Genomic DNA, 57,671 nt, shown 5'->3' on the forward strand with positions numbered 1-57,671 from the left:
TTGAAAGTTAAGGACTCGCTGACGCTCGATTTTATTTGTTGGTTCGTTTACATCCCTCGTTGATTTCTGTGGGTATTTTTTTGTTGTGAAATTCAACGAGGGTCTTTCACTCACATTTCAAGATAAATTTTTAAATTTCAGCGATCGCCAATTACCCATAATAATATTTCTGGTTTCTAATGAGTAACTACCGTCTAAAACCATACTTTATATTTTTTGTCATCGATCAAGGTTTGTAGTTCATCAATCTCCGTAACTTTAAGTATTTCTTGATTGTCGGGTAGCTCATCTGATAGCAATTCCCCTGATTGTTTGACCCAGTTGATAATTGTAATGTGATCTATTGCTGTAACTAGGGCGATCGCCCGAAAACCCAAATTACCTTGATCAATTACTTTATCAAGATCAGAACATGATAGAATAAACCTCATAGCTAGGGGTGTCTAAAAAATTAGGCTGAGAAAAACCCTTAGAACCTGAGACTGGGTAATACCAGCGTAGGAAAGCTGTTTATTGAGGATAAAATATGCGTACAGAATGGATTGCTAAACGTCATGGACAGGCTAATGTATCTCAAATGCACTATGCTCGTCAAGGTGTCATCACCGAAGAAATGCACTATGTAGCAAAAAGAGAGAATCTCCCAGTTGATTTAATTCGAGAAGAAGTGGCAAGGGGAAGAATGATTATTCCTGCTAATATCAATCATCCTAACCTTGAACCTATGGCCATTGGTATTGCGTCAAAGTGCAAAGTAAATGCGAATATTGGTGCATCTCCCAATAGTTCTAATATTGACGAAGAAGTTGCTAAACTACATTTAGCTGTCAAATATGGGGCTGATACCTTAATGGATTTATCCACAGGTGGTGGTAACTTAGACGAAATCCGCACAGCAATTATTAAGGCTTCTCCTATTCCCATCGGTACTGTACCAATTTACCAAGCCTTAGAAAGTGTTCACGGTAACATCGAAAAACTTACCCCTGATGACTTTTTACACATCATCGAAAAACACGCTCAACAGGGTGTTGATTACATGACTATTCATGCAGGAATTTTAATTCAACATTTGCCCCTAGTGCGTGATCGAATTACTGGAATTGTCTCTCGTGCCGGTGGAATTATTGCCCGTTGGATGTTACATCATCATAAACAAAATCCTCTTTATACCCATTTTGATGAAATTATCGAAATTTTTAAAAAATATGATGTTTCTTTCAGTTTAGGGGATTCTTTACGCCCTGGTTGTACCCATGATGCTTCGGATAAAGCCCAGTTAGCAGAGTTGAAAACTTTAGGACAATTAACTCGCCGTGCATGGGAACATGACGTACAAGTGATGGTAGAAGGACCAGGTCATGTACCGATGGATCAAATTGAGTTTAACGTTAAAAAACAAATGGAGGAGTGTTCTGAAGCACCTTTCTATGTATTAGGCCCTCTGGTAACAGATATTGCTCCGGGTTATGATCATATTACCAGTGCGATCGGTGCTGCTATGGCTGGTTGGTACGGTACAGCGATGCTATGTTATGTTACACCAAAAGAGCATTTAGGATTACCTAACGCTGAAGATGTGCGCAATGGCTTAATTGCTTACAAAATTGCGGCCCATGCGGCGGATATTGCCCGTCATCGGCCGGGTGCTCGAGACAGAGATGATGAATTATCCCACGCTCGTTATAACTTTGACTGGAATCGCCAATTTGAGTTATCATTAGATCCTGATCGAGCTAGAGAATACCATGATGAGACATTACCTGCGGATATTTACAAAGAAGCAGAGTTTTGTTCTATGTGTGGACCTAAATTCTGTCCGATGCAAACGAAAGTAGATGCAGATGCACTTACAGAGTTAGAAAAATTCTTAGCAAGAGAACCTGTAGCAAAATAACTTTGTCAGTTAAGGTAGTGATTGTCATAAAAACTCCTTCAGAGGTGGGAAAATTGAGAGGGAGGTAGGGAAGAGGGAAGAGTGCGATTCGTTGGGTGCTAATCATTATCATAATGAAATCCACCCGTTCAGAACCCATAAATCTGAATAACTGATGTCTTTTGAAGGTTAAATTCCTTCCATTGTACTGCCAATTGACTCTCTCTTCTACCTGCTCTGAAGTAACATCATCATGGTGGGAAGCTATCCCCTTTTGTTCTAGCTAGAAGCCGAATCTGGTAACTCTCCAAGGGTAGATGCACGGTTTTGAAGGAGAGGCTTAAAGGGTGACTTTTAGCTCGACTCTCTCACGGGAAGAGGTAAACTTTTGCTCAGGCAAAGGGTTTTAAACCCGTTGTTAGGAGTTAGGAAAAAATGTAAGTTAAATGCGTTTTAGCTTAACTCTCAAACTCAAGTCATTTCTTATTTCTCGTTTCTCAATTTTTATCGGAAATGCCACAAATTAAATAAGATTGCTTTTGACACAAATAAATATATCTCAATTCAAGATAAAATTAGGCTATTGATTTTTAAAATTCCGGCAGTTTATCTCAACGATGCAAATTAAAGGTACAACTAAATTATTAGGTATTATTGGTGATCCCATCGAACACTCTAAGTCACCATTAATACAAAATGCCGCCATCGAAGCCTTAAAATTGGATTATGTATATATTCCTTTTCTTGTCAAAAAAGAAGACTTAGAAACAGTTTTAAAAGGGTTTCAGGCAATAAATTTAGTAGGTTTTAATGTTACTATTCCTCACAAAGAAAATATCATCCCTTTCTTGACAAATGTCTCAAAATATGCTAAAAAAATAGGTGCGGTTAATACTGTATGGTTAACTAAAAATGGTTGGCAGGGTACAAATACCGATATAGATGGTTTTATCGCTCCTCTCAAAGAATTAAATCGAGATTGGCATAATATATTACCTCTTGTAATCGGTGCCGGTGGTGCTAGTCGTGCCGTCATTGTAGGTTTAGAGCAATTAGGCTGTGAGGAAATTAGAGTAGTAGGGAGAAATTTCCAGAAATTAAATGCCTTTAAGGATAGTTTTCTGTATAGTTGTCTTAATTGCCGAATTTCAGTTTATGGTTGGCATCAAATTGGTGATTTAATTCCCCATAGTGATTTAATTGTTAATACTACGCCCCTCGGAATGTATCCAAATATTGACATTTCACCCTTGACAAAAGAACAAAATAGCCTTGTCAAACCAAACGTGATCGCCTATGATTTAATCTATACTCCTCGCCCTACTTTATTTTTACAGGAAGTTCAAAAACAGGGAGGAATTATTATTGATGGTAGTGAAATGTTAGTGCAACAAGGTGCTAAGGCTTTTGAAATTTGGACGGGGAAAAAACCTTCCATTGAGATTATGAGTAAGGCTTTGTTATTCAGTTAAAGTGACATATTCCATAGATTTTCATTTTAATGATAGAGTCAGAAAAACTATCTTAAGTACTGAGGTAAAATTAATTGTATATAGGCAATGAGTTTAAACCCATTGTTATTATGGATTTGAGAAAAGTAAAGGGCATCGATTAATTTTGCTTACTGAATGAATTATCTGATTATGGTATTGTTTAAAAAACTATTATGAAATACAAATATTTTTCAGAGATGTAGTCAAACTAGCAGTTAAAGCAATACTATCTTTTCGACTGGATTTTCCTTTATAATCTTTGACGATTAAACATTCCCCAATATTAACTGTCACACTACAGCCACGACTTGGCACCGGTTCACTATACTTAATACTTATAGGTAAAATCTTTATGTCTATTTCTGGTTTTTCTTCCGCTACATCTAAGGCAATTTTGGCAATGCCTCTTTTTAAAGGTTGAACTTCGTCTGTCCGACAAATGTTTCCTTCGGGAAAAATAACCACCATTTTTTCTTGACATAATAAATCAAAACTATGACGTAAACTATCTAAACCAGGTTTATCGGTGTTAACGGGAAATCCTCCCAATCTTTTCACAATCCACCCTTGAAGCCCCTTCATTTCGTTGGCAGATACCATAAAATGAGGATTTCTAGCACTGACTAATTGACCTGTCGCATAAGGAACTATTAACGCATCCCAACGAGAGCGATGGGTAGGTGCAATAATTACGGCTCCATTTTTCGGTACATTTTCTTTCCCCGTGATGATAATTTTCTTGAAGAAAAAAGGAAAAATCAATTTAGTGGCTAAAACATAAGCTATTTTGATTAACCAAGGAGAAATATGAGAAGTAATAGTTGTTTCATGATGACTGAGATTCGGTTGAATGTCTGATGTGTTAGTCATGATTTTTGGGGATAAATTATCCGATACTTTTATCTCTCTAGCTTAAAACGATTCCGAATCAGATTTTCATTCCTTTGTGACAGTTTTTTATGTGCCAATCTTTAGGGGTCATCATTTTGTTAGATAATAAGTAGTAATTAATACTGATATTTTAATCAAATACTTATATAGATGAAATTAACCGAAATCTTATATTTAGAAATTCCTAACCCTAATCCTCAATTAATTTGTGATTGGTTACACAATACATGGCAACCCTCTCAAGGCAAAAAAGTTAATACTCGTGACGGTATTCGCTTGGAGTTAGCTGATAATCATGAATTATCAATTTTTACTTGGACTTTACAACGCACTACTTACTTAAAAATGTTCCGTTGGGGTGAAAAACAAGTCATTAATGAGCATAAAATTAAACGAGAATTAGAAACTGCTATTAATCAACAATTTCCACTTCATTATCCTTCTTTACCTGACATAGATTTAACTCATCAATCCATTTTCACCGCTTTAGAATCTTATTATCCTAATACCGTTAAATTTTTTCAAAAAATGCCTCAAGGTGAATATGATTTAACTAGAGCTTATTGGTGGGAAAAAAAGTGGCGAGATAGTGTTAAAAGTAAAGGTGAAAATACCATAAAAACTCCTCTCAAACAAGTTCTTTTTCAAGATCAAACTACAGGAAAAGCAGATTATGATATAGTTTATGTTGGTGGTGCATTAGGAGCGATTCATGCCGCTTTAATGGCAAAATTAGGCTATAGTGTTTTACTAATTGAACGTTTAAAATTTGGCAGGATGAACCGTGAATGGAATATTTCTCGCCCAGAATTTCAGGTTTTAATTGATTTAGGTTTATTTACCAAAAAAGAATTTGAATCTATAATTGCTGCTGAATATAAGGATGGTTTTAGTAAATTTTTTGATGGTAATAATCCTTCTAATTTAAAGGCAAATATTTTACATACTCCTCAAGTTTTAAATATTGCGATCGATACTTCTAAATTATTAACATTATGCGGTGAAAAATTACGCAAATATGGAGCTGAAATTTGGGAAGAAACAGAGTTTAACCGAGCAACCATAGGCAAAGATTTAGTGACTATTAACACTACTAACTTAAACACTAAAGAAGAAAAAGAAGCCACTGCCAGACTGCTTATAGACGCTATGGGTACGGCTTCTCCTATTGCATGGCAAATTTCAGGTAATCAGGCTTTTGATAGTGTTTGTCCTACTGTAGGGGCGATTGTAGAAGGTTTTTCAGAGGAGGTGTGGGATAGACAATATGGTGATGTTTTATTTTCTCACGGGGATATATCCAGAGGAAGACAGTTAATCTGGGAGTTATTTCCAGCAGAAGGTAACGAGGTGACAATATACCTATTCCATTATCATCAAGTTCATCCTGATAATCCGGGTTCATTATTAGAAATGTATGAGGACTTTTTCACTATTTTACCCGAATATCGTCGTTGTGACATGGATCAATTAACATGGAAAAAACCTACTTTTGGTTATATTCCAGGCAAGTTTACTGTTAATCAAGGCGATCGCCAAATTGCTACGGATAGAGTATTAACGATAGGGGATGCAGCTTCCTTACAATCACCATTGATTTTTACAGGTTTTGGCTCATTAGTGCGAAATTTAGGCAAATTAACCAATTTATTAGATTATGCCCTCAAATTAAACTTATTAGACGGAGAATCTTTAAATCAAATTCAGGCATATCAAAGCAATATTGCAGTTACTTGGCTATTTTCTAAGGGAATGATGGTTTCTACCTATAAAATTCTACCTCCTGCTCGTATTAACTCTACTTTAAACACTTTCTTTGGCTTACTTGCTGATGAACCGAATACAGCAGAAATATTTATAAAAGATCGTACAGATTGGCTAACATTTAACCGTTTAGCCTTAAAAGCAGCACGAAAAAATCCCCCTCTATTATGGTGGATTTGGCAAATGGCAGGAAGTAAAGATATATTTCGGTGGTTAGGTGCATATAATGCTTTTACCCTTGATGCTGTGAAAAATCTCTTATTTAGCCGTTGGTTTAAAGAATGGTTAGAAAAACAAAATTCATGGCTACCGAAGTCTAACCCTCGATTATGGTTTAAATTATTAGTATTTGGATCAAATTTACACCAAAAATAAACTATACTCAGAATTAGAATAATTTAAGTCTGTTGACTAGAACTAATATCAGGTTCGTTGAAATAATAATAAAAGAAAATATGTAAAATGGGCATTTTGCCCGTATCTAATTATAAGTAATTATCCGCACTTGATATAAAAGATTTGTAATTATGGAATATCGTCGATTTGGTAGAACAGAATTATTAATGCCCGTATTTTCTTGCGGGGGAATGCGTTATCAATATAAATGGCAAGATTTGCCTATGAGTGAGATTCCTGAAGATAATCAACGAAATTTAGAGAAAACTATCAAAAAAAGCCTAGAAATTGGCATCAATCATATAGAAACCGCTAGATTTTATGGCTCTTCCGAGATACAACTAGGACAAATTTTGCCAAAATTACCGAGAGAAAAACTGATTATTCAAACAAAAATTTCTCTTGAAGAAGATAGTAAGGTATTCAGAGCCAATTTTGATCAATCTCTTCGGTATTTAAACCTTGATTATGTAGATTTACTGGGTTTTCACGGCATTAACACTCCTCAATTATTAGATTATACGATGCGATCGAATGGTTGTTTAGAGGAAGCCCGAAAGTTACAGCAAGAGGGTAAAGTAAAATTTATCGGTTTTTCTACCCATGCACCAACGGATTTAATTATCAAAACCATTAAAACCAATGAATTTGATTATGTTAATTTACATTGGTATTGGATATATCAAAATAATTGGGAAGCAATATTAGAAGCAAATCTTCATGATATGGGAGTATTTATTATTAGTCCGTCAAATAAAGGAGGAATGCTGTATCAATCACCACTTAAGTTAAGAAATCTGACTCAACCTCTTTCCCCCATAGTTTTTAATAATTTATTTTGCTTATCTCATCCCCAAGTGCATACTTTAAGTATCGGTGCAGAAAAACCTTCAGATTTTGATGAACATTTAACCACTTTATCTTTACTTCCTCAAGCAAAAGAATTGTTACCACCAATTATCGAAAGGTTAGAAAATCATGCCAAAGAAGTGTTAGGAGAAGAATGGTTAAGCACATGGCATCTTGGCTTACCTAATCATGAAGAAACACCAGGCAATATTAATATTCCGATGATTTTATGGTTACGAAATTTAGCCTTAGCCTATGATTTAGTGGAATACGGCAAAATGCGTTACAATTTGTTAGGTAATGGAGGGCATTGGTTTCCGGGACAAAAAGCGGATAAATTAAAAGAATTTGATTTAACTCAATGTTTAACTAATAGTAAATATAAAGATAAAATACCACAGTTTTTAGCGGAAGCGGAGAAAATTTTAGGAGGAGAAGAAGTTAAGCGTTTATCTCAAAGCTAAATTTTAATTAGGAGTTGCTCAAAAAGTATGAGTATCGAGGGTAGGTATCAGGTATCGGGTTTCAGGTATTAGGTTAAATAATGAAAAATCAAGGTTTTGAGGTTTTTTATATACACATCAAACATAAACTGTGGTTAAAAAATAAGGTTAAAAATACTAAGTTTTTGATCAAAAATCCCTAAAACTGCACACTTTTTAGTTAATTAGCTTGTTAAAACCTCTAATTACTCAAATCCCATAATTCGAGCTACTTCTTGTAAATCTGGTTTAATACCTGATCGAATACCAAGTTCGCTAGTTTTCATGGCATTATCAGGATCTTTTAAGCCATTACCAGTTAAAACAGATACGATAGTAGCATTATCAGGGATTTGGTCTTTTAATTTCAAAATTCCTGCTACCGATGCCGCACTTGCAGGTTCACAAAAAACACCTTCATCTCTGCCTAAAATACGGTAGGCTTCTAAAATTTCACTGTCAGTAACAGCATTAAACTCTCCTTGAGATGCTTCTTTAACATCTAAAGCCTTTTGCCAATTAGCCGGATTACCAATTCTAATGGCAGTAGCTATAGTTTCAGGTTTTAAGATTTGATGTCCTTCCACGAAAGGAGCAGAGCCAGAGGCTTGAAATCCCATCATTCGAGGTAATATATCGCATCTATTTTCACTGTGATACTGACAAAAACCCATCCAATAAGCTGTTATATTCCCAGCATTACCTACTGGAATAGCTAACCAATCAGGGGCATATCCCAAGGTATCTACTACCTCAAATGCTGCTGTTTTTTGCCCTTCTAAACGATAAGGGTTAACGGAATTGACCAGGGTGACGGGGTAATTATCTGCTATTTCTCGTACAATGGTTAAAGCATGATCAAAATTACCTTCAATTGCCAATACTTCTGCTCCATAAATTAAGGCTTGAGCTAATTTTCCTAAAGCTACATAACCATCGGGTATAATCACAAATGCTTTCATTCCTGCCCTTGTGGCGTAGGCGGCGGCCGCAGCAGAAGTGTTTCCTGTACTTGCACAGATTACAGCTTTTGCTCCAGCTTCTTTTGCTTTTGATATTGCCATTGTCATGCCTCGATCTTTAAATGATCCTGTAGGATTTAAGCCATCATACTTGACAAATACTTTTACGTTACGACCGATCATGTTTGAGATAACGGGAACGGGAATTAAAGGGGTATTTCCTTCTCTCAATGTGATAATAGGTGTTTCAGAAGTCACTGGTAAGTAAGATTTATATTCTTCAATTAAACCTTTCCAGCCTGTTCTTAAATGATGATTCGTATGGGGTTGATGAATTTTCGTCGCTACCACGGGCGTTAGATCTAAATAGACAATGGTTTTAATTATGACATAATATTTGCACCTTTACACTTTTATTTTTAACTTTAAGTTAAATTTTGATCTTCTAGTTGAAAAATCATTATCTTACCATTTTTACTTCCTAGGGCTAATTTTTGTCCTGATAAATCCCATTTTAAACAAGAAAAACTCTCAGATATTTTTGGAAAATTTTGAGCTAAATTTTGATTATTTTTCCATAACAATAAACTACCTTCTTCATTACCACTAGCTAAAAGAAAATTTTGAGGGTGAAATTGCAAACCGTGAATTATGCTATTATTGTGTTTTAACACAGAGGCATTCCAAGCTCGATCTTCATTTTTTGTTCTTTTCCATAAAATAATATCTCCCATACAAGAGGTGGCTAAAATAGGGGGTTCTCCTGATGAAATTGGAGACCAACTGAGGTTACGAATTTTGCTACTAAATCCTAAAAGTCGCCAGGGGACTAAATTTCCTCCTCCCCACACTAACACTATTTTATCTAGAGAACTTACAGCTAAATATTCACCATCGCTCGACCAACTAATTTTAAGGGCAGCGGCATTCATTTCAAGATAAAAGGGATCATCCTGCCAATTATGACAATCCCAAATTTTTACTCCCCCGTTACCAGCGATCGCCAAAAGTTCACCGTTAGGATTCCAAGCTAAATCTAAGACAAAGGAATTTTTAAAAGGTAAAGTAGCGATAATTTTTTGAGAAACGGCATCCCAAATTAGTACATTACGCCCTTGAGTGAAGGCGAGGTAATTTTCTTGAGGATGCCATGCTAAATTCTCTATCCATTTTGAGTTATCATAGAGAATATTAAATGATTGTCTTTGGGGAAATTGCCAAATTTTCAGTTCACCATCTTCACCTCCAGCGGCTAAAAATTGATCATCAGCAGAAAAGTCTAAACAAAGGATGGAATTTTTTTTCCGGTTAGATTTCAAAATCTGTTGCAGTTGTTTTGAAAATAATGTTACTTCTCCCCCGGCTGAACTTATGGCTAATGTACCATCTTGAGACCAACACAAAGCGGTAATATATTCATCTAGTTGTCCCTGCCACTGTAATTTTAAGTTAGGATTATTTAGACTAGACACCCTTGAAAATCCTCTTTTAACTGCTTTTCATCTAAATTACGTCCAATAAATACTAATTCATTTTTACGAGTTTCTTCTGGTTTCCAAAGGCGATCGACTGTAACATCAAACAACATATGCACCCCTTGAAAAACCACTCTATTATCCATCTCATCCGCATTTAAAATACCTTTCATGCGGAAAATATCAGTACCTTGAGTTTTTAATAATTCTGTCATCCAACAGTGTAACTTGTCTAAATCAACTTTACCAGATTGCACGATCGCTACAGAATAAACTGATTCATCATGTTCGTGAGCATCTTCGGAGAGAAAATAAGGATCAATTTCTAAGGCTTGTTGAAGATCAAAGGCTCTAATACCTAAGAGATGATCCATACTAAGATTAGCATTTTTGGTGCTATAAATTTTAGCGATGGCATTTATATCCCGAATCCGAGTTTCTAAATCTTCTAACTTATCAACAGTAACTAAATCTGTTTTATTAAGTAAAATAATGTCGGCAAAGGCAATTTGCTCTTGGGCTTCTTCGGCCTCCCAATGTTGATGAATATGTTTAGTATCCACAACTGTCACCACAGCATCTAAGAGTAACTGTGACTTTAAATCTTCATCGACAAAGAAAGTTTGTACTACTGGAGCAGGATCAGCTAATCCCGTAGTTTCAATAACGAGGTGATCAAATTTATCTCTTCTTTTAAGTAAATTACCGATGATACGCATTAAATCACCCCTGACGGTGCAACAAATACAGCCGTTATTCATCTCAAAAATTTCCTCATCTGCCGAAATCACTAATTGATTATCAATACCAACCTCTCCAAATTCATTAACAATAACAGCAACTTTTTTCCCATGTTCATAGGTGAGAATATGATTGAGTAATGTAGTTTTTCCTGCACCTAAATAACCAGTTAAAACTGTAACAGGTACTAAATTTTTATCGGTTTCCGTTGACATTAATAACCTCTTTTGCTCAGATGATGATAATTTTCACAAGTTTAACAAAATTTTTATTCGATTTTAGGATTGCTAGAGTAGTCAAATATAATCAATGGGTTTAAACTCCTAAGTTTAATTTCTTTTCTTTCGAGAAGATGATTTTGGTATATAATTTTGATTTCGAGATTTTCCGTCATCTAGTTTGAGGAAACTCATTAACAGATTTAAACCTTTAAAACCTAATTTTTTGCTTAAACGAGTAACCCCTGTTACTACCTCTCCTTCTTTGGGTGTTAAAAGTTTTTCTTCTAATAATTCCTTTAATTTTGTACTGGTTAAAGGACGATTTAAAAGACCTTTTTCTCCTAAAGAAATAGAACCTGTTTCTTCAGAAACTACTATACAAATACAATTTTCAACTATTTCGGTAACGCCCATAGCCGCACGGTGACGAGTGCCTAACTGTCTTGAAGCATTCCGATCAGACAATGGTAAAATAACCCCAGCGGAGACGATTTCTGAGCCTCGAATAAACACTGCACCATCATGAAGTAAAGTTTTTGTTTGAAAAATTGTTTGTAATAATTCTCTGCTAATTTCAGCGTTAAGTTTTACTCCTGGATTAAGAAAAATTCTCTCTTCTATAGTGTTAAAAGTCTCAATAATCATTAAAGCACCCGTACGATTTTGAGACAATTCTTTAACGGCATCAACTATTTCATCAATGACACTATTTTCTTTAGGCAAAGAATAATTAGACTCAAAAAAGAGGTTAATTTGTCCTTTACCTAGTTGCTCTAAAAAACGCCTAAAATCAGACTGAAAAACTACCGCCATTGAAAGAGAACAGATTAAGATTAATCTTTCTAAAAAAAAGCTAAATAAAGTTAAATTGAATACTCGATCGCTAATGAAAAGGATCATAATTAAAATTAATAATCCTCTAATCATCCATTGAGCACGACGCTCTTTAATTAGTATAGTAAGAAAGTAAAAAGAGAAAAAAACTAATCCTAAATCAAGAATTTGTCGCAACATTACATATATATTGTCAGGAAAACCCGACGAAAACATCAATTTTCAACTCACTATTACTAATGTTCTTTAAACATAATATCACAGAGGAATGAGGAATTTAGAATTTAGAATTTAGAATTTAGAATTTAGAATGATACGACAAAATCTATGTTTCAAAACTAATAACAATTGACAAATGACAAATGACAAATCACTAATCACTAATCACTAATCACTAATCACTAATCATTAATCACTAATTACTAATTACTAATCGACTAGGTAATAAGTCTTGTTTCACCAAATCATCGTAAGTTTCACGACGAATAATTAAATTAGCTTCTCCTTCATTAACTAAAATAGCCGCTGGTCTTCCGATACGATTATAATTGGATGCCATACTATAGTTATATGCACCTGTGGCTAAAACCACTAAAGTATCTCCGGGTTGAGTATCAGGAATTTCAATATTTTTAATCAAAATATCCCCAGATTCACAATGTTTACCCGCAATAGTTACTATTTCGGTGTTTTCACTACACATTTTATTGGCAATTACTACCTGATAAAGAGATTGATAAGTTATAGGGCGAGGATTATCAGCCATTCCACCATCTACGGAAATATAAGTTCTGACATGAGGAATTACTTTTCTACCTCCAACAGTATAAGCAGTAATACAGGCAGTTGCAACCATTGATCGCCCTGGTTCAGCAATTAATTTAGGTAAGGCCAAATTTCTTTCTTCACAGGCTTTAGTTACGGCTTGAGCTACGGTTTTAACCCAATCTGTAATACTTGGAGGATCATCAGATTCGGTGTAACGAATGCCTAAACCGCCACCAACATTTAATTCTGTGAGGGGTAAACCATAATCAATAGCTTTTTTAAACCAATCTGCTAACACACCGGCTAAATCGTTATGAGGTTGTAATTCAAAAATTTGTGAGCCGATATGAGCGTGTAAGCCATTACGGTTCAAAAATTGTTTTTCTTTGACGAAGGTGAAAACTGCTTCTAGTTGATTAGCGTCAAAACCGAATTTACTGTCAATGCTTCCTGTGCGAATATAGTCATGGGTATGACATTCAATGCCGGGGGTTAAACGAATTAAAATATTGACAGATTTTTGTTTTTCGGCGGTTAATCGGGCTAAAGTTTCCAATTCTAACCAATTATCAACTATTATTTTACATTTGCTATCGATCGCTAATTCTAATTCACTGACAGATTTATTATTACCGTGAAGATAGATTTTATTGCTAATTTCTTCGGTAGTAAAACCGCTAATTTCTAAGGCTTTTGTTGTGGTGTAAAGCTCTCCTCCTGACACTACGTCAAAACCGATGCCTTCACTGGCTAAAATACTGGCGATCGCCATACAACTCCATGCTTTAGATGCGTAAATAACTTGAGATTCTCCGGCATAAAATTCCTGAAAAGCATCACGATATTGACTTGCAGAAGTGCGCAAAGTTTGTTCATCAAGTATATACAAAGGTGAGCCAAATTTAGTGACTAATTCAGTGACATCACAACCACCGATAACAAGATGATTTTTGTCATTGATAGTGGCAGTTATGGGTAATAATCCTTGATTAGGGGAAGAATGAGAGTTTGAAGATACGATAAATTTTTCTGCTGTGGATTTTTCCGTTAATAACATTACAAATAATAATTAAAATAAGATTTAACTTTCTATTGTAACGGAGTTGACACTCCATCGGGCTGTCTTCCACGAGGATTCTTTTGAGGAGATAACTAACAAATGCTAGTCATTGCTCGTAACAACCACAATGAAGATTTTACCAGTGCATCCTTGCCCATTGCCCCGATGCCCCGTTGCCCCGTTGCCCCGTTGCCTAACTTGTGCAACAAGTCTATTGTAAACGATCAGATCTAAGTTGATGATTCGGACTTAAAAGTGTCCACCAAGCGAATAAAACTACACTTATAGTTCCTAAAGCACTTGCTGAAGCGATGGCAAATACAATAACAATTTGATAACGTACCGCATCAATGGGACTAGCACCTGCTAAAATTTGACCTGTCATCATGCCGGGTAAACTGACTAAACCCATAACCATCATGGAGTTAATTGTGGGTATCATGCCTGTTTTTACTGCTATTTGAATTTCTCTATGGGTAGCTTCCCACCGTGTTGCACCTAATGCAAGTAAAGTTTCTATAGCGTTACGATTAATGACTAATCCTTCCATAAACCGCTCTAAACCTAAAGAGATTCCTGTGAGAGTATTGCCCAATATCATCCCTAACATGGGAATTAAATATTGAGGGTTAAACCAAGGTTTTACTTGAATAATTCCTGCTACAGATAAATTGGTAACGATAAATGCTGACACCGATACTGATAGTAAACTTTGCCAATAAATACCTGAAAATCTACGAGAAGTGCGATTAACTGCAGATATTCCCGCTATTCCTGCCATTAATAAGGCGATCGCCAATACGGAAAAAGGATCGGAAAGAGCAAATAACCATTCAAGCACATAGCCAATTAATAATAACTGTAGTACCATTCGCACTGATGCTATGATTAATGAGCGTTCTAATCCCAATCGTAACCTTAGAGATAAGATAACATTGATTAAAATTAATAAACAAGAAATAGCCAGTTGTCCGTAACTTAACGAAAGGTAATTATCTGACATATGGGTAATAGATAATAGTTTGTAGTAAGGGATTTATCCCTGATTTTCTCAATTATGCTTTTAGCCGGTATATTTGGAAAGTAAAAGTTGCTCATTAGTTACTCTTTGAATTTGTTGAGAATCATGACTTGTCCAAATACAGGCTCTTCGGGAATCTTGCTCTAACCATGTAGCGATCGCCGATTCTACTTGTGATTTTGTTGTGGGGTCTAAGGATGCAGTACATTCATCTAATAATAAAACCATCGGTTCTAGTTGTAACCCTCTTATTAATGCTGTTATTTGACTTTCTCCTCCTGATAAACTGGTGGCTTGTTTTTGCAAAAATTCCCAAGGACGATTAAATAGATCAAGTAAACTGATAATTTTATGGCCATCGTAATGGTGGTGACGATGGACTGATAATTGATAAACTGCTTTTAAATTAGCTTCTACCGTTCCCTCAAACATAACTGGTTGCTGATGTAAATAGATAACTTGAGAACGATACATCGGTAAATTCCAAGACGACAAAGAACGATCTTGATATTTAATATCTCCTTCCTGTAAGGGATCAAGTCCGGCGATCGCCCGTAAGAGAAGGCTTTTCCCCGTTCCACTAGCTCCAATTAATCCTAAACGTGTTCCCTCAACTAAAGAAAAAGAGAGATTTCGCCATAACCAGAGAGAATCAATTTTACGCCCGACTTTGATACTTTGGAGCATGACTATTTTTGTTATATTTAATTTATATTGACAGATTAATGATTAAATTTAGAAAAAAAATATTTAAAATCAATTAAAGTGCAGTTTATCTCAATTATAAAAACTTTTCCCTTTTCTGCAGCCCTAACCAACAATTTATCATAGAGGTGCAAGACAAAATCTAAGCAATAAGTGTTGATGATAGCTCAAGTTATGATTATTCTCTAATTAACTCGATAAATAATTGTTTTAATTCGTTAGATTCTTCCTCTGATACTGTGGCAATATTTAACATTTTTGGCAATAATTCTAATCTTGCATGAAAATGAGATTCGATTTGAGGATAAGAATGAAAATTGTTATAAACAGGTAAATCCGCTTGAGGAAGTTACTCGATTTGTTTATAAATAGGAGGACTAAATTCATTACCTAAAACGTGCCATCCTAAACATTGAAATACACAACCGAGAATTGTTAGGGCGACTTGCGGTTCTTTCGTTGTACGATAAAGTTGCTCTAAGACAAAACTGGTAATACTGGTTACTTGTTTAAAATCAATTCTATACTCTTCTGGTTGTCCAGCACTAATTAAACGTCCTAATGCCCACGCTGCTTTTTCTTTTTGTGATAGATGACGACTTGTTTTAATGACTCCACGCAAAAAAGTAAGATTATTAGAGTTACATTGTCCACATTTACCAAGAGAATTGAGAAATACTAATGCTCGAGGTTCATTTTGAAAAGCTTTGAAGGCTTCAATTAATTTTAAGTCAAAACCATTCCATAATAGTTTACCCGGTAAATTGACGATGGCATCATATTGTCGATTATCTATTTTTGATAAGTCCTGATTTATCTTCATTTGTACCCATTGTTCAAATTTTATTTCTGAACTTTTGATATTCATGGATTCATTAGGATTAAGAGAAGCGAAAATTTCTCCTAAAGATAATACGGCAATATAAGTTTTGATTTGGTTATGGGAAGTGCTAAAAAAGCTATCTATTTCTAACCAGCGAATTAAATCATCAATTATTTGACTACGATTAGAGGCGATCGCCGTTTGTTTAACTAAATTTCGACGACGCTCATGTAATCTAGCATTAGCAAAATTTTTGTCTAATTGAAAAACAACATCTTCCCAATCTTTAAATTTAACCACAATTTTGGGATCTGCTGGTTTTCCATTGCGACTACGAGAAATATGAGGAATTAAACTTGTTGGATCTATCGAATTAGCGACAGAAGTATTTTTTGCAGTGGTGCTTTTTTTCGTATTTGTATTGATTTGATTGCTCTCAGAAGCAACCTCTACTTTAAATCTTACTTGTTTATTGCGTTGAGAAACCCAAGTTAATAAGAGTCTCTCATCAAAAGTATATTCAATTTCGAGATCTAAAAGATCTCCTGATTTAAGATTCGAGGCAAAAAGATTTTTGAGCATCACTTGACGAGATCTCTGAAGAGTTGTGTTAATATTCGGTTGAGTACCCATTCCCACCCAAATATTAAACTGCACATAACCTTCTCGATCATTTGGCAGTTTAAAACCATCTCGGACAGTTTTGTAAGGATATTTTTGACCTTGAGCTATTAATAAATCTAACTTAGTTTCGCCATTTTTGATAGTTTCCAGATAAATATTAGTAGGATTAACTCTTTCTACAGATTTTAACGCTCCCGCAGCGAATAAACTAGCACCTTTAGCTACGGCTAAATCAGGATTACCGTCAAGAATGGGAATATTACCAAAAAGTTTTTGTAATCTTTCTTTAATAGGGGGAAAATAAGTCATCCCACCATTAAGTAAAATAGCATCTACTTCAGGTATTTTGCCTAAAGTTGCCTTAGCTTTTAATAAAACATCTAAAATAGGCACAACAAAAGTATCAAATCGATCAACAAAAGGAGTTTGATCAAATGCTTTGGACGGATTCATGTCCGCTAACATTTCTAAATTAAGATCTCGACATAATAACTTATCTAAAATAAGACGCATTTTTTCTGCACTTATATAATGTCTAATAGGTAAAAAACTATCAAGAAAACTACCTTGAAAAGCCTGTTTAAAGTTTTCTTTATCACCTGAAGAAGTATATTCAGCCCCCCATAATCTTTTAAATTTTTCGGCATAAATTAATAATTCATAACTTAATTTATCTCGATCAGCTACAGATAAATCAGCTTTATTTAAACCGTTTTCCACAATATAATTAGCGATTAATTGATCAACTTTATCACCACCAATACGGGTACGAGAACCGATGGCAATATCATTAATTACAAAATTATTATTTTGAGAATCCCACACTACTTGATGAAGAGTAACATCTAACGTACCACCGCCTAAATCATAAACCATGATATTTGAGGGAGAATTAGCATCAAAAGCCGGAGGAATATCACCTCGTTGCATGGAATAAAGAAAATCATATAACGCTCCTTGAGGTTCAGACAATAAAACTACATTTTCTTCTTGCCAACCTGCCAAAACTGCCGCTTTTCTCGTAGCTTCAATGGCATCAGATTCATAAGAAGCAGGATGAGTAATGACTACTCCTTGTACATCACCATATTTATCTAGTAATTGTTGACGACAAAAACCTAAAACTATAGAAGCCGCTTTTTCTGGTAAAATTTCTCCTGAAGTTAACGGATACTGAAAAGGTTTACCATTATTAGAATCACCCATATTATGCTTCCATGCTAAAATAGTCTGATCACGAAAAGCATAAGCATTACTTTTAATATGCCCCCCCACTTCTGCATTTTCAAGAGAATTAAACCTCACGGAAGAAGGAATAATCGGCTTTTTGACTAAACTACCATTTTCGTCTTTAATTGACACATCTAACACAGACGCATTCCATTCCTTTCTAAAGGTATTAAAATTAGCTAGAGACATAACAGTATTTGTTGTGCCTAAATCAATACCTACATAAGTAGGTTGCATTACTTCTTTGAGAATTTCCACATAAGTAGCAGATTCCCTTGATTTATTACCGATTTGATTACCAATAACTAAGGTTTTAATTTTTTTAGATTTAAATTGTTCAAATAAAGTAGCATAACCATTATCATTACTAACAATTACTATTAAATTAATGTTTAATTTACTATTATTAATTAACTCATTTGCTGTTTGAAAAATTAATTTATCAACCTCTTGCTTTACAGGATTTAATCCAGGAGTTAACTCAAAACGATAATCAAATTTACGAAAACCACTACCATAAGCAGTTAAAACGGAAGGAGTATTAGAAAAACCACGACGATAAACAATTTGCCCATAGGAAGCACAAATTTTTTCAATAGTATCTAACTTAGGTTTAATGTTATCTAAATCTAGTAAAATAGCAATTCTATTAGTCATAAAACTATCTCCTTTTTTTGAGTCTTAATGAATTTGAAACATTTAATTAAATTCTTTTACTTCTTCAACTTTTGCCGGAGTTACGATGGCAGAATTAACACACCATCCCGGAGCAATACATTTAACAGTTTTTTTCTCTTCTTTATTGGTAAATTGAGAACCCGAAATATAGTTATATTTATGTTCATCTAAATCTTGCCCCGTAACTTCAAAAATTTGATTAATATTGTCAGGAAATAGAGTAATATTAATACTTTTAAAAGCTTTAAATAAAGCCTCAAGATTAATAAAACAAGTTAAAGTTTCTTGAGGTGATAAATTTTCATTATTTTCTAGTAAAATATCAAGACGTTTATAAAGATGAAAAAGTTGATCTAATACGGGTTGTTGTTCACCTTGTAAAGATTGTGCTAACTGGAAAACAGCATTAGTAAATGATTCGGTTTTAATCGCTTCAATTTGATTTTTTAACTCTTCATTTTTTAATTCAAGACGTTCAATTTCACTTTTTAAATTACTTTCAGTTTCTCCTAATTCTTGCACTAAATTTTGAGCGGCTCTATCTTTTATGGCAGTACGAGTTAAATGAAATTCTTTTTGTAATTCATAGCCAAATTTACCTAAAAATTCACTCGCTCCAAATTTCAGTATTTCTTGATAAGCAGAAGAAGAATTAAAGAATATTTCGATATTATTATCTAAATATTTTGGTAATTGGGATAAAAACCAAAAAGTTCGTTCTCCAGATCTATTAAAATAGTCAATAATATCTACTAATTGTTCTAATTTAACTAGATCAGGTTGTTTATTTTGAGAAAGAGCAAGTTCAAATAAATGAACAAAATCTGTCATTCTTTTCTGCCAATTTTCTAAAAATAATGCTGGTTCTTCTGTATAATTTCGAGACAAATAACGACAAAGATTATTCGCTATTTTTTGTACTTCTGGTTCTGATAAATTTAATTTATATATTAACTGTTTCCAGTTTGTGTAATGATCAGTAATTAAAAGTAATATGCACTGCTCTTGGATTGAAGTATTTTCTTTTTGTTCTTGTCTTTTATCATAATTATGAGGAATAAATTTAGAGTAATTATTATTGATAAATAAAATAAAATTTTTCCAAGATGAATCAACTAACTTATCATCTAATAAAGATATTTTGTTCTTATTTACAATAGGCTTTGATTTATGAGATTTTGGTCTTTCAAAAGCTTTAGAAGGTTTGTTATTTTCCCGTGATGAATTGTGCATCATAATTAATGATTTAAAATTAAGTTAAAAGGTAATAATGTCTAAATTATTTAAGTAGTTTAACACATTATCCAAAATAGGATTATCCTAATTAGGCGTTGCCTCATTTTAAAAAGGCAAAAAACCTTCAAAGATAAGGAGGGAAAAGGGAAGGCACAGAAGATTAAGTAATATTTTTATTTCAAAATTATTTAAGTAATTATTATTTTTTTACTCCTTATTCATATATCAGGTGCGATTTTATTTTTTATGCAAGTTTTTTAAGTAAATAGACAAAATTCTTTATATAATATTGACAAACTATATTCTATGAGCAGATAATGCGATCGCAAAACTAGCTCATAATTTGTTCAAAATTAAATTGTTTGAAGAAAATCAAAATTAGGAAGCCTCAGAAACCCAAAGTTGTCACTTTCAATCTGCTTTGAGTCATAAAAATTTTATTAGACACGAGTGCAAAATAAAAATTAAAATCTATTTAAGGTGAGAAATCATCAATTTTAATAACCATTGCCCATTGCCCATTGCCCGACTTGGTGCAGAAGTCTATTATTAATAAGTGCCAATGTTAATTATTGCCGGAGAAAGAAGCGGAGTCGGTAAAACGACGATCACTTTAGCTTTGTTGTCATGGTTGAAAAGTAAAGGAAAATCTGTTCAATCTTTTAAAGTTGGTCCTGATTATATTGATCCTATGTTTCATAGTGCAATTACTGGTTTACCCTGTCGTAATCTTGATCCGATTTTAACCTCCGAAGACTACGTTAAATCTTGTTTTTCCTATCACAGTCAAAAAGCTGATATTAGTATTATTGAAGGGGTTATGGGTTTATATGATGGTGTACCAAATAGTAGTTATTTTGCTTATGGCAGTACCGCTCATATCGCTAAATTATTGCAAATTCCTGTTATTTTAATTATTGATTGTAGTAAATTAAGTACTTCTATTGGGGCGATCGTTTATGGATATGTTAATCTTGATCCAGAAGTTAAAATAGTAGGAATTGTTTTAAATAAAGTTGGTAGTGAAAAACATTTATTTTTATTAAAAGAAGGGTTAAAAATATGTTCAACTCCTGTTGTTGGTGTCTGGTTTAGAGAGAAAAATATTGAATTACCTTCCCGACATTTAGGGTTAATTCCTACGGAAGAAATTTCTACTTATCAAGAGATTTTTAAAGATTTAGCTCTGATGGCTGATCATAGTTTTCAGTGGAATTTATTAACTCCTTATCTTCAAAAAAACCAGACTAAAACTAATAATAAATTTTTAGATAATCTTGATCATTTTATCATCAACAATAAAATTAATTTACGTTGTGCGATCGCTAAAGATAAAGCCTTTAATTTTTATTATCAAGATAACTTAGATATTTTAGAAAAATTAGGAATAGAATTAGTATTTTTTAGTCCTATTGATGATGTAAAAATTCCTGACAACATTCAAGGGATATATTTAGGAGGAGGATTTCCTGAAGTTTTTGCCTCAGAATTAACCAAAAATAAAACAATGAGAGAATCATTAAAAAAAGCGATAAATTCAGGAGTTTTTACCTATGCTGAATGTGGAGGCATGATGTACTTATCAGAAAAAATCATCGACTTTGAAGGTAAATCATGGGAAATGGTAGGAGTTTTACCTAATACTGCTATTATGGATAAAAAATTAACTCTAGGCTATCGAGAAGCAAAAATTTTAATTAAGAATAAACTCTTGAAAGAGACAATAATATTAAAAGGACATGAAGTTCATCGAGCAAAAAATACCAATATCCCAAATCCTTCAATACTAGAAGTTCGAGACTATTATACACAAGAAATTTTATCTTATCAGGGATGGCAAATTAATAATATTTATGCTTCTTATTTACACCTTCATTTTGCTAGTCTATTAATAAAAATAAATCTGTAAATCTTACTATACCTTAAAGCTGACCACTGAAAGCTGATAGCTGCTAAAACCTCTAAAAATCTCACAACTCCCATAGGATTGCTATATTTATCCTATAGTTGAAAAATCTATTGTTAATTCTGTACTATAAAATTATGGGTTATTTTGATACGTTAATTGATAAATTTGCTAAAGATCAGGAATTAGAACAAGCTTTCGGAAAACATATTCACTGGGGTTATTGGGAAATTCCTTCTACCGCTATTGGTACTTTAACAGATTTTGCTATAGCAGCCAATAATCTTTCTCAATTAGTAATTCAAACCGCACAAATCACAGACGGGGTAACTATTCTTGATGCTGGTTGTGGTTTTGGTGGGACAATAAGTTTACTTAATGAAAGTTTTAGTAACTTAAATTTGTCGGGTGTTAATATCGATAATGCCCAAGTAGAAAGAGCAAGAGAAGTTATTAAACCACAAAATAATAATAACATTCAATTTATTAACGCTGATGCTTGTGATTTACCTGATTTTAGAGAATCATTTGATTATGCGATCGCTTTAGAATGTATTTTTGCATTTCCTAGTCGAAAAATTTTCTTTCAACAAGTAAGAAAAAACCTCAAATCATCAGGTAGATTAATTATAGTTGATTTTATTATTAATCCCCAGATTAGTCAATTTTGGTCTTGGTTTGAAATTAAAATTCTTAGCCGTTTAATTACTGATACTTACGGTTCAAAAGCTACAAATCTAGTTAAATTTATTGGAATAAAAGAATATGAAAAAGTTGCTAATCAAACAGGATTTAAACTAGAAAAAGTGATCGATATAAATAAAAATGTACAACCAACTTATCGAGTAATTAATAAACTTATTGTTGATAATTTTAATGATTGGATAACTGCTAAAGGTTTAGAAATTTTTAGCCAATTTAACTTAATTAACTATCAGATTTTAATTTTTCAATAATCTACTGTTAATTTTATTTAAAGGATATAATAATGTGGGCATTGCCCACCCTACTCAGATTAATTATTATTTTCTTCTATGCCTTTAGAGATTAAAAGTCGCTCTCTTTTTTTCTTGGCAATTTCTCTTAAACTAATAATTTTATCAGTTTCATCAACAATATCTCCCGTTAAAACTTCTAAGACATCTTCAAGGGTAACAACACCAGAAACTCCCCCATACTCATCAATTACTACCATTAAATGTTGACGAATTTCTTGAAAGTGTTTTAATAAATGATCAGCTTTAATAGTTTCAGGAACAAAATTAGCAGTAGCAACTAAATTCGCTATTTTTTCATCTTGTCTTCCCTGAATAATTGCTGTTAATAATTCATTTTTAAAACCGATACCAATAACGTCATCAATAGAATCTTGAACAACTAAAATACGACTATGTTCGGACTTAATAATAAAATCTTGACAGTCTTTTAAAATGGCATCTCCTTTCAGATAAGTAATTATAATTCGAGGAGTCATTAAGTCGGCGGCAGAAAGATCATTTAAGTGAAAAACACGGGTGATCATTTCAGCTTCATCGGCTTCAATTACTCCCTCATGACTACCAATAGTTGTTAATAATTTAATCTCCATTTCGTTAGTAGTTGGCATAACTTTTCCTTGAGTTACTGGTTCAGTTACTTTTTCCATTATCCATACTAAAGGAGTTAAAATAAGTGTTAAAAACTGTACGGGTAAAGCTAAAAATAAAGCAAAATTATCAGCATATCTTTGTCCAATAGTTTTCGGAAATATTTCGCCAAAAATAATAATTAAAAATGTTAATATACCTGAAAAAATGCCTAACCAAGCATGACCTAAAACTTCTGTTGCTAAACTACCAATAAGAATACTACCAACTATATTAAAAATATTATTTAAAATAACCACCGTAGCGATAGGGCGATTCATTTTTTTCTTGATTTTGAGTAAAGCTAAAGCACTAGATTTTTTAGATTGCGCCCATTGTTTAACTTTTATGTCTGAAACCGTCAATATTACTGTTTCCGCAAATGAGCAAAAAGCTGAACCGCATAAAACTATAACAATAATGAAAAAAAGAGTTAACATAATGGTTTAGAAGTTCGCAGATGCTTAAGAGGAGGAGAAAGAGAAGTTATGGGTAATCCGTAATCCCTATTCCGTAATAAAGGTTATTAATTCTCCATTCTCCATTCGTGATTGTCGGATTAGACTTTTGCCTCTAAAGATTTTAAATACTCCGTATTAACTCCCGATTCTCGCACTAAAGCTATTTTTCCAGTACGGGCAATTTCTTTAATGCCAAATTTGTTTAACATGGAGATAATTGCTACCATTTTACCTGGATCTCCTACTACCTCAAAGGTTAAACTATCATCGGACATATCCACTACTCTAGCTCTAAAAATTTGTGCAATTTGTAAGGCTTCTCCCCTAGTATTTGTATTAGTACTGACTTTTACTAACATTAATTCTCTTTCTACACAGGGAATTTTTGTAATATCAGTAACTTTAATAACATTAATTAATTTGTGTAATTGTTTTGTTAGCTGTTCAATGGTATCATCATCTCCGGGTACAACCATTGTAATTCTTGAAATACCAACTTGTTCGGCAGGTCCTACGGCTAAACTTTCAATATTAAAACCTCTACGGGCAAATAATCCAGCAATTCTCGTCAAAACCCCCGCTTCATCTTCTACTAATACAGAAATAGTGTGCTTCATTAATATTTTAGATTTTCGATTCGTTAAAAATAATTAATTTTCTTTAGTTAAGTTTTTAATTTAACTTACCATTGTATCAAAAAGCAAAAGACAAAAAATAAAACATTAATTAAGTCTGTAGTAATTCCTGATTCTCAATTCCTTGGGTAATGGGTAACGATGCTCAATTTCTAAATTCGGCATTGGTGGGCATTGGTGAATCGAGCTATAAATTAAAATATTTTGAAGATAAATTTTGATTCTGTAGTGTAAGATTATGGAATGTCATATCTGCAAAAATGCAATTAATCGATAAGGGAAACAAAACTATATCTGTGTTGATTGCCTTTCATGCTTGGTTACGGCGATCGCCATTAAAAACTAATACAGTTTTTATGTAACTTAAAAAGATAGCGGTTAAATATCGAGAAAGCTATTAATGAGATTAGAGAAGATTTTTTAAGTCAAAATGATTAAAAACATAGAAGTTACTTTAAATACTTTAGCTTTTGTTTCAGCTTTATCAGAAAATCATACCTTAATTCAGCAACGCCATAATAATTATAGTTGATTAACTTAAGAATGAAACAATATCAAAATCTGTTAGCCTTATTAAATGGAGGTTTTAGCTTAATAAAGTGTCTCAAGTTTAAGTCAAATGACTATAATTATCCAGTAAACATTTATAATCTTCTTAATGTAATTGATCTAAATTTGGTCTAAAAATTGATTATAAAGAAATAATGATTTTTTTTTCTCTGCACTTCAAGAGGGATAAGTACTTATAAATATAAGGTTTAGAGTATAAGCTACCTACGAGAGTCGAACTCGTAACCTATTCATTACGAATGAATTGCTCTGCCATTTGAGCTAAGGTAGCAATTTTATCTAGGAAACTATGATAACACAAATGAGAAATAATTGATAATGGTAAAATAAGTATTTCCCTGTCATTCCTCATTTATTATCAGTCATTGATTTAAGTTTTTCCCTTTCAAGGTGCAAATTTTGCTCTAATTCTTGTAACTCTTCCCGCCTAATTTCAATTTCAAGACGCAAACGAGTTAAATCTTGACTTTGAGATGTTAACTCTTGCCTCCATTTTTCAATTCTGGCTTGTTCTTCAGGTATATTGATATTATGATTAGAATGTCCTTCTACTAAGAATTCTCTAATTAAGTCTAAAATCCAATCTTTTGCATCTCGACAACGAATAATTTGGTCATGACTATCTAATTCTACTAACAATAATAATCCCAATGCAAAACTTTCTTGCCCATTTAAAGATAAAAATTTTTCGTTACAAAATGTCCATTGTAATTTAGATTCTTCTACTGCTAGTAAATGTAATTCTAATTTCCCGGATACAATATTTTTAATAACTTGAGCAAGATATAGCATTTAACAATTAGGAATGAGAAATTAGGAATGAGAAATTAGGAATGAGAAGTTAGCAAGAAGTTTTAACTCTTTGTTAAAAATGAGGAATAAAGAATTATGGCACAAGACACCTATTATATAATTAATACTCATTACTTATTATTCATTATTCATTATTTTAATAAGTCGATGCGTTTTTGCAAAATTTCCCTTTGAATTTTACTTTCATTTAAGCCATTTTGTACTGTTTCGATGATCTCTTTAGGTGCTTTATTAACGAAATTGGGATTATTTAACCTTCTTTCTAAGGATTGTATCTCCCCTTCAATTTTATCTAGTTTTTTATCTAGTTTTGTCGTTAATTTTTCAATATCAATTACTCCCTCTAAAGGTATTAATATTTGAATGGTATTAACAACTGAGGCGATCGCTTTTGATACTTCTTCCGTTAAACCTTCAGTAATCGTGAGATTCTCAACTTTTGCTAACTCTTTAATATAAGTTTGAGTTTGACTTAAAATCTCCCTTTCTTTTTTACTATCAGACTGTAAAATCACATTTACCTTAACCCCGGGTTTAATTTCTGCTTCCCCACGAAGGTTACGAATCGCCCGAATTGTCTGAAATAATAAGCTAAAACTGGTTTCTAAATCTTTATTGATGAGGGTTGTTAATGGTGTTATGTTAACTTGAGGAATAGGTACAGTAAATTCCAAGTCTATAATATTATTTACAGAAGATCCAAAAATTTCTTGTTTTAAGACATTTAATCTTTCTAACGTCTTCTCTCTAGCTTCGGCAAATACCAAGTTTTGATAAGTAAACCATAAACTGTAGAATAATCCCACTAATTTTAACAAGGGTGCTAATAAAAGAAAATCATGAATAACGTTGATAACAGAAGAAACTAACTCCAAAATCAGAAAAGTTATTAAAATTATCGCTAAAAGAATAAAGGGTTGTTGATATTTTTTTATAAATGAACTAACCTGATGTGGTAATTGATCTAGCAAACCTACTACTTGATTCCCTAGTTTTATAATTGTACCTTCATCCCTTTGGTTTATTGAAATTGTTGATACTTCTTTTGGACTTTGCTGAGGGAATAAGTTGATTAATTCGTCAACTTGAGGAAAAGATTGCAAAGCTAAACTATCCTTTTCATTTTGAGTTAAAGTGTGCCAAATTTCTTCGGTGATATGAGGCATGAAAGGATGTAAAAGTTTTAGTATCCCTTCCAATACATAAGCTAAGGTTTGTTGTGCTACTTGACGGGAATCTACTCCTTCTTCTCCCTTATTAAGGGGGGTGGGAGGAGATTGCCATAAACGAGTTTTAACTAATTCTATATACCAATCGCAAAAGTCACCCCAAATAAATTCATATAATCCTTTTGCCGCTTCTCCTAAGCCATAATGCTCAATATTTTCTCTGGTTTCCTTGACAACTTGATTAAATCTTGATAGTATCCAGCGATCGCTAAATTCCACATTTTGTAAGTTAGGATAACCTAATTGTTGGGGTGTTTTACCATCTAAATTCATCAAGACGAAACGGGCAGCATTCCATAACTTATTGGCAAAATTACGACTGGCTTCCACTGAATCTGATTCATCGGTTTCACGATTATATTGTAAACTAATATCTTGCCCCGCTCCCGCCACTTCTCGAATTAAGGTATATCTTAGGGCATCTGTCCCGTATTTATCCGTTAATAATAAAGGATCAATGCCATTATTAGCTGATTTTGACATTTTTTTACCGTTTTCATCCCTTACCAAACCATGAATATAAACATCCTTAAAAGGCATTTTATCGGTAAAGTGTCCTGACATCATCGTCATTCGAGCTACCCAAAAGAAAATAATATCAAATCCCGTAACTAATGTCGTATTCGGGAAATACTTATCTAAATCTTCTGTATTATTAGGCCATCCCATTGTCGAAAAAGGCCATAAACCAGATGAAAACCATGTATCAAGTACATCTGGATCTTGAGCTATAATTATATCTTCTCCGTATTCTGCTAAGGCTTTGTCCCTCGCTTCGCTTTCATCAAATGCTACAATAAAAGGAGTCTCATCGGTAATTTCACCGTTAGTTTTACTCACAATATACCACGCAGGAATTTGATGCCCCCACCAAAGTTGACGAGAGATACACCAATCTTGAATTTTTAGTAACCAATCTCGATAGACTTTTTGCCATCTTTCAGGTACAAAATGAGGGGAGTTGTTATCTTCTAATTCTTGTAAGGCTTTTTGGGCTAGAGGTTCAATTTTTACATACCATTGGGTAGAAATAAGAGGTTCAACGGGTACTTTTCCTCGATCGCTATAGGGTACACTGTGACGATAGGCTTCTACTTTGACTAAAAATTGTTCTTCTTTAAGACGGTTAAGGATATTTTTTCGGGCTTCAAATCGATCTTGCCCTTCAAATTCCCCACCATTTTCGTTAATAGTACCGTCTTTATTTAAAATGTTGATCAAAGGCAGATTATGACGCTTACCCATTTGAAAATCATTAGGATCATGCGCTGGTGTAACTTTAACACATCCAGTCCCAAAAGCAGGATCGACAAATTCATCGGCGATAATGGGAATTTCTCGAAAGGTAATGGGTAATATAAGAGTTTTGCCGATAAGATGCTGATAACGGGTATCATTAGGGTTAACCGCAACGGCAGTATCACCTAACATAGTTTCCGGGCGTGTCGTGGCAACTTCTACATATTCATCTCCTTGTGCTAAGGGGTAACGAAAATGCCATAAATTCCCGTCAACTTCTTTATTTTCTACTTCTAAATCGGATACAGCAGATTGAGATTCAGGACACCAATTTACCATATAATTTCCTCTATAAATTAAACCTTCTTCATAGAGTTTTATGAATGCAGTTTTTACCGCATCGCATAAATCGTCATCGAGGGTGAATCTTTCTCGACTCCAGTCTGCGGATAAACCTAATTTTTGCAGTTGATTAACAATAGCATCTCCTGATTCTGTGCGCCATTGCCATGCTTTTTCTAAAAATTTCTCTCTCCCTAAGTCGTAACGAGTTTTACCTTCTTCTTTAAGTTGTTTTTCAATAATCGTCTGTACCGCAATACTAGCATGATCTGTACCCGGAAGACAGAGAGTATTTTTCCCCGTCATGCGATGGTAACGAATTAAAGTATCTATTAAAGATGTATTAAAAGCGTGTCCCATGTGCAACTTCCCCGTGACATTAGGTGGTGGAATTACTATAGCGTAAGCCTCTCCCTCTTTTTCTGCGTTGGCTTTAAAGGTTTCTTGCGATCGCCAAAATTCCTGCCATTTAGCTTCGGTAGTCTGTGCATCATAGTTCGGCGGTAATATAGGGTTAGAATTAGTCATATTGAGAATCTGAATATTATAGACATTTTTATATTTGTGTCTTTTCATTATCTTTGATTCCCTTTCAATTATCAACTTAACTATTATCATTAAAAGTTGTTAAGTACTTAGGCAAAATTAATTGTATATAAGCAATGGATTTAAACCTATTGTTATCAAGGGTTTAGCAAAAATAAAATATTATTGGGTGCGATCGCATTTAGGTAATAAAGAGTGCGATTGTATTTATCAATCTTCTCTACTGGATACCCTAAATTCTCCGAAAATTTTAGATCAGACTGAGGTTAATTTTCGCTATTATTTCGATACCATTCGATGGTATTTTTCAAACCTTGCCTTAAGTCAATATTTGCAGTGAAACCGAAAGTTTCTTTAGCTTTAGAAGTATCTAAACAACGGCGAGGTTGCCCATTTGGTTTATCCGTTTCCCAGACTAACTCTCCTTCAAATCCCATCAATTCACAGATTAATTGCGTTAAATCCTTGATAGCAATTTCAAAATTAGTACCTAAATTAATCGGATCTGAACTATTATAAAGTTGCGTACCCATTACAATACCTCTAGCTGCATCATTGGAGTATAAAAACTCACGGGTTGGGCTACCATCTCCCCAGACAGAAAGAGTTTTATCCCCTCTTTGTTGTGCTTCATGAACTTTGCGGATTAAAGCAGGAATTACATGAGAGCTACGAGGATCAAAATTATCTTCTGGACCGTACAAATTTACTGGTAAAAGATAAATACCGTTAAACTGGTATTGATGGCGATAGGATTGTAATTGTACCAATAAGGCTTTTTTAGCGATACCATAAGGTGCATTAGTTTCTTCAGGATAACCATTCCATAAATCTTCTTCTTTGAAAGGCACAGGAGTAAACTTAGGATAAGCACAGATTGTACCAACACAGGTAAATTTTTCAACCCCTGCTTGATAAGCGGCATGAATTAACTGAACACCCATTATCACGTTATCATAAAATAATTCTGCAGGTTTTTCTCGATTTAAACCAATTCCGCCAACATGAGCCGCTAAATGGATGATTACATCTTGATTCGCTAGGACTTTTTGACAATTTTCCCAGACGGTTAAGTCAGAATCTTTTGATCGAGGTATAGTGATTTTATCAGGATTTGCACCGGCTTTAATTAATTCAGCGACAACTTGCTTACCTAAAAAACCAGCACCACCAGTTACAAGAATTTTTTTTGTACTTAAATCTAACATGATAATGGGTAATAAGTAGTAATGAGTAATGAGTAATAAGTAATGAGAGGAAAAGATTAGGGAAATTTATTGATTGTTTAACTCCTAATTCCTAATTCCTAATTAACATTGTGTAGCATACTTTTACGAATATAAGCTATATCCTTAACTTTGTGTCCATTAGTGATGCCTAAGGCTTCTAAATCCGCATCTACCATTAAGTTTACTAACTCAGGGAATGTAACGCTGGGTTGCCAACCTAACTTTTCTTTAGCTTTTGTCGGATTCCCTATTAATAAATCTACCTCAGTAGGGCGCAAATAACGCTCATCAAAGGCAACATAATCTTCCCAGTTAAGGTTAACGTGAGAAAAAGCTAAATCTAAAAATTCCCTGACAGAATGGGTTTCTCCTGTGGCTACCACATAATCATCCGGTTGATCTTGTTGCAGCATTAACCACATGGCAACAACATAATCTTTTGCATAACCCCAGTCTCTTTTCGAGTCAATGTTACCTAAGTATAGTTTATTTTGTTGTCCAGTCACAATACGAGCTATAGCTCTAGTAATTTTTCTAGTTACGAAAGTTTCACCACGACGAGGACTTTCATGATTGAATAAGATACCGTTACAAGCAAATAGGTTATATGATTCACGGTGATTAATGGTTTGCCAGTGTGCATATACTTTACCACAAGCATAAGGACTACGGGGATAAAAAGGAGTAGATTCTTTTTGAGGAATTTCTAGCACTTTTCCGAACATTTCTGATGATCCGGCTTGATAATAGCGTATATTAGCGGAAGTTCTTTGTTGATAATCTCTTATCGCTTCTAGTAGTCTAAGTGTACCCATTGCGACACTGTCAACAGTAAATTCAGGAGCATCAAAACTTACTCTAACGTGAGATTGTGCTCCTAAGTTATAGACTTCATCAGGTTGTGTTTCTTCTAAAATACGGCGTAGAGTAGTACCGTCAGTTAAGTCACCATAATGAAGAAAAAATTTCGCATCTTCTTGATGGGGATCTTGGTATATATGATCTATGCGATCAGTATTAAAAGTAGAAGTTCGTCTGATAATACCATGAACCTCGTATCCTTTATCTAATAATAGTTCGCTCAAATAAGAACCATCTTGTCCTGTAACACCAGTAATAAGAGCTTTTTTATGATTAGTCATTCTTTCTTAAATCAATTTTTATTTGTATTTCTATGGAATCATAGATTTATACTTTGGTTAAGTTTATATGATCTAAACTTATTTTCAACATCGAAAAAATGATCAAGTTTAATTGTACTTTCAAAGTGATCGATTTTATAGTAACTTATTTCAATTATCCTTTAAAGGGAAGATAACTGCTAACAAGAAAAACTGCTAACTCTAAGATACAATAAATTTATCAAATAACTAATAGTTGATTATTATTTTTAATATTTATGATTTTAACTAGGAAAAAAACCTTAATGATGTGGGAGAAATTGCCTTTTAGTAATGATATTGAACGTTATTGGCAATTACTTTCTGTTTTAGTACCACAAAATCTCAATACTCGTTATCGTGGTTCTTTTTTAGGAGTATATTGGTCATTATTAAATCCCATTATTATGACTACTTTATATACAGTTATTTTTGGCACAACATTTGCTTCTTATTTTGGTGATTCTATCATTAATTATATGTTTGCAGCTTTTACTGGTTTATTAGTAATTAATTTTTATAATTCAGCTACAACTCAAGCATTAAGCAGTATCGTTATTAATGGTGATTTATTAAATAAAATTAAGTTACCTTTACCAGTTTTTCCTCTTTCAATGATTGCGGCTAATATTTTTCAATTTATAGTGGGATCATTGCCATTATTAATTATTGTTACATTAATTAAAACTCATAATATTCTATTTGTATTTTCATTATTATTACCTTTTAGTGCTTTAGTTTTAGTCTGTACTGGAATTGGCTTATTTTTAAGTGCTTTATTTGTTTTTTTTAGAGATTTAGGTTACTTTTATGAAATAGCTACCTTTATTGTGTGGATTACCAGTCCAGTATTTTATCCTTCTGAAATTGTACCAGCAAGAGTCCAACCTTTTTTATATCTCAATCCTTTAGTACCAATAATTGAAAGTCTGAGACAAATAAGTTTAGATGGTACTTTTCCAGAATTTAGTCACTTGATGAAAGGCTTTTTAAGTGGCATAGTTATTTTAACTTTAGGATGCTTATTTTTTCGTAAAGTACAATCATCTTTTATGGATTTACTTTAAATAAATTTATTTCTCGGCTCAATTATTTATGACATTTATTCTTATTTAATATCACAATGGATCAAGAAGTTATTAGACTAAATAATGTTTCTTTATGGCGTAGAACTCAAGAAGAATTTTCTTATGATCTTAAAAGAACAGTCATCTCTTTTTTACAAGGAAAATATATTAAACCAGCAAAAAAACAAGTTTTAAAAGATGTTAATTTTGTGGTAAAAAGTGGTGAAAAAATTGGCATTATTGGTTCAAATGGTGCAGGAAAATCTACTTTACTCAAAGTTATTTGTGGTATTTTAGATCCAACTTTTGGCACAGTAAGAGTACGGGGAAATATTGCTCCTTTAATCGAATTAGGTGCCGGTTTTAATATGGAAATGTCAGTCAAAGATAACATCATTTTATATGGTGTGTTATTAGGTTATTCTAAAGAAGAAATGAAAACTCGTACCAATGAAATTCTTGAATTTGCCGAATTAGAAGAATATGGAGAAGTACCAGTAAAAGCTTTATCTTCAGGTATGAAAGCTCGTTTAGGTTTCTCTGTCGCTACAGATGTAAAGCCAGATATTCTTATTCTTGATGAGGTTTTATCTGTTGGTGACGCTAAATTTACCCATAAATCACGAGAGCGCATTCAAAGTTTATGGGAGCAAAGTAGTACCATATTATTTGTTTCCCATAGTTTAGAATATGTTAAAGATTTATGCGATCGCTGTATTTGGTTAAATCATGGAGAAATTGCCTATCATGGAAATACTCAAGAGGCGATAAAACTCTATTTAGATTCAGTAGGTGTCAAAGAATATATTCGCCCTCCTTCTGCTTTATAAGCACTCGAAGCATTTAACTTACCGTTTTTATTAATTCCTCACAGGGGGTTTAAACCCCTTGCCTTGACTCAAACGTTTATCTGTTGCACTCTTTCCAAATCCGCTCTTTCCTAGCCTCATTCCTTAACTTAGATGGAAAGCAGCTTAGTGATATATATTCATTGTTAATTATTATTAATTACTTATCCCCCTGTTTAGCATTTACCTTAGTTTCAGGGGATCGGTATAATTAAGCTAAAGATTATCGCTATTCATCCCCAAAATTTAATGCAAACTTTTCCCATTGAAAAAATATCCTTAAATTCTCAAAAAATTACCCTAAAGCCTTTACCATTACAACGTCCCTTACTAATGATTGGTCATGGTACAAGAGATGATGATGGTCGTCAAGTATTTATGGATTTTGTTAATACTTATCAACAATTAGATCGATCTCGCCCTGTAATTCCTTGTTTTTTAGAATTAACTGCACCAACTATCGCTGAAGGTGTTGAGGACTGTATAAATCAAGGTTATAGTGATATTTCGGCGTTGCCTATCCTCTTATTTGCCGCCCGTCATAATAAATTTGATGTTACCAATGAATTAGATCGCACACGGCTTAAATATCCTCAGTTACAATTTTATTATGGACGACATTTCGGCATTAATCCTAGTATTATGGAACTTTGGCAAAAACGCCTTACACAATTAGATCAACCCCAATATAACCTTCATAATATTTCTCGTCAAGATACTGTGTTATTATTTGTGGGTAGAGGATCAAGTGATCCTGATGCTAACGGTGATGTGTATAAACTAGCTCGTATTTTGTGGGAAGGTAGCGGTTATAATACGGTTGAAACTTGTTTTATTGGTATTTCTCATCCTCGTTTAGAAGAAGGATTCCGTCGTGCTTTGTTATATCAACCCAAAAGAATTATTGTTCTGCCTTACTTCTTATTTATGGGTGCTTTAATGAAGAAAATATACTATATTTCTGCTGAACATCAAAAATTATATCCTGAAATTAATATTATTTGTTTACCTGAAATGGGCATTCAACCTGAATTATTACAGTTAATTAGGGAAAGAGAAATTGAAACTCAACTAGGGGAAGTAAAGATGAATTGTGAAATGTGTAAATTTCGTCTAAATACTTTACAAAATGACGATCATCACCATCATGAACATAATCATAGCCATGATCATTCTCATCATCATAACCATGATAACGATCCTTTAGCACAACCGATGGCTTATCATCAACGTATCTGGCAAACTCCTTAATCGGGAATAGTTAATAGGTGATAATTAGATAAATTTTTGTAACAAAATATTTCCTTCATTAATAAATTAGAGATTTTTCCAGTTCATTTCGGTAATCAAAATACTTTTTCATTAAAATATTGAGTTATATTGAAAAGAGGTTTTACATTCCGGAGAATAGAATTATGGAATTAATGATCGAAGATTTGATGGAGCAGTTGGTAGAATTAGGAGGCTCAGATATGCACATTCAAGCAGGAGCTCCTGTTTATTTCCGTATTAGTGGTAAACTTACTCCCATTGGTGATGATCCTTTGACTCCCCAAGAGGCTCAAAAACTAATTTTTAGTATGTTAAATAATACTCAACGAAAAACTCTTGAACAAGAATGGGAGTTGGATTGTTCTTATGGAGTTAAAGGTTTAGCTCGATTTCGGGTAAATGTCTATAAGGAAAGAGGTTGTTATGCCGCTTGTTTACGGGCTTTATCTTCTAAAATTCCTAACTTTGATCAATTGGGTTTACCTGATATTGTCAAGGAAATGACCGATCGCCCCAGAGGTTTAATTTTGGTAACAGGACAAACAGGTTCAGGTAAAACTACAACCTTAGCGGCGATGTTGGATCTCATTAACCGCACTCGGGCTGAACATATTTTAACAGTAGAAGATCCTATTGAGTATGTTTTTCCCAATATAAATAGCTTATTTCATCAAAGACAAAAAGGAGAAGATACTAAAAGTTTCGGTAATGCTCTAAAAGCAGCTTTGCGAGAAGATCCTGATATTATTCTGGTAGGTGAGATGCGAGATTTAGAAACTATCTCTCTGGCAATTAGTGCTGCAGAAACAGGACACCTCGTCTTTGGGACTCTTCACACTAGTTCTGCCGCCGGAACAATTGATCGTATTATTGACGTTTTTCCAGCCGCCGAACAAGCTCAAATTCGGGCGATGTTATCTAACTCTTTATTAGCGGTATTTGCTCAAACTTTAGCCAAAAAGAAAAACCCTAAACCAGGAGAATTTGGACGGGCTATGGCTCAAGAAATTATGATTATTACTCCAGCGATCGCCAACTTAATTCGGGAAGCAAAAGCACCTCAAATTTATTCTGCCATTCAAACAGGAGGTAAATTAGGGATGCAAACAATGGAACAAGCCTTAGCCGGATATGTAAAAACGGGAACTATTAGTTTTGAGGAAGGATTAGCTAAAAGTAGTAAACCAGATGAATTAAAACGTTTAGTAGCTGGTAGTGGAATGGATACGAATAGTGTAACAACTGCTACGAAAAAAAGATAACGATTAAGACGCTTTTTTGTCAGTGATAGGTGAGGGAAAATAATAAGCCATAGACAAAAAGGATCAATACAGCCCATTACTAAATAAGCAAAATTAATAGTGCATTTTATTTCTCATGGTTAATAATTTATTGTTTTAATTAAAATTATGGCTACTTTTATTGTTCAAGTTAAAGATAAAGCAGGTAACATACTTAATGAAAGAGTAGTTGCTGAGTCTCAAGATGAAGCTAGAAGAATTCTGAAAAAACGATTTACCACCATTGGTAAAATCAAAAAAGCTGGTATGGAATTTGACATGGCTAGTATTGAAGCGGCCATGAGTAAAGTGACGGTGAAGGATAAAGCGATTTTTTCCCGTCAATTTGCTGTGTTAGTTAATGCGGGGGTAGCGATTATCAGAACCTTAAGCGTATTAGCTGAACAATCCGGCAATCCTAAATTTAAAAAAGCCTTAATGACGATTAGTGAAGACGTACAACAAGGTACAAATCTTTCAGAAGCCATGGCTAAACATCCTGATTGTTTTGATCAACTCTATGTTTCTATGGTGGAAGCTGGAGAAACAGGGGGGGTTTTAGATGAAGTCATGAATCGTCTTGCTAAACTTTTAGAAGATGTGGCAAGGTTACAAAATCAAGTCAAATCTGCTTTGGCTTATCCTGTAACAGTAGGTATTTTTGCTGTCTTGGCTTTTTTGGGGATGACTATTTTCTTAATTCCAGTTTTTGCGGGAATTTTTAAGAGTATTGGTGCTGAATTACCAGCGTTAACTCAATTTATGCTTAATTTAAGTGGTTTTTTAAGAAGTCCGAAAGTGATTATTCCTATTTTTGTGGTTTGGGGTTCTTTTTTTGCTTTTAAACAATATTATAAAACCCCTGCAGGAAGATTGCAAATAGATCATTTAGCTTTAAAAATGCCTATTTTTGGTGATTTAAACGAAAAAAATTCTGTAGCTCGTTTTTGTCGTGTATTTGGTACTTTAACCCGTTCTGGTGTTCCTATTCTTCAATGTTTAGATATTGTCCAAGAAACTATCTCTAATAAAGTAATTTCTAACGCCGTCGGAGCAGCTAAAGATGCTATTTTAGAAGGGGGGATGCTTAGTGTGGCGATCGCTGAGAAAAAAGTATTTCCAGCTATGGCGATACAAATGATGATGATTGGGGAAGAAACAGGGGAATTAGATTCAATGATGATGAAAGTAGCAGACTTTTATGAAGATGAAGTAGAACAAGCAGTGAAAGCCTTAACTAGCGTCATTGAGCCTTTGATGATGGTAGGTATTGCGGGGATGGTGGGAACTATATTATTATCTATGTACTTACCTATGTTCAAAATTTTCGAGAAACTCGGATAAGAAAGAATGAGGAATGAGGAATTAGCAATATTTAACCAGTTTGAAATGAATTTCAAAGCTAAAAATCATCGTTTAATAAATTGAAATAAAATATGACTATCAAACAATCAGATTACGAAATGGTATTAGCCGATTATAGTAATCGAGAGCGTATTGTCTCTCTATTAGGTCAATATCGTCAATATTTAGCAATGATTCCTAGCATGAGACGAGCTAGTGAGAGTGTTATTGCAATTCCTTTACCCCTAGCGAAGGTGAGGAATTTAAGGATAGTCTCTGGTGATAACCTTAATCAAGAGTGTTTAGATGAAATTACTCCTATTCCTTGTGATGTAGCTGTATTAATGTGCGATCCTGAATGGAAAATAAAAATGGGAGTTGAAATACTGATTTTTATTCATCGCCCTCAAGAAGATTTTTCCGATTTACTTCGACGTTGGCGACAATCACAAATTTATCTTCATAAAGAATATGAATGGATTATGCCTCATACAGAAGATCATATGTATAGTGATTTAGCTGAAGAAATATACCCCTTATTTATTACCTTTCCTCAAACCACCGAAAGAATCAAAAAAGGTTTATCAGGGGCTTCTTTGCCTTATATTGAGTATATTCAAGAAGAAATTACTAAGGATCAAAGTTTATATTCATTATCAAAAGTAATTTAATTGATATTACCTAAATTGAAGATAATTAAAGTAATTTTGTTGATCAATATTTATCTATAAAATTACAAACTTTAAACTTAACGTCAGTAATTTAAGATACTCTAAAAAAAACTATCGGCAATGGTGACAATTTCTGTGGCTAAATCAAAGTCTTTTTGAGTAACTCCTCCCGCATCATGGGTACTTAAATGAATAGTTACTTTATTATAATTTATTTCAATGTCGGGATGATGCCCTGCTTTTTCTGAGGGAGTAACTAAACGATTAATAAATTCAACTGCTTGAATAAAGTCTTTAAATTTATAAGTTTTACTAATAGTTTGTCCGCTAGTAATCCAATCGGGGAAATTAGCTAGTTGTTGTCTGATTTCTAATTCGTTTAAAACCATATTTTTGATCATAAATGATTGTTGAGCAATATAAATAGCTATTTTAGTTCAATTTATTAAACATATCCTATCAACATTTTATCTAAGTAGTTTATTACTTATTACTTTTTATTTATTACATTTGTCCGATAATTCCTTGTAACTTTTGTTTTAAAGCTGGATTTTGTTTAACTTGTTGGGTAATTTGATTAAATTGAGTGTTGGTTAATCCATATTTTTTGACGATAGCTTCTGATTGTTCACAATAATTTACTGCCATAGTACGAGCGTTACCTTGTAGTTGATTTAAACTGTCTTCTTGATAACAATTTAATTGATTAGGTTTAGATTTACCGACAATACTTTCAATATTACTAAAAGTTGTTTTTCTTAAATTTTCAATTTCTATAGCGGCTTGAGCATATTTTCTTAAATCTTCATCTGTGGGAGTTTGAGCCACAGCTTGATTACTAATATTGATAGTTTTGCTTTGCCAATTAATTTCAGGAATGATACCTAATGCCATAGCACTGGTAGTTAAAGTTATTAAAATAAGAAGATGATAACCAGTTTTTAAAGAATTAAAGTTATATTTATTTACTAACATAGTTTAATTAAGAATAACAATAGGGAACAATATAATATGAATAATTTTACTGTTAATTAGTTCCTGGTTTAGCAGTAATAACAGAAGTTAAAGCACTACCTCCTACGGCTAACAATGCTAAAGTTATTAAAACTATCCTTAAACCGAAATAAGTCTCGGCGACTCCTGCTAAGGCTAAAGGTAAAGATAAGGCAATATTAACGGCGTTGTTTTGTAATCCGAAGACTTTTCCACGCATCTCTGGAGGTGTTTCTGCTTGAATGGTTGTCTGCATCGGCACACCCACTAAGGCGGCAAAAAATCCTAAAATAACCGTCATGGTTAAGGCTAAAACGAGGTTATTAGTTACCACAGATAAACCGGTTAATGCCCCAGCCATACCAATGGAGCCCCAAAAACAAAGTTTAGCATGAGAGGTCATTCTTCCTTGATGAGTCACAAATGTGCCACCAATAGCAATACCTACTCCGGCAGAGGCAAGAAGATAGCCAAATTGAGAGGCTTCCATTCCCGGAATTGTCTCTGCTAATCTTACTGCTAACACAGCTAAGGCGGCAAAAATGGAAAATAAAATTACTAATTGAAATAAAGCGTTGCGCACTCGATGATTTTTACCTAAATAGCGTAATCCTTCTTTGATGTCTTCAAAAGGATGTTTTTCTTCTGTTTGTTTATCTTGATTTTTTTCTTGAGTATTTAAAATAATTAAAATTAATCCGGCTAAAACATAGGAAGCGCCCACTAATAATTCTTGTCCATAATTAAAGCTAAATTTTTTACCCCAATTACTTACTAATACTAACAAAGGATCGCCAATCGCAAAACCGATAATTAACATTCCCATCATGGTTGTGGTATAAAATGTGTTAGCGGCTAATAAATCTTGTTTTTTGACTATTAAAGGGATGGTTGCTTGTTCTGCTGGAGCAAAAAATTGTGTAAATGTTGATACTGATAAGGTAATAAATAATATTAACCAAAATGCAAAAGGTAATGAAAAAATTTCTTGATTTATATTATCTATTGATAAGCAAAAAGGAATCATTAAAACTAATAATCCCCTCAGTAAATTTGACATAACTAAAACTACTTTTTTTGACCAACGATCAACATATACTCCTGCTAGTGATCCAAATAATACAGCAGGAATAGTAAAGGCAATCATTACCAATGATACCCAACCGCTAATACTCTGACCTTCAGCTTGAAAATTGTTACTAATAATAGCAATAATTAAAACTAGATAAATCTTATCTGCTAATTGAGAAAAAATTTGTCCTAGCCAGAGTATTAAAAAACTTTTATTTATTAATACGTTCATAAATCCTGTGCTAGATTTTTCTTGACTAATAGATGATTCTATATCTTTGATTTTTAAAGATGGTAAAGAAGATTTTTCTTCCTTTTTAGTGTCTGATACTTGCATTTTTCGTCATTTTTATTTAGTTTTAATTATTGAGCATAAATTAATCTTATTTTAGTAATTTAGTATTTTTTTATGATTTTAATTTAATTTTAAATTGCCTGATAAATTATTTATCTGTTTATTATAGATTAAACTAAATTTTTGAACTTTGATTATTCCCCAAAAAAATAATTTATTCCTTACCTTAAAATACCACTAAAATATCATTAATAACCTTTGCTGATTTTAGCGCATAGCCTAAATAAATCTCAATATATTTCTTAAGTGTCATTACAACTGAAATACACCAATTATTAAGAACGAAATCTCAAAAATTCAAGTGTAAATATCACTAATAGGTAATAATACTTTATGGGCTAAACTTTGGAATAAGGCTAACTCCAAAGCATTCAGTTGACTATTGATGATCATTGAGTCATGGTCATGATTAATTTTACCAGTATTAAGAGTTTTGAGTAAACCACCAGCTTTAAAACTAAATCCCACTTTCCATCCCTGTTGTTCAAAATTGGGTGTTATCGGTTGTTGAGTTTTCAGACAATTATACATATTAGGAGCAATACCGGCGATCGCCAAAAAATGAAAAACTGCTTGGGCAATATAAGGATATAGATTCTCTTTCGGGGATAATTGTTCGATACGCTTTAAATGTTCATTAAAAACAGTATATAATTCTGGTTGAGGTTGTTGTGTTATCGCTAAATTTAAGACTAATTCCGCTAAATACTGACTTACGGTTAATTTACCTAAACTTTGACTTAATTTATGGTAAGTTTTTTCAGTATCAACTTGGGAAATACGATCAAGATTTCTTCCTTTGATGATTAAAAAGTTATTGACAACAAATAATTCCGTTTTTCCTCTTAAAGTAGATTGATATTTTCTAGCATTAGGGGCTATGGCTTTTATTAATCCATTTTCAGGAGAAAGGAGAGTGATTAATAAGTCATTTTCACCGAAACCTTGTTTTTGAACAATAATTCCTTTGATATTATAAGTTTTACTCATAGGAAAATAACTAATTGGTAATTAGTAGCAATTAAATCTTATATAAGCAGTAGGTGCTGATTATTTGGGCAACGATGTTCAAATTTCTTCATTCTCTGAATTCTCAATTCTCAATTCTCAATTCTCAATTCTCAATTCTAATTGTCATTCACCATTACTGATTGTTGTTTAACTAACTCTACTCCTTGAGATGTGCCGAGTCGAGTCGCTCCAGCATTAATTAAGGCGATCGCTTGTTCTAAATGTTTAATACCTCCAGAGGCTTTGATTTGGACTTGCCCTTTAGTAATATTATGTAAAAACTTAACATCTTCAACAGTAGCACCACCAAACCATCCCGTAGAGGTTTTCAAAAAACTAGCTCCTGCATCCATACAAATTTCGGCGGCAAGACGTTTTTCCGTATTGTTTAACAGAGAAGTTTCTAAAATGACTTTGACGATTAACCCTGTTTCCTCACAAATAGAGGCTATTTCTTGATAAATTAACTCTGATTTGCCCTCCTTTAACCAACCTAAGTTTATCACTACATCAAGGTCTGATGCACCATTTTCTAAGGCTTCTTGAGCTTCATAAAGTTTACAATTGCTTGTATTTGCACCAGTGGGAAAACCGATAACAGTAGCAACGTTAGTTTTTTGATTATGTAATAATTGTGATGCTTGTTTAACGGCACTAGGATAAACACACACTGCCGGAAAATTATATTGAATAGCTTGATGACAACATAGCTCAACATCTTTTTGTGTTGCCATCGGATGGAGCATCGCTTGATCTATATAATGGGCTATATCAATATCTGTAACTGAAATTACCATTTTATGATTAAAAACCTCTTATTAAAAAGGTAGAAAAGGAAAAATTTGATTTAAGCATCTTCTTCAGTAGATCTAGTTTGACTTGGAGAAGACTCATAGATAGAATCCAATTTTTGACGAGCATCTTCTACAGATACTGATCTAATTACTAATAAAGGTTCGTTAATGGGATTACCTTGATTATCAAATAATTCAGGGTGAGTAGGGCGATAATTGCTTTGATAGGGCGATCGCATAGCACCATTTTGTGTTCTGATAGAGCGGGGTGTATCTGTCCATGAACCGCGCTGAGATTCACCGCTAATAGTAATTAAACTACGAATTAAATTACTGATAGCAAAAAAAGCGATAACAGTAAAAGCCAAAATATAAACTAAATGTAGCATTTGAGCCTCCAAAAACGGTAATAAACTGAGTTTAAAAAAAAAGATAACAGACAGAAAATATCAAAAGATGAGTAATGGAAACTAAGGAATAAGTGATTACCGATTGATAATTATTAATTATTTACTATGGCTATTGACTTTTCTGATTATTAACCAGAGTTCTCCTAAAATATTGTAATTGGTTCTTAGTAAGGGCTTAATTCCTAATTTTCCTAATTATGATTAATGTCCATCATCTATGGTTAATTGTTCATTAATTATGCGCCATTGTCGAGTGATAGCCCAACATTGAGAGACTAATTGATGCCAATACATTACTAGGTTAGTATCAATTCCTGCTTGACCATCGGTGACATTAAAAAGCATAATGGCTGTTTTAACTTCCTGATGAGCTTCTTCAATTTTTTCTAGTAAATTTGTTTGTTCCTCTAGGGATAAAAAAGACATCCTTTCTGATTCTAACAAAGAATGGGATCGAGAAAACCAATATTCAAAGTCTTGTAATAAAGGCTCTAGTACTTGTTTTAAAAGTTGTTTTTCTGTGGGCTGAGATGGATACATTTTGATATTTTTTTAGTTATTTTAATATTCTAGTTATTATCTTAACTAACTTTACAATTATTTACATTTTTCTCAGCTATAGTTTTTTCTTTATATATAGTTGCTAATTCATAATTGTTAATTGTTATGATCAGATAATCTTAAAATTCGAGTTAAAAGATTCTCTAATGAGTAAATGGTTAGAACATAGTGTACAAGTAGAAGTCGATGCCCCTATAGACTTGGTCTGGAATTTATGGTCAGATTTAGAACAAATGCCTCGTTGGATGAAATGGATTGATTCTGTGAAAATTTTAGCAGCTGATCCAGATTTGTCCCGTTGGAAGTTGGCTAGTGGTGGTTTTGAATTTACTTGGTTATCTCGCATCCTTAAATTAGAAAAACATCAAATTATTCAATGGGAATCGGTGGATGGTTTACCCAATCGTGGGGCTGTACGTTTTTATGATCGCCATCAAAGTAGTATAGTAAAATTAACAATCGCCTATGCAATACCGGGTATATTAGGTCAATTAATGGATAATTTATTTTTAGGCCAAATTGTCGAATCGACTATTCAAGCTGATTTATATAGATTTAAAAATTATGTGACTCAACTACAGATGAAATCTTGATTTTTTTGTTAAATTAAACAATAGAAGTAAATCAAAATAAGCAAAATAATTAGGGTGGAAGATCATGATTTTGAATATTAAAGTTTTCAATGGTTTTACGGGCTTAATGGGAAAAATAGGTTCTATGCTAATAAAATTATCTCCTATTTATATAATCATTTTTATAGCCTGTGGCGATCGCTTTTTACCATCTCCGTTAAGTGATTTAAGTGCCAATACTCGTAACACAATTAATGGAATTTTAGTGGGATCATTTAATAAAGATATAATCAAAAACGACAAATACAATAACAAAAAAACAGATAAAATTATTAAAGAAGTGGAAAATTCAAACAAATAGAAATATGCTGACATAACTTTTATTAAAAAATGTCAATTCAAGTCTATTCGGTTTACTATAACAAGAAAAAAATTAAAGAGAAAACCAATGTTAAAATTAATACTATCTCCTTCTATTGTTTGTTTAGTTTCCATTTATTTTATATTCTCTTTCGGTCAACAAGTTAAAGCCGATGATCTTAATTACCCTGAAAATAAATTAACTTCCCCGATTATTGCTCAAAATCAAAAACCTCGCTTAAAGTTCAAATTACCAGATCGAGGAGTACCAAATGCGAGAATTGGCGGTGCTACAAGATCCCTAACCAAACCTGTTGTTGCAATTATTCCGTCAGAAAAAATAGCTTTAACCAACAGTGAATCTCCCACTATTTTTGTTTATATTTCTAAAAATGAGGCTATTAGTGGCAGTGTCAAAATTAGCAATGAAAGTGGGAAAGAATTATACAGTAGTGAGTTTAAATTACCTGAAAAAACAGGAATTTTGAGAATTAAATTACCAAAAACTCTTAATTTGGAAACCAACAAACTGTATAAATGGGAAGTAAAACTTAATTTTAAAGACAATAATCCAATCGTAGCTTCAAAATATAGAACTTTTGGTTGGTTGGAAAAAGTATCTTTAAAAGAAGATGTCTCGACAAAAGAAACTTGGGCAAATTTAAACGTTTTAGCGGAAGCGGGAATTTGGTATGATACCTTAGAGCAACTAGCTATATTACGCTTAGAAAATCCTGAAGATAAGGATATTCAGGTAGAATGGACGGAATTGTTAAAATCTGTTGGCTTAAATAATGTTGCCGATAGTGATATTTTGTCTGAAGTGGTTATCATTAATTAAGAGAATTATTGCATATTTTGGAGATAATAAAGGGCTTTAAAATTTACTACAAACATAAATATACTAATGTTTAAATCTTTTTTTCAATGGTTAAATAACTCTTCGTGGCGAAAAAGTAGTTTTTCCATTGTTGTGGCTTCAGTTATTGCTAGTACTTTAACTGTCACATTTAAACAATTAGGTTGGTTTGAATCTTTTGATTTAGGTGCTTATGATTGGTTAGTCAAATTAAATGCTAATGCACCTCCTGATTCCCGTTTATTGACAGTTTTAATTACAGAAGATGATATTCAAACTGAAGGAAAATGGCCTCTTGCTGATGCAACTTTAGCAAAAGCATTAACTATTCTCCTTGAAAATAATCCTCGTGGGATAGGTATTGACTTATATCGTGATTTACCTGTAGCTCCGGGTTCAGACAAATTAGCTCGTCTTTTTACAGATAGTGATCGCATTTCGGTAGTCTGTAAACTAGAATCAACAAATCAACCAGCCGTTGCCCCACCTCCAAGTTTACCTATTGATTTAGTAGGTTTTGCTGATATTGTTATCGATAAAGATGGTGTTGTACGTCGAAATTTGTTTTATGTTGAATCACAAGAAACTAGATGCCCAACTTCTTATTCTTTAGGATTACAGCTAAGTTTAAATTATCTCATCCGTGAAGGTATTGAACCAGAAATTAATGAAGATGGTTGGTTAAAATTAGGTAAAACTACCCTCAAACCCATTGAAAAAAATATGGGGGCATATCAAAATATCGATGCTAGTGGTTATCAAATTATGCTAGATTATCGACGAGGAAATAATCCTACCCCCACAGTTACTTTAAATGAAGTTTTACAAGGAAAAGTTAGCCCTGAATTAATTAAAGATAAAGTTATTTTATTAGGTGTTTCTGCCCCTAGTTTAAAAGATGTTTTTTCCACCCCTTTTAGTTATCAAACTGAAGATGTTACTTTAATGCCGGGAGTAACTCTACACGCCCAGATGGTAAGTCAAATTCTTTCTTCTGCTATAGACGGGGAAAGATTAATTTGGAATTGGAGTGAAGGGCAAGAAATTGCTTGGATTTATTTTTGGGGCTTATTAGGGGGTGTTTCTGTTATTTTTATCTCTCGCCCTTTCATCATGGTGACAGCACAAATTATTGCTATAGTCATTATTTTGGGTAGTGGGATAATTTTCTTTTTTTGGGGAGGATGGATTCCTATTATTACCCCGATAGTTGCCTTTGTAGGGGGTGCAGTTTTTGTATTAGGTTATAACGCTTATCAGGGAAAACAAGAGCAATTAAGCATTCAAAAGCAAGTAGCAGAGCAAGAAAAATCCATTGCCATGTTAAAAATGCTTTTAGAAACACAATCTCAAATAAATAATCCTTCTACAATCAATTATGAAAAAGGTTCAATTCTTGTCAATCGTTATGAAATAGTTAAGGCGTTAGGAAAAGGAACTTTTGGTAGTACTTATTTATCAAGAGATTTACAACGTCCAGGAAAGCCTTATTGTGTAGTTAAGCGTTTAACTCCTTCTTCGAGAGAACCGAAATTTTTAGCTATTGTACAACGATTATTTAAAACTGAAGCAAAAATTTTAGAAACAGTGGGTAAACATGAGCAAATACCCCATCTTCTGGCTTATATTGAAGAAAATGACGAGTTTTTCTTAATTCAAGAATATATTGAAGGTAAAACTCTGATAACAGAATTAAGGGAAAAAAAGAGATATAGCGAAAAAGAAATTTTAACTTTCCTTGAGGAAATGATGAATATTTTAATGTTTATCCAAGATTATAACTTGATTCATCGGGATATTAAACTTGATAATATTATTCGTCGTCAATCCGATAATTCTCTAGTTTTAATCGATTTTGGGGCTGTTAAACAAATTTCTCGTAATCCGACAACTCAACAAAAGACTGTAATTATTGGGAATGAAGTATATGCCGCTCCTGAGCAATTAGCGGGGCAACCCGTTATGGCTAGTGATATTTACGCTACAGGAATGGTTGCTATTCATTGTTTAACAGGTATTTTACCTACCAAATTACCTAAAGATTCAAAAACTGGTGACATTATTTGGGATAGTGAAAAATATGTTAGTCTGATTACTGCTAAAATAATTCACAAAATGACTCGTTATCACTTTGGCGATCGCTACGAAAATGCACAACAAGTAATGAAAGATTTACGAAAATTAAAAATGAAAATAAAACAATTCAAACAGATAAAAGATAAAAATTAGAAATTTAAAATTATGATCAATAAAAATCATTTTCCTCAAAAAATTTTACTGGGCTTTCTAACAACTTTTCTCTCCTTGAGTTATAAAAATAGTGGTTTTTGTGAAGATATGATTAAAATAACTAACCGAAAAAATCAACATCAATACGTTTTAACTCCTGAAATGTCGTGGCAAGATGCTCAAAATTTAGCAAAAAAAATGGGTGGTAATTTAGTTACTATTAATGATGAAAAAGAGAATCAATGGTTAGTGGATACTTTCGTAAAATCTGACACTAATTTTCTTTGGATTGGCCTGAATGATCAAGAAAATGAAGGAGAATTTATTTGGGTTAGTGGGGAAAAATCAGATTACTATAATTGGGCAAAAGATGAGCCGAATGACAATCCAAAGCAAGGAGGGGAAGACTACGGAGTTTTAAATGGTTTTGCTAATCCTTTTAATCGTCCTGTGGGTACTTGGAGTGATGCACCTATTCATGTTAAACTAAAAGCTATAGTGGAAATTACCTTGCCAATTTTACCTTAACGGATTCTCAGAGTTTATCTAAGGCGATCTATTTTGGTAATCAAATGATTATGATTAAGATTAACCACTAAGTCTGTTAAGTTGTGATTTTTGAGAAGAGGTTTAATATAAATTTGTGGATGTAAGGCTTTCCAAAAATAATGGACAAATTTTTTAATTTCTTCATCACTCATACCTGTTTTACCCTGATTTATCATTTTATGCTCGGCTTTTTTTCGCCACTGTAAACTAAATTGATAATTTTCAGGATTAAATATCATTAGATAGTCTAGTTTTTGCCATAGGGGTAGATACTCTTTTAATCTTTCGTTACAGTCAAGGGCAAATTTTTTGTCTTCCACCGTCACAATGGGATAAGGCGCATTGATAAAGGCTTTTTCCGACACCGGTTGCACTCCCAGAAACCAACCTTCAAAAATGATAATATCCGCTTTGGTTACTTTTTCTGGTATTATGCGATCGCCTGAACCATTATAAAGAGATTTATCAAAACGAGGAATATCAACAGGATAATTTGCTTGATGAAGTTGCTCTAAAACCTTGATACCTAATTCTACATCATGAGTACCAGGAGGACCTCGCCAAATTAAACGAGAATCAAAGGTGAGTAATTTTTGTCTTTCTTGGTAGGTTTTATAGAAATCGTCAAGAGAAATGCCAATGCTAAATAGATTTAGAGATTGCCATAACACAGATAATATTTTGGTTAAAGTTGTTTTTCCTGTACCTTGTCCGCCTAAAATACCTACAGTTAAAGGATGATTTTGTTGCTTTTTTTTGTCTGCCAATTCTAAAGCTAAAGGAAGCCAAAAATACCAAATGTTATTGATATTGTTGTAATCATTCGTCAAAGTTAGCCCATGGAATAATAAGTTCAATTTGGGGTAAACCAAAGGTAAAATGTCAAGTTTTTGTTGTAAAAATTTATGATTATTTTGAGACTTAAAAGGATATTGATGATTACCGTCATCATCTTGTAAGAGTTTTAACTGTGATGATGATAATTGATTATTATCAATAAATTTTAATAGGGTATTAATAATTTCTAATTGATTCATTGATATTGATAAACTCCATACGCATCTAAGTTAACTATGGGAGGTAGAGAAGAGGTAAACGTTTGGGAATCAAAAAGCTATTAAAACTAGAGATTTAGACATACTACATTAACAAAAAAGTGCTCAATTTTAGGAAAGGGTTTAAACCCCTTGTTTACTAACAAACTTAACACTTTTGACCTTATTTTTATTGATTATAAATACACTTAAAAGGTATGTTAACAACATCAAAACCTTGATTTTTCAGTATTTCTCCTAGTCTTAAGAGTCATAAGAGTCTCCCTAATTGATTGATAGACTTTTTAAGCAAACCCTAATTGTTAATTATTCTTGCTATTGCTTTAAGTAAAATTCTTGGTTGTAATGGTTTTAATAAATACTCATCAATACCAGAATGAGATAAATTTTCCCAATCATTGCCATTTATTTCTTCTCGAATAACGATTAAATGTAAATTATTATCACTATCGGTTTTAAGGGCATGGGAAATGTTTAAAGAAATTTGCTGATTTTGTTCTAAAATGACGATAGCTGGATTAATTAATTTTATTCTATTAATAGCCTCATTCAAATCTACTAACCAAATAACTTGATAATCTGCAGCAGTTAATAATTCACATAAAAAAGTACCAATTTCATCATCATGGGAAATAATTACAATAGTTTTATTTACTTTTATTTCTACTATTTCTTTTTCATTTATTTTGGGTATGAAATTGATTGGTTCTTTAGAATTTGGTAAAATTACTGTAAAAGTAGAACCTTTTCCCACCGTAGATTTTACTTCAATTAAACCTCCATGCAATTCTACTAAATGTTTTGTTAATGCTAATCCTAATCCGGTGCCAGAATGAGTACGAGTTCGATAATTTTCTAGTTGTTGAAATTTGGTAAATAAAAGAGGAATTTGTTTTTCGTCAATCCCAATTCCAGTATCTTCTACTTGAAAAATTGCTTGATTTTTATTTCTCATTAATCTAATAATTACTTCTCCACCTGATGGCGTAAATTTAATAGCATTATCTACCAGATTTAATAATATTTGATATAGTCTTTCTTCGTCAGCATAAAATAAAACTAAGTCGGGAGTTGTTAGATTATCTAGCCTTATGGTAATGCCTTGATGACGAGCAATTTCTAACCCCGCTAAATAAATCATTTTACTAAGATTTTCTATCGATATTTTTTCAATATAAAGTAGTGATTTACCAGCTTCAATATCGGCAAAATCTAAAATATTATTAATTAATTTTAATAACTTTTTACCACTATCTTGTATAATTTTTAAATATCTTACTTCTTGGTCATTGGATAAGTTATTATTAGTGTTATTTGACCAATGTAATAAAGTTCCAGATAAACCAATAACACAGGTTAAAGGAGTTCTTAATTCATGGCTAATACTTCCCAAAAATTCTGTTTTAGATTGATTAGCAATTTGAGCGGCAATTAAAGCATCTTGTAACTGCTTTGCTTTTTTTTCTATTTGTTGTTCTAGTAATTTTTTTTGTTCTTCTAGTTTATGAGAAGAGTTATATTGATAGATAGCTACAGCTAAATATTCAGCAATATTTTTGAGAAAATTAACTTCACTACTTTTCCATTTTCTGGAGGTAAAACATTGATGAGCAATTAATAAACCCCAGAGTTTATTTTGAACAATAATTGGGATAACTATTTTAGCTTTTACCTTTAATTTTTCCATTGATTCTTTCAGACATTTATTGATATTAGAATTATCAATATCTTCTACTGCTAAATGAAATCCCTTCAGATATTTTTCTTCACAGTTTCTAATGGTATTAAAACAAGTTTCTTCTTGAAAATTTAATACAGAAGGAATTAGATTTGATGCTTTTGCTTCATAGGTTACAGTATCAATAAACTTGGTTTCTGCTGAAAATTTCTCTTTGATTGGTACTTTTATTTGATAGACTAAAAGACGATCAATTTGTAATAATTTTTGTACCTGTTCTATAGTCATTTTGACAATAATTAATAAATCTAAATCTTGCTGAATTTTTTGTGTTACTTGATGTAAAATTTTCTCCTGTTGAATTCTATTTTTTAAAATAATTTCTATGGATTGATTTTCAAAATAATCGTTTAAATAACCTTCTTGAAAGCATAAAGGTTCTGTAAGAATTTTGAGTAAGGCAATAATAAAATATTGATTAGAAAAATCTTCATTTTGATATTGACATAAGATTCTTGTTAATTTTTTAAATTCTTCTGAGGGGAGAATTATTTGTGGTTTAGTTAATTCTAAAAAATCGATGATTTCTTGACGATCAAAAGTAATGGTTATTTGATAATATATTTCGTTAATCTGCTTTTCAACTAATAATAAAGCCTTTATTTTATCTGACACAAATAATTGAAAACTGTGAAATTTTTGTTTTGGTGTGTTATCAGAGGAAATTAAATTATCCTCATTAAGATATATTCCTTTATAATCATTTTTATTTACTAAATCTTGCCATAGATGACTGATTTTAGTAAACATTTGATGAGGAATAATTCTACTAATAAGGGATTGACTGGATATAAACATTAATTAGAAAGTTCAAAAGATAGCTAGATACAATACAGAATGTATAATTGAGAATTGAGAATAAAAAATTTAAAATTTTTAAGATTTAAGAGAATTTCAGAGTTTGCTGTCATTTATGTACTTTACTGATAATTTTTTCTACCTTAATAGTTACCTATTACTATGATGTCTTTATTTGTTTAATTTTGGTGAAACTGTAATCTTTTCTAAAGATTGAATGGATTTTTCCCTTAATATTTTTTTTAGATTTACAAAATTAGAAATTAGCCATCAAGATAGGTATATATTCCACAATTAACTATTAGCTAATACCTGATACCTAACACTTACGACTAGACTAATAATTATCTCTATTTTGCCTAATCTCAATGAATAACTTTGAGATAAAAGTTTTGATTAAGATAAGTTTATTTTAGTATTGTTATCGATTAATTGTGGTTTTCCATCACTATCAATAGCACCAAATTGCTGAAAATATTGGTTAATATCCGCAGGTAATTGGGGAAAGTTAAATAGTTTATCTCCATGGGCAATATCTGCCCAAAAATTTCTTAATAACGGTGCATATTTTTTCGCTTCTGTCAAGGGTAAGTTTAAAGGAGGAGACGTTAATATAGTTATCATAAAGGGAAATGAGCGATCGCAAGTCCATTTTTGAGAAAAATCTGCTAAGTTTTCCATTTCTGGTAATTGGGTGATACGATGAGACTCGATGATTAATTGATTATCCTTTAATTCTAAGATGCGATAAGGATGAGGATAAGTAATTAATGAACCTGTCGTAATTTCATAAATGTTATTAAAATTGGCGATGTCTTGTATATGTAAATGTCCTGTAAAAATAAATTTTACTTGATATTTTTCTAGTATTGTTAATAAATCTGAAGCATTATCTAACATATATCTCTGCCCTAAAACATGATCAGATTGTTGAGGTAAGTGTTCAATTACATTATGATGAATCATCAAGAAGATTAACTTATCCTGAAGATGAGAAAGAGTTTCTTCTAACCAAATTAATTGATTTTCTCTTAAGCAACCTAATTGTTTTCCTTGGGCATTAAATTGATTGGAATTGAGGGCGACTAATTGTAAGCCTTTTGCAATTTCACAAGTATAGTCTAATTTATTGGTATTTTCATAGCCAAACTGTTGATAATAATGGGGAAAATCTGTAAAGGCAATGGTTGTATCATTTCCTGTTAAACTAGGAACATCATGATTACCCGGAATCACATATACGGGGTAAGGTAAAGTGGCTAATTTTTTTTGTAACCAACGATGATTAACTTTTTCTCCGTCTTGGGTTAAATCCCCTGGTAATAAAAGAAAATCAAGGTTAAGGGTGCTTAAATGTTGTAAAACTACTTCTAAGGCTGGTATGCTCAATTGAGTTAAATGAAAACGATTAGCATTAAAATCAATGGTTTCCGGTAAAGCTATATGTAAATCACTGGCGATCGCAAAACGTACATTCATAGTTTAAATTAACCTATAAGCAAAGATAAAATTATACTAGCAATGATATTATTTATTTCAAGTCGAAAACTAAGACTGTAAAGATTTGTCTCCGATAGGAGTTAAATCAAAAATAGTTATCATTCAAAATTAACTTTAAATTAGAATCCTAAAAATAGGAGAAAAAATACATTGGCTAGAGTCAGAGTGCGTCAACACGTCAATCCATTAAGTAACAAGTATCAACAATCAATCTCCATACCAGATTGGAGTCAAGTATATTCTAATTTATCCGCACCCTTTCACCTTGATTTAGGTTGTGCTAGGGGGCGTTTTTTGTTACAAATGGCGCAAAAAAATCCCCACAGAAATTATTTAGGCATAGAAATAAGAGAAGCATTAGTCAAGGAAGCCAATCAAATTAAAGATGAATATAATTTAACTAATCTTTTTTATTTATCTGGAAATATTAATCATTTTTTCAAAGAATTATTAGCCTCTTTACCGCCTAATAGTTTAGAATTAGTAACGATACAATTTCCTGATCCTTGGTTTAAGAAAAAACATCAAAAAAGAAGAGTTGTACAATCAGAAATAGTTGCAATTTTGGCACAATTTTTAAGTAAAAAAGGTCAAATATTTTTACAGTCAGATATAAAAGAAGTCGCCGAAGAAATGTGTTCTCGTTTTTTAGATAATCAGCAATTTAAACCTTTAAAATCAGAAATTTGGCTCTCAGAAAATCCCTTAGAAATTATGACAGAAAGAGAAATCGCTACTATAAATAAAGGAGAAAAAGTTTATCGCACAATTTTAACCCTATTTTAATTTTTCTCTGAGATAACTATTTCGTTAATTGGTATGAATAGTTACAGAATCAGTTTTAAAGATTTCTATAGTCTAATAGCTTATGCAGAATCAATCATAGGCAAAATTGATTATATATTTATGAGAATTGAACAAATCAAGGCTTTTCTAGCGGTAAGTGAAACAGGTAGTTTTGGACAAGCAGCAAAGCTTTGTGGAGTGACACAATCAACTATTAGCCGTCAAGTTCAAGGTTTAGAAACTCATTTAAAAACAGCTTTATTTCATCGTCAAGCAGTAGCAAAATTAACCGTTAGCGGAGAAAAATTATTACCCCATGCTAGGCGTATTTGTCAGGAATGGGAAAAAGTTGAGGAAAAAATTCAAGAATTACTTGGCGGTGAGCAACCAGAGTTGTGTGTAGCAGCAATTCATTCTGTATGTGCATATTATTTACCTCCTATTTTACAAGATTTTTGCCAAAATCATCCCCAAGTACAACTACGAGTGACTGCTTTAGGTAGCGATCGAGCTTTAAAAGTTTTAAGGGATGGTTTGGTAGATATAGCTTTAGTCATGAATAATAAGTATTTAACCTCTAGTTCAGATATGGTAGTTAAACATTTATATCATGAACCAATTAAAGTATTAGTATCGAGTAGTCATCCGTTAGCTACAGCTAAAAGCGTTACTATTGCAGAATTAGCCAAGTATTCTCAAGTGATTTTTAAAGATGGTTATGGTATGCAACGTATAGTTCAAGATATATTCGCTCTTTACGGATTTGAGTTAGAAGTTGCGATGGAGTTAAATACTTTGGATGCCTTTCGGGGAGTGATTCGTCAAGGAAATTTAATTGCTTTATTACCTGAATTAGCATTGCAAGAGTCAAAGTTAGATTCCACTTTAGCTATTATTCCCATTACTATGCCTTCCAATAATTCTTTTAATCATGAATTAACCAGAGAAGTTGTTTTGATTACCACAAAAGATCGTTTAGAAATTCCCACAGTAAGAGATTTTTTTAATTTAGTTTATGAGTATAGTGTGATGAAGTGATGAGGTGATAGGGATAAGAAAATGTGTTGGAAAGATAAATAATCTGCAACTTAAATGTTATAATTTGTCCTGAGAATTATAGCACTCATCATGTTTGTGTTTGAAATTATCAAATGCAACAAACTTGATCACAGCAAAGATTTTGATAAAGCCATGAGTGTATGAGAATTTGATGTTATATTCATCTATTCAATAAAGTTAACTGAATTTTTAACCAAAAATAATGACCAAAAAGCGTGTTTTATCAGGAGTACAACCGACAGGAAATTTACATATCGGCAATTATTTAGGGGCAATTCGCAACTGGGTAGAGTTACAATATAACTATGATAATTTTTTCTGTGTCGTTGATTTACACGCTATCACTGTACCTCATAATCCTGCTACTTTAGCTCAAGATACCTACACCATTGCCGCTTTATATTTGGCTTGTGGTATTGACTTAAACTATTCTACTATTTTTGTACAATCTCACGTTAGCGCCCATAGTGAATTAGCATGGTTGTTAAACTGTGTAACTCCCCTTAATTGGTTAGAACGAATGATCCAATTTAAAGAAAAAGCCATTAAACAAGGAGACAATGTCAGTGTTGGTTTATTAGACTATCCTGTTTTGATGGCGGCGGATATATTATTATATGATGCTGATCAAGTACCTGTAGGAGAAGATCAAAAACAGCATTTAGAGTTAACCCGTAATATTGCTATAGCAGTTAATCATAAATATGGTAACGAAAAAAATCCTATCTTTAAAATACCAGAGCCTTTAATCAGAAAAGAAGGTGCGAGAATAATGAGTCTTAGCGACGGTAGCAAAAAAATGTCTAAATCTGATCCCTCGGAATTAAGTAGAATCAATTTATTGGATACTCCTGATGATATTCGGAAAAAAATTAAAAAATGTAAAACTGATCCTATTATGGGTTTAAATTTTGCTGACGATCGCCCAGAGTGTAATAATTTATTAGGATTATACGGCATTTTTACTGGTAAAAGTCAAGAAGAAGTAACCACAGAATGTAGTGATATGGGTTGGGGTAAATTTAAACCGTTGCTAACGGAAGCGACTATTACTGCTTTAACTCCCATTCAGGCTAAATACCAAGAAATCATGACAGAGAAAAGTTATTTAGATTCTGTGTTAAAAGAGGGTAAAGAAAAAGCCGAAAGTGTTGCCAGTATAACTTTAAAAAGGGTAAAAGATGCTTTGGGATATTTAACTATTAAAAATTAACTCCCTTCAAAGATAGGAAAGTTGAAAGCAAATATTTTCCCTCTCTTATCTTAGTCTCCTTTTCTTTTCCTCTTACTTATTACTTAATATATATGACTAATAAATTTCAAGCAGCGATCGCCAATAAAGAGTTTTTGATTACGGCTGAAATTACACCGCCTAAAGGTGGCAATCCTCAGCGAATGTTAGAAGTGGCAGAATTGTTGAAAAATCGTGTTCATGGTGTTAATATTACAGATGGTAGTCGAGCAGTATTAAGAATGTCCTCTATTGCCGCTTGTGCCTTATTATCTCAGAAACGAATTGAGCCAATTTGTCAAGTAACTGGTAGAGATAGAAATGCGATCGCCTTACAAGCAGATTTAATGGGAGCTTATAGTTTAGGAATTAGAAACATTTTAGCCTTAACAGGTGATCCTTTAAAAGCAGGAGATCATCCCAAATCTAAGGCAGTTTTTGAGTTGGAATCGGTGCGATTATTAAAGTTAATTAGACAATTAAATCAAGGTTTTGATCTTCATAATAAACCTTTAGTTGACGGCAATTTAGACTTATTTGCAGGAGCTGCAGTTGATCCTCAATCTAATAGTTGGTCTGGATTACAACGCCGTTTTGAAGCAAAATTAATGGCTGGGGCAAAGTTTTTTCAAAGTCAATTAATCACAGATTTTGATAAATTAGATCTATTTATGAATCAAATTGCGATAAATTGTGATCGACCAATTTTAGCGGGAATATTTTTATTAAAAAGTGCAAAAAATGCTATATTTATTAATAAAAATGTGCCGGGAGTTCAGATCCCAGAAACGATAATTAAAAGACTAGAAAAAGCTGAAAAACCCTTAGAAGAAGGGGTAAAAATCGCTGCCGAGCAAGTAAAATTAGCTAAAAGTATTTGTCAAGGAGTACATTTGATGGCTATAAAAAAAGAAGATTTAATACCACAAATATTAGACTTAGCTGAGATTTAACTAAATGTAGAAACATAAACCTGTGAATGATGAAGCCCACACCATAAATCTTTGATTTTGATGCTGGGTAGTTTACTTAAAAGCATCTTTTAAAGCCGTACGAGCCGCTAAATTACCTCTTGTAGTTGTCAAAATATCAATTTCTCTTTGTAAACGCTCTCCAGTATCCTGCATTTCTAATAACGCTTGTTGTTCGATTGCTACTCCATAAAGATTACTAGCTATCCAATAAGACAATTCTCTAGGTAAGGTAGGTAAATTTTCTGGTAATTCAATTTTTTGATCTGTCAATTTAGCGGATAATTTAACTACATCGTGCAATAAAGTTGTTGCTTCTTTCGCTTTTTCTCGTAAATTATGTTGAGTGGAATTATCTTCAAACCACTCTACTAAACCAACCCGATAAGGTTTTTCTCTGACA

49 protein-coding genes, 1 tRNA gene and 1 riboswitch (1 of these 51 running past the window's edge) are annotated in these 57,671 nt (G+C 32.8%); of the genes, 21 read left to right on the forward strand and 29 right to left on the reverse strand.

Annotated features, from left to right (window positions below; translation table 11 throughout):
• Positions 1-194: 194 nt before the first annotated feature.
• On the reverse strand, positions 195-431 hold the full coding sequence (locus FWJ34_RS01420; protein ID WP_308253526.1) for a hypothetical protein: 237 nt from the start codon (positions 429-431) through the stop codon (positions 195-197).
• A riboswitch (TPP riboswitch) is annotated at positions 426-521 on the forward strand. Its footprint overlaps the gene before it by 6 nt.
• 5 nt (positions 522-526) lie before the next feature.
• Between FWJ34_RS01420 and thiC the strand changes: the two genes are divergently transcribed.
• Positions 527-1,897 (forward strand): phosphomethylpyrimidine synthase, encoded by a 1,371-nt coding sequence (thiC, locus tag FWJ34_RS01425; protein WP_308253527.1) that lies wholly within the window; start codon positions 527-529, stop codon positions 1,895-1,897.
• 596 nt (positions 1,898-2,493) lie between these two features.
• Entirely contained in the window at positions 2,494-3,348 is an 855-nt protein-coding gene (locus tag FWJ34_RS01430; RefSeq protein ID WP_308253529.1) for a shikimate dehydrogenase, read from the forward strand.
• A gap of 192 nt (positions 3,349-3,540) precedes the next feature.
• Here FWJ34_RS01430 and FWJ34_RS01435 read toward each other — a convergent pair whose 3' ends face one another.
• Entirely contained in the window at positions 3,541-4,239 is a 699-nt protein-coding gene (locus tag FWJ34_RS01435) for a lysophospholipid acyltransferase family protein (RefSeq protein ID WP_308253531.1), read from the reverse strand.
• Positions 4,240-4,410: 171 nt separating this feature from the next.
• Here FWJ34_RS01435 and FWJ34_RS01440 point away from each other — a divergent pair, with 171 nt between their 5' ends.
• Positions 4,411-6,399, forward strand: coding sequence for a flavin-dependent dehydrogenase (locus tag FWJ34_RS01440; RefSeq protein WP_308253532.1), 1,989 nt, complete (start codon positions 4,411-4,413; stop codon positions 6,397-6,399).
• A 152-nt stretch (positions 6,400-6,551) separates the two neighbouring features.
• Positions 6,552-7,733, forward strand: coding sequence for an aldo/keto reductase (locus FWJ34_RS01445; RefSeq protein WP_308253534.1), 1,182 nt, complete (start codon positions 6,552-6,554; stop codon positions 7,731-7,733).
• A gap of 224 nt (positions 7,734-7,957) precedes the next feature.
• Here the strand turns inward: FWJ34_RS01445 and thrC are convergent, their stop codons facing one another.
• The 9 genes from thrC to grpE all read right to left on the reverse strand — a co-directional run bounded on the left by thrC (position 7,958) and on the right by grpE (position 20,129).
• Positions 7,958-9,064 carry a threonine synthase gene (thrC, locus tag FWJ34_RS01450; RefSeq protein WP_308253535.1) on the reverse strand — a complete coding sequence of 369 codons (1,107 nt, stop codon included), beginning with the start codon at positions 9,062-9,064 and terminating at the stop codon, positions 7,958-7,960.
• Positions 9,065-9,138: 74 nt separating this feature from the next.
• Positions 9,139-10,185, reverse strand: coding sequence for an eIF2A-related protein (locus tag FWJ34_RS01455; protein WP_308253536.1), 1,047 nt, complete (start codon positions 10,183-10,185; stop codon positions 9,139-9,141).
• The gene (locus FWJ34_RS01460; protein WP_308253537.1) at positions 10,173-11,144 is read right to left on the reverse strand and encodes a GTP-binding protein; all 972 of its coding nucleotides are present in this window, start codon (positions 11,142-11,144) and stop codon (positions 10,173-10,175) included. Before FWJ34_RS01460 ends, FWJ34_RS01455 begins: the two co-directional genes overlap by 13 nt.
• Positions 11,145-11,258: 114 nt before the next feature.
• Positions 11,259-12,200, reverse strand: a complete 942-nt coding sequence (cdaA, locus tag FWJ34_RS01465) for a diadenylate cyclase CdaA (protein WP_308253538.1) — start codon at positions 12,198-12,200, stop codon at positions 11,259-11,261.
• A gap of 199 nt (positions 12,201-12,399) precedes the next feature.
• Positions 12,400-13,809 (reverse strand): diaminopimelate decarboxylase, encoded by a 1,410-nt coding sequence (gene lysA, locus FWJ34_RS01470; protein WP_308253539.1) that lies wholly within the window; start codon positions 13,807-13,809, stop codon positions 12,400-12,402.
• A gap of 214 nt (positions 13,810-14,023) precedes the next feature.
• Positions 14,024-14,815, reverse strand: a complete 792-nt coding sequence (locus FWJ34_RS01475) for an ABC transporter permease (RefSeq protein ID WP_308253540.1) — start codon at positions 14,813-14,815, stop codon at positions 14,024-14,026.
• 60 nt (positions 14,816-14,875) lie between these two features.
• Entirely contained in the window at positions 14,876-15,520 is a 645-nt protein-coding gene (locus FWJ34_RS01480; RefSeq protein WP_308253541.1) for an ATP-binding cassette domain-containing protein, read from the reverse strand.
• A gap of 367 nt (positions 15,521-15,887) precedes the next feature.
• Positions 15,888-18,872, reverse strand: coding sequence for an Hsp70 family protein (locus tag FWJ34_RS01485; protein WP_308253542.1), 2,985 nt, complete (start codon positions 18,870-18,872; stop codon positions 15,888-15,890).
• 42 nt (positions 18,873-18,914) lie between these two features.
• Complete coding sequence (gene grpE / locus FWJ34_RS01490; RefSeq protein WP_308253543.1) at positions 18,915-20,129, reverse strand: nucleotide exchange factor GrpE; 1,215 nt, start codon at positions 20,127-20,129, stop codon at positions 18,915-18,917.
• 562 nt (positions 20,130-20,691) lie between these two features.
• Between grpE and FWJ34_RS01495 the strand changes: the two genes are divergently transcribed.
• Both FWJ34_RS01495 and FWJ34_RS01500 read left to right on the forward strand, forming a co-directional pair.
• The gene (locus FWJ34_RS01495) at positions 20,692-22,038 is read left to right on the forward strand and encodes a cobyrinate a,c-diamide synthase (protein WP_308253545.1); all 1,347 of its coding nucleotides are present in this window, start codon (positions 20,692-20,694) and stop codon (positions 22,036-22,038) included.
• Between the two features lie 134 nt (positions 22,039-22,172).
• Entirely contained in the window at positions 22,173-22,991 is an 819-nt protein-coding gene (locus FWJ34_RS01500) for a methyltransferase domain-containing protein (protein ID WP_308253547.1), read from the forward strand.
• 59 nt (positions 22,992-23,050) lie between these two features.
• Here the strand turns inward: FWJ34_RS01500 and FWJ34_RS01505 are convergent, their stop codons facing one another.
• From FWJ34_RS01505 to gmd, 7 genes are all read right to left on the reverse strand, one after another.
• Positions 23,051-24,100: a hemolysin family protein gene (locus FWJ34_RS01505; RefSeq protein WP_308253548.1), complete on the reverse strand. Its 1,050-nt coding sequence runs from the start codon at positions 24,098-24,100 to the stop codon at positions 23,051-23,053.
• A 119-nt stretch (positions 24,101-24,219) separates the two neighbouring features.
• A complete protein-coding gene (gene ilvN / locus FWJ34_RS01510; protein ID WP_308253549.1) occupies positions 24,220-24,738 on the reverse strand; it encodes an acetolactate synthase small subunit in 519 nt (172 codons plus the stop codon).
• A 786-nt stretch (positions 24,739-25,524) separates the two neighbouring features.
• A tRNA-Thr gene (locus FWJ34_RS01515) sits at positions 25,525-25,597 on the reverse strand.
• A gap of 77 nt (positions 25,598-25,674) precedes the next feature.
• Positions 25,675-26,118 carry a hypothetical protein gene (locus FWJ34_RS01520; protein ID WP_308253551.1) on the reverse strand — a complete coding sequence of 148 codons (444 nt, stop codon included), beginning with the start codon at positions 26,116-26,118 and terminating at the stop codon, positions 25,675-25,677.
• A 152-nt stretch (positions 26,119-26,270) separates the two neighbouring features.
• Positions 26,271-29,477: a valine--tRNA ligase gene (locus FWJ34_RS01525; protein ID WP_308253552.1), complete on the reverse strand. Its 3,207-nt coding sequence runs from the start codon at positions 29,475-29,477 to the stop codon at positions 26,271-26,273.
• Between the two features lie 284 nt (positions 29,478-29,761).
• Positions 29,762-30,703, reverse strand: coding sequence for a GDP-L-fucose synthase (locus FWJ34_RS01530; RefSeq protein ID WP_308253553.1), 942 nt, complete (start codon positions 30,701-30,703; stop codon positions 29,762-29,764).
• A gap of 98 nt (positions 30,704-30,801) precedes the next feature.
• Positions 30,802-31,866 carry a GDP-mannose 4,6-dehydratase gene (gmd, locus tag FWJ34_RS01535; protein ID WP_308253554.1) on the reverse strand — a complete coding sequence of 355 codons (1,065 nt, stop codon included), beginning with the start codon at positions 31,864-31,866 and terminating at the stop codon, positions 30,802-30,804.
• 284 nt (positions 31,867-32,150) lie between these two features.
• Here gmd and FWJ34_RS01540 point away from each other — a divergent pair, with 284 nt between their 5' ends.
• The 6 genes from FWJ34_RS01540 (at position 32,151) to FWJ34_RS01565 (ending at position 38,366) form a co-directional block, all read left to right on the forward strand.
• On the forward strand, positions 32,151-32,951 hold the full coding sequence (locus tag FWJ34_RS01540) for an ABC transporter permease (RefSeq protein ID WP_308253588.1): 801 nt from the start codon (positions 32,151-32,153) through the stop codon (positions 32,949-32,951).
• A 56-nt stretch (positions 32,952-33,007) separates the two neighbouring features.
• Positions 33,008-33,781 (forward strand): ABC transporter ATP-binding protein, encoded by a 774-nt coding sequence (locus FWJ34_RS01545; RefSeq protein ID WP_308253555.1) that lies wholly within the window; start codon positions 33,008-33,010, stop codon positions 33,779-33,781.
• Positions 33,782-34,048: 267 nt separating this feature from the next.
• Positions 34,049-35,050: a sirohydrochlorin chelatase gene (locus FWJ34_RS01550; protein ID WP_308253556.1), complete on the forward strand. Its 1,002-nt coding sequence runs from the start codon at positions 34,049-34,051 to the stop codon at positions 35,048-35,050.
• Between the two features lie 164 nt (positions 35,051-35,214).
• Entirely contained in the window at positions 35,215-36,333 is a 1,119-nt protein-coding gene (locus FWJ34_RS01555; RefSeq protein ID WP_308253557.1) for a type IV pilus twitching motility protein PilT, read from the forward strand.
• A 147-nt stretch (positions 36,334-36,480) separates the two neighbouring features.
• The gene (locus FWJ34_RS01560) at positions 36,481-37,695 is read left to right on the forward strand and encodes a type II secretion system F family protein (protein ID WP_308253559.1); all 1,215 of its coding nucleotides are present in this window, start codon (positions 36,481-36,483) and stop codon (positions 37,693-37,695) included.
• A gap of 92 nt (positions 37,696-37,787) precedes the next feature.
• Entirely contained in the window at positions 37,788-38,366 is a 579-nt protein-coding gene (locus FWJ34_RS01565) for a hypothetical protein (protein WP_308253560.1), read from the forward strand.
• Between the two features lie 101 nt (positions 38,367-38,467).
• Here the strand turns inward: FWJ34_RS01565 and FWJ34_RS01570 are convergent, their stop codons facing one another.
• From FWJ34_RS01570 to FWJ34_RS01600, 7 genes are all read right to left on the reverse strand, one after another.
• Positions 38,468-38,767 (reverse strand): 4a-hydroxytetrahydrobiopterin dehydratase, encoded by a 300-nt coding sequence (locus tag FWJ34_RS01570; RefSeq protein WP_308253561.1) that lies wholly within the window; start codon positions 38,765-38,767, stop codon positions 38,468-38,470.
• A 103-nt stretch (positions 38,768-38,870) separates the two neighbouring features.
• Positions 38,871-39,341, reverse strand: a complete 471-nt coding sequence (locus FWJ34_RS01575) for a DUF4168 domain-containing protein (RefSeq protein WP_308253562.1) — start codon at positions 39,339-39,341, stop codon at positions 38,871-38,873.
• A 52-nt stretch (positions 39,342-39,393) separates the two neighbouring features.
• Positions 39,394-40,767, reverse strand: coding sequence for an MFS transporter (locus FWJ34_RS01580; protein ID WP_308253563.1), 1,374 nt, complete (start codon positions 40,765-40,767; stop codon positions 39,394-39,396).
• A gap of 315 nt (positions 40,768-41,082) precedes the next feature.
• Positions 41,083-41,775 (reverse strand): DNA repair protein RecO, encoded by a 693-nt coding sequence (gene recO / locus FWJ34_RS01585; RefSeq protein ID WP_308253564.1) that lies wholly within the window; start codon positions 41,773-41,775, stop codon positions 41,083-41,085.
• A gap of 137 nt (positions 41,776-41,912) precedes the next feature.
• Entirely contained in the window at positions 41,913-42,593 is a 681-nt protein-coding gene (deoC, locus tag FWJ34_RS01590) for a deoxyribose-phosphate aldolase (protein WP_308253566.1), read from the reverse strand.
• 50 nt (positions 42,594-42,643) lie between these two features.
• Positions 42,644-42,979 (reverse strand): DUF2973 domain-containing protein, encoded by a 336-nt coding sequence (locus FWJ34_RS01595; protein WP_308253567.1) that lies wholly within the window; start codon positions 42,977-42,979, stop codon positions 42,644-42,646.
• A gap of 222 nt (positions 42,980-43,201) precedes the next feature.
• Positions 43,202-43,540, reverse strand: coding sequence for a DUF2605 domain-containing protein (locus tag FWJ34_RS01600; protein WP_308253568.1), 339 nt, complete (start codon positions 43,538-43,540; stop codon positions 43,202-43,204).
• Positions 43,541-43,707: 167 nt separating this feature from the next.
• Between FWJ34_RS01600 and FWJ34_RS01605 the strand changes: the two genes are divergently transcribed.
• The 5 genes from FWJ34_RS01605 (at position 43,708) to FWJ34_RS01625 (ending at position 48,109) form a co-directional block, all read left to right on the forward strand.
• On the forward strand, positions 43,708-44,154 hold the full coding sequence (locus FWJ34_RS01605) for an SRPBCC family protein (protein ID WP_308253569.1): 447 nt from the start codon (positions 43,708-43,710) through the stop codon (positions 44,152-44,154).
• 64 nt (positions 44,155-44,218) lie between these two features.
• Positions 44,219-44,494 carry a hypothetical protein gene (locus FWJ34_RS01610; protein ID WP_308253570.1) on the forward strand — a complete coding sequence of 92 codons (276 nt, stop codon included), beginning with the start codon at positions 44,219-44,221 and terminating at the stop codon, positions 44,492-44,494.
• An 87-nt stretch (positions 44,495-44,581) separates the two neighbouring features.
• Entirely contained in the window at positions 44,582-45,334 is a 753-nt protein-coding gene (locus FWJ34_RS01615; protein ID WP_308253571.1) for a DUF928 domain-containing protein, read from the forward strand.
• Positions 45,335-45,400: 66 nt separating this feature from the next.
• Complete coding sequence (locus FWJ34_RS01620) at positions 45,401-47,581, forward strand: CHASE2 domain-containing serine/threonine-protein kinase (protein WP_308253572.1); 2,181 nt, start codon at positions 45,401-45,403, stop codon at positions 47,579-47,581.
• 12 nt (positions 47,582-47,593) lie between these two features.
• Positions 47,594-48,109 (forward strand): C-type lectin domain-containing protein, encoded by a 516-nt coding sequence (locus tag FWJ34_RS01625; protein WP_308253574.1) that lies wholly within the window; start codon positions 47,594-47,596, stop codon positions 48,107-48,109.
• A gap of 14 nt (positions 48,110-48,123) precedes the next feature.
• On the opposite strand, the gene FWJ34_RS01630 is transcribed toward FWJ34_RS01625, so the two are convergent.
• From FWJ34_RS01630 to FWJ34_RS01640, 3 genes are all read right to left on the reverse strand, one after another.
• A complete protein-coding gene (locus FWJ34_RS01630) occupies positions 48,124-49,167 on the reverse strand; it encodes a glycerate kinase (protein ID WP_308253576.1) in 1,044 nt (347 codons plus the stop codon).
• 313 nt (positions 49,168-49,480) lie between these two features.
• Positions 49,481-51,721, reverse strand: coding sequence for an ATP-binding protein (locus FWJ34_RS01635; RefSeq protein ID WP_308253577.1), 2,241 nt, complete (start codon positions 51,719-51,721; stop codon positions 49,481-49,483).
• A 396-nt stretch (positions 51,722-52,117) separates the two neighbouring features.
• Positions 52,118-53,200, reverse strand: coding sequence for a metallophosphoesterase (locus FWJ34_RS01640; RefSeq protein WP_308253579.1), 1,083 nt, complete (start codon positions 53,198-53,200; stop codon positions 52,118-52,120).
• 171 nt (positions 53,201-53,371) lie between these two features.
• Here FWJ34_RS01640 and trmB point away from each other — a divergent pair, with 171 nt between their 5' ends.
• From trmB to FWJ34_RS01660, 4 genes are all read left to right on the forward strand, one after another.
• Complete coding sequence (gene trmB / locus FWJ34_RS01645) at positions 53,372-54,007, forward strand: tRNA (guanosine(46)-N7)-methyltransferase TrmB (RefSeq protein ID WP_308253580.1); 636 nt, start codon at positions 53,372-53,374, stop codon at positions 54,005-54,007.
• A 120-nt stretch (positions 54,008-54,127) separates the two neighbouring features.
• A complete protein-coding gene (locus tag FWJ34_RS01650; protein WP_308253582.1) occupies positions 54,128-55,045 on the forward strand; it encodes a LysR family transcriptional regulator in 918 nt (305 codons plus the stop codon).
• 223 nt (positions 55,046-55,268) lie between these two features.
• On the forward strand, positions 55,269-56,279 hold the full coding sequence (trpS, locus tag FWJ34_RS01655) for a tryptophan--tRNA ligase (protein WP_308253583.1): 1,011 nt from the start codon (positions 55,269-55,271) through the stop codon (positions 56,277-56,279).
• 92 nt (positions 56,280-56,371) lie between these two features.
• Positions 56,372-57,250 carry a methylenetetrahydrofolate reductase gene (locus FWJ34_RS01660; protein ID WP_308253585.1) on the forward strand — a complete coding sequence of 293 codons (879 nt, stop codon included), beginning with the start codon at positions 56,372-56,374 and terminating at the stop codon, positions 57,248-57,250.
• A 72-nt stretch (positions 57,251-57,322) separates the two neighbouring features.
• Here the strand turns inward: FWJ34_RS01660 and FWJ34_RS01665 are convergent, their stop codons facing one another.
• Positions 57,323-57,671, reverse strand: the 3' portion of a protein-coding gene (locus FWJ34_RS01665; RefSeq protein ID WP_308253587.1) for an LON peptidase substrate-binding domain-containing protein. It continues 290 nt past the right edge of the window; 349 of the gene's 639 nt are visible here — the last part of the coding sequence; its start codon lies beyond the right edge, outside the window; it ends in the stop codon at positions 57,323-57,325.

Source organism: Geminocystis sp. GBBB08 (genome assembly GCF_016743215.1).
Classification (GTDB): domain Bacteria; phylum Cyanobacteriota; class Cyanobacteriia; order Cyanobacteriales; family Cyanobacteriaceae; genus Geminocystis.

Bases quoted from the DNA above. Each gene is read 5' to 3' on its own strand.
- FWJ34_RS01460 (WP_308253537.1), bottom strand. From the start codon at position 11,144: ATGTCAACGGAAACCGATAAAAATTTAGTACCTGTTACAGTTTTAACT.
- FWJ34_RS01500 (WP_308253547.1), top strand. From the start codon at position 22,173: ATGGGTTATTTTGATACGTTAATTGATAAATTTGCTAAAGATCAGGAA.
- FWJ34_RS01650 (WP_308253582.1), top strand. From the start codon at position 54,128: ATGAGAATTGAACAAATCAAGGCTTTTCTAGCGGTAAGTGAAACAGGT.
- FWJ34_RS01435 (WP_308253531.1), bottom strand. From the start codon at position 4,239: ATGACTAACACATCAGACATTCAACCGAATCTCAGTCATCATGAAACA.
- FWJ34_RS01620 (WP_308253572.1), top strand. From the start codon at position 45,401: ATGTTTAAATCTTTTTTTCAATGGTTAAATAACTCTTCGTGGCGAAAA.
- FWJ34_RS01565 (WP_308253560.1), top strand. From the start codon at position 37,788: ATGACTATCAAACAATCAGATTACGAAATGGTATTAGCCGATTATAGT.
- FWJ34_RS01570 (WP_308253561.1), bottom strand. From the start codon at position 38,767: ATGATCAAAAATATGGTTTTAAACGAATTAGAAATCAGACAACAACTA.
- FWJ34_RS01555 (WP_308253557.1), top strand. From the start codon at position 35,215: ATGGAATTAATGATCGAAGATTTGATGGAGCAGTTGGTAGAATTAGGA.
- FWJ34_RS01545 (WP_308253555.1), top strand. From the start codon at position 33,008: ATGGATCAAGAAGTTATTAGACTAAATAATGTTTCTTTATGGCGTAGA.
- FWJ34_RS01615 (WP_308253571.1), top strand. From the start codon at position 44,582: ATGTTAAAATTAATACTATCTCCTTCTATTGTTTGTTTAGTTTCCATT.
- FWJ34_RS01485 (WP_308253542.1), bottom strand. From the start codon at position 18,872: ATGACTAATAGAATTGCTATTTTACTAGATTTAGATAACATTAAACCT.
- FWJ34_RS01525 (WP_308253552.1), bottom strand. From the start codon at position 29,477: ATGACTAATTCTAACCCTATATTACCGCCGAACTATGATGCACAGACT.
- recO (WP_308253564.1), bottom strand. From the start codon at position 41,775: ATGAGTAAAACTTATAATATCAAAGGAATTATTGTTCAAAAACAAGGT.
- thiC (WP_308253527.1), top strand. From the start codon at position 527: ATGCGTACAGAATGGATTGCTAAACGTCATGGACAGGCTAATGTATCT.
- FWJ34_RS01505 (WP_308253548.1), bottom strand. From the start codon at position 24,100: ATGTTAACTCTTTTTTTCATTATTGTTATAGTTTTATGCGGTTCAGCT.
- FWJ34_RS01495 (WP_308253545.1), top strand. From the start codon at position 20,692: ATGTTAATTATTGCCGGAGAAAGAAGCGGAGTCGGTAAAACGACGATC.
- FWJ34_RS01520 (WP_308253551.1), bottom strand. From the start codon at position 26,118: ATGCTATATCTTGCTCAAGTTATTAAAAATATTGTATCCGGGAAATTA.
- FWJ34_RS01635 (WP_308253577.1), bottom strand. From the start codon at position 51,721: ATGTTTATATCCAGTCAATCCCTTATTAGTAGAATTATTCCTCATCAA.
- FWJ34_RS01475 (WP_308253540.1), bottom strand. From the start codon at position 14,815: ATGTCAGATAATTACCTTTCGTTAAGTTACGGACAACTGGCTATTTCT.
- cdaA (WP_308253538.1), bottom strand. From the start codon at position 12,200: ATGTTTTCGTCGGGTTTTCCTGACAATATATATGTAATGTTGCGACAA.
- FWJ34_RS01660 (WP_308253585.1), top strand. From the start codon at position 56,372: ATGACTAATAAATTTCAAGCAGCGATCGCCAATAAAGAGTTTTTGATT.
- FWJ34_RS01595 (WP_308253567.1), bottom strand. From the start codon at position 42,979: ATGCTACATTTAGTTTATATTTTGGCTTTTACTGTTATCGCTTTTTTT.
- FWJ34_RS01445 (WP_308253534.1), top strand. From the start codon at position 6,552: ATGGAATATCGTCGATTTGGTAGAACAGAATTATTAATGCCCGTATTT.
- FWJ34_RS01550 (WP_308253556.1), top strand. From the start codon at position 34,049: ATGCAAACTTTTCCCATTGAAAAAATATCCTTAAATTCTCAAAAAATT.
- FWJ34_RS01560 (WP_308253559.1), top strand. From the start codon at position 36,481: ATGGCTACTTTTATTGTTCAAGTTAAAGATAAAGCAGGTAACATACTT.
- FWJ34_RS01610 (WP_308253570.1), top strand. From the start codon at position 44,219: ATGATTTTGAATATTAAAGTTTTCAATGGTTTTACGGGCTTAATGGGA.
- FWJ34_RS01480 (WP_308253541.1), bottom strand. From the start codon at position 15,520: ATGCTCCAAAGTATCAAAGTCGGGCGTAAAATTGATTCTCTCTGGTTA.
- FWJ34_RS01600 (WP_308253568.1), bottom strand. From the start codon at position 43,540: ATGTATCCATCTCAGCCCACAGAAAAACAACTTTTAAAACAAGTACTA.
- FWJ34_RS01605 (WP_308253569.1), top strand. From the start codon at position 43,708: ATGAGTAAATGGTTAGAACATAGTGTACAAGTAGAAGTCGATGCCCCT.
- FWJ34_RS01580 (WP_308253563.1), bottom strand. From the start codon at position 40,767: ATGCAAGTATCAGACACTAAAAAGGAAGAAAAATCTTCTTTACCATCT.
- ilvN (WP_308253549.1), bottom strand. From the start codon at position 24,738: ATGAAGCACACTATTTCTGTATTAGTAGAAGATGAAGCGGGGGTTTTG.
- FWJ34_RS01430 (WP_308253529.1), top strand. From the start codon at position 2,494: ATGCAAATTAAAGGTACAACTAAATTATTAGGTATTATTGGTGATCCC.
- lysA (WP_308253539.1), bottom strand. From the start codon at position 13,809: ATGTTATTAACGGAAAAATCCACAGCAGAAAAATTTATCGTATCTTCA.
- FWJ34_RS01420 (WP_308253526.1), bottom strand. From the start codon at position 431: ATGAGGTTTATTCTATCATGTTCTGATCTTGATAAAGTAATTGATCAA.
- FWJ34_RS01630 (WP_308253576.1), bottom strand. From the start codon at position 49,167: ATGAATCAATTAGAAATTATTAATACCCTATTAAAATTTATTGATAAT.
- trpS (WP_308253583.1), top strand. From the start codon at position 55,269: ATGACCAAAAAGCGTGTTTTATCAGGAGTACAACCGACAGGAAATTTA.
- FWJ34_RS01540 (WP_308253588.1), top strand. From the start codon at position 32,151: ATGATGTGGGAGAAATTGCCTTTTAGTAATGATATTGAACGTTATTGG.
- FWJ34_RS01625 (WP_308253574.1), top strand. From the start codon at position 47,594: ATGATCAATAAAAATCATTTTCCTCAAAAAATTTTACTGGGCTTTCTA.
- grpE (WP_308253543.1), bottom strand. From the start codon at position 20,129: ATGATGCACAATTCATCACGGGAAAATAACAAACCTTCTAAAGCTTTT.
- FWJ34_RS01530 (WP_308253553.1), bottom strand. From the start codon at position 30,703: ATGTTAGATTTAAGTACAAAAAAAATTCTTGTAACTGGTGGTGCTGGT.
- FWJ34_RS01640 (WP_308253579.1), bottom strand. From the start codon at position 53,200: ATGAATGTACGTTTTGCGATCGCCAGTGATTTACATATAGCTTTACCG.
- FWJ34_RS01440 (WP_308253532.1), top strand. From the start codon at position 4,411: ATGAAATTAACCGAAATCTTATATTTAGAAATTCCTAACCCTAATCCT.
- gmd (WP_308253554.1), bottom strand. From the start codon at position 31,866: ATGACTAATCATAAAAAAGCTCTTATTACTGGTGTTACAGGACAAGAT.
- deoC (WP_308253566.1), bottom strand. From the start codon at position 42,593: ATGGTAATTTCAGTTACAGATATTGATATAGCCCATTATATAGATCAA.
- FWJ34_RS01575 (WP_308253562.1), bottom strand. From the start codon at position 39,341: ATGTTAGTAAATAAATATAACTTTAATTCTTTAAAAACTGGTTATCAT.